Below are 57,671 nucleotides of genomic sequence, written 5' to 3'. Positions count from 1 at the left end.
ATATAGATGTGATGCCTTTGCTAAGGAAATGATGATATCTAAAATTCATCTGTACGCCGAATTGAGTGGTTATGCTGAAGATAAAGTTAGAACAAAACGAATGATGGGTATTGCCCTTGCCTCCGCGTTTATATTGTTTGCAACAGGAAAAGAACACGTTTTCGGTTCAAATAGCCACCCACCTGTTCATGGTCGCTGGCTAGAACTTGTTGAAGACATGAGTTTGCCTGATGATGATTGGATGTGGTTATATTTCTCTTCACTTTTTTTGGCTCTTCTCAAATACTACTCGATAAAAATTTCGCCAAAAATTGTCAAAAGCTATAAATCTCTATTTTTAGATTTAATTGAAGATCTTGATAATGGCATACCACGCAGTTAACTCATTACTCCTTGTCGGACTTATTCTTTTCACCAAGCCTGTTTCCGCAATTCAGCCGGATGCCGAGCAACTCGCTTTTATGGAAGGCTTTACCGCCGGGCACTATCGCATTATTGGCCAGCTGCCCGAGGGCGGTGACACCTATGCGGGTGAGATAACGATTTCGCGCATTGGTGAAGGCGATGCGCCAACAGGACTTAAACTCACCCGCAAAATTAACGGTCAGGTGATTGAGGCTCGTGGCGCGTTTGAGCCTGCACTGGGGGGTGAAGCAACGGTGTTGCGAGTGCGTTTTACTGAGAAAGGGATTGCTTACGAACAAACCTGCCTTCCCGGTAGCGATTTAGACAATTACGCCCGCGTGACCTGCTACCAGTACGATACGAAGAGATCGCCCAAACTTCCGGGGATGGAAGCGTGGTTTATTGATTCGTCTGAGTAGAGAACGCACTCCAGCCCGATCAACACAGGCGACGAGGCTTTCGTAAAGGCCTTGCGTGCCCATACGCAACTGTTCTGACCGACGCTAACCGTCCAACCGATCATGGCGCCCAGGTTAGGTTCCGCCTGCCTGAGCTTTGGCCTCACTGAATAACCGCGCTCCAATCATCCTGTCTTTCCTTACTTCACGTTGTTTTCCTGCCTTTTCTGAAAAAATATTTTGCTGATTTCGTCATCCTTAGCGGTCGAATATTTTTTGCAAATTCAGGCGTAAATTGAATTCACATTATTATTTACTCCTCTTCTTTGAAATGACTTTCTCATATTGAAAGACATTCCCTGTGTTTGGTTTTTATAACGATGGTTATTGATCAATCAATGCAGGGTATTGGCTGCAAAATACTATTGGTAATTATGAAAAGATCATCTAGGTTGAATAAGCGCACGCATGGCGCTTAAGTGAACTGCGTTTTCATATTGGGCGGTACTTGTCTGTCAAAGGTGCTGAATTAACGCAGTGACAGCAGACAAGAATAAAACGATTCAACAAGGATTGAGTGTGATGATCAAAAGCATGATGAGCGATAACGAAAAGCTCACGACAACCTGTAGTTGTGATGACCCGATCAAATGCCTGCAACACATGTTTGTCGATATGACCGGCAAGCGCCGGGTGGAAGAGGGCCAGTGCCCGGCCAGACGCCCGGTTTTCCTGCGTACCCATGGCATCATCAAGGGCAAGCTGCAGTTTAACGACGACATTCCTGAAGCCCTGCGCCACGGCCTGTTTGCCCACCCCGGCGCGACTCATCCTGTTTACGTGCGCTATTCTTCAGACCTTGCCGATGGCCGTCCTGACTGGAAAAGCACCATCGGTATTGGCATCAAGATTTTCGATGTGAAGGGCAAAAAGGTCGTCAGTGATGACGGCGCTCACACCGCTGACCTGCTGATGCAGAACGTGCCTTACTTCTTCGTGAATACCGCCAAGGATATGTGCGAGTTCACCAAAGCCAGTTTTGAAGGCTGGGGCGAGGAGTGGGTGCAGCGTAATTCTCCGGTGACCGACACCCTGCTGGATGATATGGCCAAGCCGATTCGCTCGGTGCTGGAAACCAGCCTCTGGAGCGTGGTGCCGTTCAAACTCGGCGATAACTACTGCAAATATGTGCTCAAACCCGGCACCTCCACCTTCGGTGGTGAGCCCGATATTGAAGACCCGGATTTCCTCGCCAAAGACCTGCACGAGCGCATGGCAAAAGGCCCGGCAACGCTGGAAATTTACGTGCAGCCGCGCCCAAGCGCCGAGACTTACGGCGAAGCTTACCTTGAGGAGCATTTTCCCCTCGACCGTGCCACCGTGGTGTGGGATGAGAAAGTCGCAGTGCCTGTGCATGTCGCGACCATCAAGCTACCGAAGCAGGATCTGAACAAGCCCGAGCAGGAAATTTACGGCGACTGGCTGGCCTTCAACATTGGCCGTGTACCAGCGGCGAACGCTCCCGTTGGTAGCGTGGCCGAAGCCCGTATGGTGGTGTATCAGGCCAGTGCGGATTTTCGACGCAAGCAAAACGGCCAGCCCACCACCGAGCCTAAAGAGCCGGGCGCCCCTGAAATCAAGAACCCGAGTTGCCCGTTCCCCCATCATAAAGCCGCTGAAAAACCGGTCGGCCTGAGTGATGAGGCCATCGCCCGCATCACCCATGTGCGTATTCATCCGGGAATTGGTGTCGCGCGCGTCGGTAACAGCACCAAGGCTTACACCATCGGCCCGGAAGTGATGAACCCGCCGCAAACCCCTTATGGCAGCACGCGCGATGTCGGCGGTTCGCTGAAACGTCAGGCGGCGCGCTTTCGTGTGTACGGTTATGACCAGTACGGCAACGTGGTCGGGGAAATCCAGCAGGCAGCCAACGCCACTATCGAATGGTCGGTGCAGCTCGCTAACCGCAAGGCCCAGTGGTACGAGTTTGATGCGGCGATGGACCTGCAGGCCACCTGCAATATCTCTGTACCCCAGCGTAACCCGATGGTGCAGGGCGGTGGCCGCGCAGCGCTTTGTATTGATACAGGCGTGAAGAAAATATCCGGCCTTAATATGAACGACAGCAGCTACGCCATGACCGGCGAGTTTCAGGGCACGTCGGTGTATTTAGGTGAGCTGCGCACCGATGCCGTTGGCCGTCTTGTCGTGCTGCCCGGTATGGGCGTGTCGGCCAGCCCCGGCAATACGCCGGTATATGACCCCGCCAAGCCCGGCAGTTTCAACAACGCCGCCGGTTGGTATGACGACATCGCCGATGGCCCGGTGCATGCCAAAGTCACCATCGGTAATAAACGCTTTGATGCCGACGGCGCCTGGGTGACGTCCGCGCCGCCTAACTACGCACCGGATCTCACCAGCTGGCGTACCCTCGATGACTTGCTGCGCTCGGTGTACATTCAGGCGGGCATGATGTCGCTGCCCAGGCGCGTGTCCTTCAACGAGCACATTCGCCCCGTGCTTGAGCGCATGACCGATCTGCAATGGGTGAACAAAGGCTTCTCCGCCATGTTTGGTGCCGATGCGCCGATGAACTTCCGCGATGAAAAGCTGATGAAGAAGCTCGCCTTCGTGCCGGAAAGCAGCCTCTATCCGGACCCTTACGGTGAGCTGCGCCGCACGGTGTATAACAGCTTCCGCGCCACCAACGGACAAGAGCAGGACATCAACGGCTGGCCGTGGGAATACGGTGACACCTTCGGCTACAGCGACAGCAGCGAGCAGGATGCCGTCAACGCCGCGCAATACCTGCGTCTGCCCAGTATCTATGAATACCTGATGGATGCCTGGGTGAAGGGTAACTTCATTAACGATTACGCCCCGAACGCCAAAGCGCCGACCAGGCTTGAGGAAGTACCGCTGCAAGGTCAGCCCGAAATGCTCGACCGTGCCGCCATGCACTTCTGCCTTGCCGATGCTTTCCACCCCGGTTGCGAGCTGACCTGGCCGATGCGCCATGCCTCCATGTACCGCGCGCCGTACCGTATTCGCGAACGGGAAACGGGCAAGGATGAACCGAGCTACGGCAGCCAGCTGACTCAGCCTGAAGTGCTGCGTATCGGCGGGCCGTTGTATGAGCAGGGCGCGGGCGACCTGACCCGTTGGATGGCGCTGCCGTGGCAGGGCGATACCGCCTATTGCCGCTCCGGTTATGACCTCGAATTCGACCCCTATCTGCCAACTTACTGGCCAGCGCGGGTGCCGAATCAGGTACTGACGCAAATCGACTATGAAGTGCTGTGCGATAAAAACCGCAGCATGGAAGAGCGCATCGCGGCCTTCCATAACCGCCCGAACTGGTTGCGTCAGCTACCGAGCCAAAACCCGGCGCCTGAGCAGATGATGTACATGATCGAGCACTTCGGCGAAATGGGCGTGCTGGAAGCCAAACCGCGCCCCGATGACCTCGACTGGTTGCCGGACAATCTCTACGTCGAAAACCTGACGCAGGTGAAAGCCGGAGAGCTGGAAGAGGCGCACAAACTCTTCACCGAGCGTTATGCCCGCCTGGGTTTCCATGACCGCTTGCTGATGGAAGCCGGTTGGGAAAGTGACGAGCAGCGTAACGAGTTCGCCACTATCAAGTTGCGCGGCAATAACTAAACCTGAGTAAAGGCTGGGTCTGAGTTAAGACTTAGCAAAGCCAAGCGCTCCGTTTCGGCGGAGCGCTCTTTCAGGGAAGACGGAGTGGGGCACGTGCAAGCCGATATCATCATTCTGGGCGCAGGCATCGCAGGCTGTAGCGCCGCCGCCCAACTGGCACGAACCGGCTTTAACGTCTTGCTGGTGCAGGCGCCATCCCAAAAAACACCGCGCTATCGCGTGGGGGAATCACTTCCCGGTGCGGCGCTCAGAATGCTGCGGCATCTGGGTATCCACCACCTCAATGAATTGCTCAGTGAAGGCCAGTACCGCCCAAGCGCAGGCAATATGACTTCGTGGCGCGGCAGCGACTGGCAATACCGCGATGCCATTCAGGACCCGGAAGGAGCAGGCTGGCACCTCGACCGCGCGGCTTTTGATGAGGCGCTGCTGAACTACGCTATCGCTCAGGGCGCAACCTTGATTGAGGCGGAAATTCAGGAATTAGCCCATAACGGCGCGGTGTATCGCCTGAGTGGAATAAGCAGTGCGGATCAGAGCTATCAGCTTGAAGCGCCGTGGATTATTGATGCCACCGGCAAACAAGGCTGGCTGGTGCGTCGCCTTGCCGGTAACCCGCAGCGGCTGAGTGATCAGTGGGCGCTGGTGTGCTGGATGAACGCGCACCCCGAGGATGAAGACGACATTACCCGACTGATCAGTGAGCAAAAGCGCTCGCGGCTGGAGTCTGTTAAGCCGCATCACGCGAAAACCCATCGCAGTAAACCGACCCTCGGCTGGTGGTACAGCGCACGCTTGCCCGATAACAAGCGCGTGCTGGCATTTCACGGCAGCGCTGCCGAAGTCGCCGAAGGCTATCGGGATCTACCGAAATGGCTGACTTCAGCCAAAGCCAGCGGCGTTTTACCCGAAGGCTATGAAAATCTCAGCGAAGCGCAGATTGTCGCGGTGAAATCCTGCGATGCCAGCGTGCAATTAAGCCCGAGTGTGGCAGGTAAAGGCTGGCTGGCCGTGGGCGATGCGGCGCTGTCGTTTGACCCGTTATCTTCGCAGGGCATGTTCTTCGCGCTATACAGCGGCATTCGCGGCGCCGAAGCCATTAGCCAATCCCTCAACACGCCAGCCTTCGCCAAAGCCGCGATGGGCGAGTACGCCGATAAGGTCGGCAAGGTGCTGGCCAGTAATCAACGTGCCCGGTCTTTGTTTTACGGGGACTCTCCGGCTGAAAAGCCACTGTCAGCTCATCCCCACGCGCAACAGTCCGCCTGATCGCGCAGTGGGATGTGAACCATTAAGGGAGAAACCCGCATGTTTTCTATTGTTCTTAACGTTTCGCAAGGCTCGCGGGAGGAGTACCTGCGCCGCAAGGTCCTGCACTGTGCCAAAGCCATTTTTCCTGCGGATCAGACCGATGCGCTTACCATGGAGGATGCGCGTTTATGCGCGCAGCTTGAGCCCTCGGACGTGCCGCGCGTGGCACTGGCTGACCCGGCGGACTTTCCGACGCTCAGCCCGGAGCAGGCATTTACCATTGAGGTCGCCAGCCGTTGTGCCTTGATGGAAGTGGCAGAAAGTTCGCCACTGCTTGAAAGTGAAACCCTGGTTCATGAGTACTTCACCTATCTGACCGACGCTTTGGATGTCTTTCCTCCGATGACGCCGGTACTCCTGCGTCAGACCAGTCATGCCTCGCTGCTTTATGTTTTCGATAATGTGCGACTCGACGGCGGCGATTTGCACTACACCCCGTGCATGATGCCGGATGAGCGCCTGAGCAAAGCGCAGCTGCTTGAAGCCAGCCAGCGGCTGACTTTGCTCGGCACAAAAAGTATGGCGGTGAAAATGCTGCAGTCGTTGCTGGGCAAAGCCGCCGGAGCCGCAGGCGGCAAAATCGGGGCGATTATCTTTAATCTGGTGGTGAAGGAGTTGTTCGGTGGCGATGACAATCAGGCGTTTGTCGATGCGGTAAAGCAGGTCGTGCGTGATGAAATCGACAGCGCCGAGCTGGACAAGATCAACGGTTATATTCAGGGCACGCTGCTCTACATGACCAATGAGTACCGCATTCGTAAGGAACACAGCGACCTTAACAACATCGAGGATCGTAAAGAGCTGTTGCAGTCTCTGGAGAAATATTCCAAAACCTTTTACACCGAAGTGATGGGCGTGCTCGGACAAAAGCGCTACGCCGAGAAAGGGCTGCAATCCTACATGCTGGGCGCGTCCATCCACCTCATCATTACTCAGGAAATGGCGCTGGTGGACTGGAAAACCTTTGATCCTCGCGCCTCAAGCTACGCCGCGACGGTGCAGCTGAATGCCCGGCATTACCGTGAACACATCACCGGCACCTTTGAACCCATGCTGAAAAACCGGCTGGAACAGGTGGGTTGGGGCTATACGCCCACCATGATGTGTAATCGCATTGGCTGTTTTGTCAGCCGCAAAGCCTGGTCGTGGTGGGACCGTGACGCCAAGCTTAGCGAAACCTTCTACAACGAGAGTCATAAAAAGCCACCCAGTGCAGAAACACTGGCAAGGCAGGGTTACAACCGTCGTCATGATGAAGTGCGACAGGAAACGGCCACCAACGCCGGCGACCCGATGCACACGGCGGTGCCGAACCTTAAAACACTGGAACGAACGCCGATTCCTCAATAACGCAGGCATTGGCGCATGGTGAAAAACCTGCTGCACAACACGACTAAAGAAGGAAACCGAAAGGGTGAATTTGTCACCCAGTTATGGTGATCTAACACTCTGGTGTTCGTAGCGATTCAGGGAGGAATGATGCCGCAGCGTTTTAGTGTTGAGGTTCAGGGGCAGGGCAAGGATGTCATCCTGATCCATGGGTTGGGTTCGGCGCGCTGGGTGTGGAAGCACCTGGCCGAATCACTGGAAGCCACACACCGGCTTCATCTACTGCAGATCAACGGCTTTGCCGGAGCTACCGCCGGTGTGAATGCCGAAGGCCCGGTTGCGGCACCTGTCGCGGTAGAACTCGCTGAGTATATTCGCAGCAACGGTCTGCAAAAGCCCACGGTGATCGGCCATTCCATGGGCGGAGAAATCGCCCTGATGCTTGCGGCGCGTTACCCCGACACTGTGGGGAAAGCGGTTATCGTCGATGCCATGCCGTTTTACAGCCTTTATCTCAAACCTTTTGCCAGCAGCCAAAGCATGCAACCGTCTGCCGATGCCTATCGTCAGCGATTACTTAGTGCGAATGACCAGCAATTCCGGCAGATGCAAACCGTCGCCTTGGCAATTCTGCTCAAGAACCAACGCTATTGTGAAGCCGTGCTGCAGGACTCCCTCACCTCAGAACGCGCCACCATCGCCAATGCCATGCACGAATTAATGGTGACGGACTTGCGGCCGGAACTTGGCAACATCACCGCACCTGTCACCGTTATCTTCGCCCACGATAAAACCATGGGAATGACGGAAGACTACCTGCGCGGTTTCTATCAATTGGCCTATATGGGTTTAAAGCAGGTGAGTTTTGAGATGGTGAAGGACAGTTATCACTTTGTGATGCTGGATCAGGCGGAGGTGTTTAATCGGGTGGTGGAGATGAGAAAGAATAAATGATTTTATTTATTGATTTTCGAATTAAGGTAGATGTGTTTAGGTAATAGAGTATGGAAATAATATATATTTATGTTCGTAACTATAAAGTACTTAAAGATAAAGATTTTTCTCTCTGCTCAAATTATAAGGTGATAAGAAGAAATGACGTAGTGGTTATTTCTGACTCATCTATTAAAAATGGTTTTTTTAACGATAATATAGATATAACGGCTTTATTTGGAAAGAATGGAACTGGTAAAAGTACGCTAACTCAACTTATTTCAAGTGTTTTTTCAAATGATCTATACTCTTCAGAGTGTGTATTAATATTTAAATATCATGATGAGATATATTATTTTAGTAATATCGAAGATGACTTTCATATCGAATATGTAGGAGTTAGGGTTAATAGAGTTGAAAGTTTAGACCCTTTTTTTAAAAAGGTTATATACTTTTCACATGGTATTGATAATCTGACGCACAAGCCAGTTTTTAATAAAAATAAGAACTTTAAATATATTGACTGTTCAAGCCAAAAAGGAATAAGCACTAGAAGTAAAATTATTAAGAAAAATCAAGTAAGAGATTGCTTTGATCTTCTTGATGTATACAACATGCAAGAATATGGAATAAGCAGTGTGCCGATGATTGGAACTACATATCCATATCAAGAAATATCATCATATTTGAAATCTATTGTTAGAAAGATTTTATCTAAAAAAAACACACTGAACTTTTTAAATTCCATATTAGATGTAAGTTTCTTGGGGAGACGTTTTCTAGACTCGTTTAAAGAGCTGCTTGAATTATTTATATTTGACTCAAGTGCTAAGTACTTAGAGGAAGATTATATAGAAAATTATCATGATATTTTCATAAAAAATAAATTATATAAAAAAGCATCAAGATATTTGTTAAGCAGATATGATGATTATTTTGACCTTATTTATTTTTTAAATAGTTTTGATAATGTATTGAATAATGAGATGGATGAACGTGAAAGCTTTTATGTTTTTGTAATATATATTGAATTTTTATCAGGTCGCATTTACTTAAACAGCATGAAGGCTTTAAATAACTTATTTGAATTAGATGGTGTATTTAGTCTATTGAATCATACATCTTCTCTGACGACGTCAGAGTATAAGTATAAATTATTCCATGTGGCAAGATTTATTGAGCAAACTTTTTCAAAAAATGATTTAGGGGTATTTAATATAGAGAGCTATGAAGCCTTTGAATATATAGATGAATTTGTTAGAGATGAGAATAGTATTTTTAAAAATATTGAGATTGAATGGAATGGTATTAGTTCTGGTCAGCACTCTTTGCTCGTGATGTTTTCAAGACTGTATAAAGAAATTAAAGATGGTGAAGATGTGATTGTCTTTATAGATGAAGGTGAAACATATCTTCATCCAGAATGGCAAAGGAAATATGTAAGAGAGTTGATAAAGTTTTTCTCGGCAGTTAGGGAAATACACCAAAAGATTAATATAATTATTACTTCTCACTCACCTTTTGTTCTAAGTGATTTGCCTGAGGAGTCAGTGAATTTTCTAGATGCGGAATCAGCTAAAGGTAACTTTTTTGGTGCAAACATTTTTGATATTTTTAATAAAGGAATGCTTGTAGAAAGAACAGTAGGAGAATTTGCATATGAAAAAATATCAAAAGCTATTAATAATAAGAGAGAAAATATAGATTCAGCTGAAAATATCATATCAATGATTGCTGATCCTATAGTAAGAAAATTAGCGGAGAAACTTTAATGATCGACCTATCACAGAGGATTACAAAAAAGGTTGAAAATTATCACTTTATAGGTTTTTACAATCGACTTAAGAAAATTAATAAAAAAAGTGGCACAAGTAACTCTGCTCAGTACCATTTCGAAAAAAAGTTTTATAGAAGTTTGTTTTTAGATAAAAGCAATATTAATTTTATGATACTAGGCGATATAGATTTGCTGTTAAATTTTGAAAATAGTGAACTCTATAAGAAACATAGATTGTATTTCCTTTTAGCTATGTCTAAAGAGGCAAGGAAGCTTGAGCCATTTAGACGACATTTTTTGATTGAAATGAGTAATTTGCCAAAATATTTAAAGGTTGAATTAAGAAGGAAAGATATAGATGCTATAAGTGAAGAAGTTAGGGGAAGATGTAATGACGTATTTTCATACAAGATTTTCTCAAGAATAACGAAGGCGGTAGAATACAATCCTGATAGTTGGAATGCCTACAATTATCTATCGCTCTTTAGTCCAAAAGTTTGTCCCTACTGTAATCTTGACCAAACACCAACATTGACTGAGCTTTTGGGTCGAAATAAAATCAAATATACATTAAGACCTCCAATTGACCACTTTTTATCTAAAGATCATTTTCCTTTTTTTAGTCTTTCAGTTAGAAATCTGATCCCATCGTGTACTACTTGTAATAGTAGTTTAAAAAGAGATATAAATTTTAAAGAAATTCTTCATATAAGCCCTAGTGCGAGAGGGTTAGGATTAAGTTCTAATTTTTCAATAAGATTAACTAGTAATGATATGCTTTTAAAAGCAATAGAGGATATATATAATCAAGACAAAATCGATTATGAGAAGTTTTCCATAACATTTGAATCTGACTGTGATTTGTCAAAACAAAATATTGATACTTTTAAAATTATAGAACGCTATAATTCCATTAAAGAGCAATATAGATTCTTTATTGAAAAAATACCTGCATTGACTTCTGAAAGAATAAGTTCCTTAATGCTTTTGCTTGGATTTTCAAGTGAAAAAAAAGCTATTGAGTATTTTCTAGAATTTGATACGGACCCTGATAAATTTTGTGATGTTCCTCTTTCTTTATTAAAGAACGACCTTGTAAGGCAATATCTAAACTAATTCTGATCAAGTTTCTTATGCCGCAGTTAACACTTCCCCCTGCCGCCCCAAACCATGCCGAGGTCGCATTCAGTGCCTCGGCGACCTTCCTCCCTGTGCAAGAATCATCCAACTCAAACACTTCACCAGTTCGCACAAGCGGGCTGATGGCTTGGGCCGCGAGCCTTGGCCACTGCGTTTTACTTAAGCAGCCAAAAAGAAAAATAACACCGCTGCCTTTGCCGTTCTGACACGTTGCAGGCCTTGCCTCCGTGTTGCAGTCAGATCTGATCTGCCAGGGATTCCTCCCGACAGTGATACAGCGTTACCACCGTGGGCGTACTGCGCGCGGCGGAACATCATGACGACAACAATAAAAGGAACAACAGCATGGCTGATAATCGCGGCGTCGTGTATCTAGGCGCAGGCAAGGTAGAAGTTCAGAACACCAACTACCCCAAAATGCAGGACCCGCGCGGTCGCAAGATCGAGCATGGTGTGATCCTGAAGGTGGTATCCACCAATATTTGCGGCTCTGACCAGCACATGGTGCGTGGCCGTACCACGGCGCAGGTCGGTCTGGTGCTGGGCCATGAGATCACCGGCGAAGTCATCGAAAAGGGCAGTGATGTTGAAAACCTGCAGATCGGTGATCTGGTATCCGTGCCCTTTAACGTGGCCTGTGGCCGTTGCCGCTCCTGTAAGGAAATGCACACCGGCGTTTGCCTGACCGTTAACCCCGCCCGAGCAGGCGGTGCTTACGGTTATGTTGATATGGGCGACTGGACCGGCGGCCAGGCGGAATACGTGCTGGTACCTTACGCTGACTTTAACCTGCTGAAACTGCCTGACCGCGACCGCGCGATGGAGAAAATCCGCGATCTGACCTGCCTGTCTGACATTCTGCCGACCGGTTTTCACGGCGCTGTCACCGCAGGTGTCGGCCCCGGTAGCACGGTGTATGTGGCGGGTGCTGGCCCGGTGGGTCTGGCGGCAGCGGCTTCTGCGCGTTTGTTAGGTGCGGCAGTCGTCATCGTCGGGGATTTGAACCCCAAACGTCTGGAACATGCCAAGGCGCAGGGTTTTGAGATTGCAGACTTGTCCAAAGACACACCACTGCATGAGCAGATTGCCGATTTGCTGGGTGAGCCGGAAGTCGATTGCGCCATTGATGCGGTGGGCTTTGAGGCACGTGGTCACGGCCATGCCGGTTCGCAGGAGGAAGCGCCTGCCACGGTGCTGAACTCCCTGATGCAGGTGACCCGTGTAGCGGGCAAAATCGGTATCCCCGGTTTGTACGTAACGGAAGATCCCGGTGCCGCCGATGCCGCCGCCAAAATCGGCAGCCTGAGCATTCGCTTTGGCCTTGGCTGGGCGAAATCCCATAGCTTCCATACCGGCCAGACGCCGGTGATGAAGTACAACCGTCAGCTGATGCAGGCCATCATGTGGGGTCGCATGAATATCGCCGATATCGTCGGTGTGCAGGTGATTGGTCTGGATGAAGCGCCGCGCGGCTATCACGAGTTTGATGCCGGTGCACCGAAGAAGTTTGTTATCGACCCGCACAAGATGTTCAGCGCGGCCTGATCTCATTCAGTAAAGGGAGTGAACAGACTCCCGACAATAAAAAGCCGCCCGGTACTCCGCGCGGCTTTTTGTTTTTCTCATGGATTAAATCTTGCGACCTTTGGTCAGGAATACCAGTAGCGCTGCCAGCGGGAAACAGCACAGGGCGATGCTGATGCCATGCCAGCCATGGTTCTCATACAGGGTACTGGCGATGGCCGAGCCAATCGCGCCGCCGACGAAAATGCTGGTCATATAAAGCGCATTCAGACGGCTGCGGATTTCAGGCGCGAGGGAGAAAATCGCCCGCTGGCCCAGCACCATGTTGAGCTGTACGCAAAAGTCGAGCAGAACACCGACCAGCGCCAAACCATACACACCGATCAGTTCGGATTCATAAGCGATAATGCCGCAGAGGATAGCGCCAGTTAACGCAGCGAAGGTTGCAGGCTTGGTGTGGCCGGCATCGGCCAGGCGTCCGGCAATGGGCGCAGCAAAGGCACCCACGGCGCCGACCAGGGCAAAGAGGGCAATGCCACTCTGGCTGATGCCGTAAGTACGGCTCAATTCCAGCGGCACGGCGGTCCAGAACATACTGAAGATCGCAAACTGGCAGCCCTGATAAAACGCCCGATGACGCAGGGTGGGCAAGGTCATTACCAACCCACCGAGGGAGCGAATCAGGCTGGCGTAGCTGGATGCATGGGTTGGCTCGCGGCGGGGCAGATAGCGCAGCAGCACCAGTACAATCAGCACCATCACGGCGGCGGCAAGCCACATCACGCTGCGCCAGCCAAAGTGATCTGCAATAACGCTGGCGACAGGTCGCGCCAGCAGGATGCCGAAAATAACCCCACTCATGATATTGCCAACCACGCGGCCACGGCTTTCCAGGGGTGTCATGTGGGAGGCAAGGGGAATCAGCAATTGCACGCCCACACTGCTAAAACCGATAAACAGCGACAGTAGCAGGAAGATCGAGGGTTGTTGCACGATAGCCAGTGCAACCAGAGACACCAATGAAACCACACACATGGTCAGGATAAACTTGCGATTCTCGACAATATCGCCAAGGGGCACCAGAAACAGCATGCCGATGGCATAACCGATCTGGGTGATGGAGACGATCAGGCTCGCCGTTGAGGGTGCCATTTGCAGGTCCGGCGCGATCAGCTCAATGATCGGCTGGGTGTAATAGAGATTGGCGACAATCGCGCCGCAGCAAAACGCAAAGAAGAACATCAGTGCCGGGGTCATGCCACTGTCGTGGTTGTCGGTGCTGCTGGTCGTGGAAACCGAAGGTTGAGACATGGGTGCTCCTACTGCCCGGTGTCTCTCGTATAAGCTGAGAGACGTGTCAGGGCATGTGGTGTTCGAGAATGGTGGCTAGTCTAATTAACCGTACTCATGCTTTGAATTAGGTTGTTTAGCAAATTACTATTGCGTTCAGTGCAATAATAAAAAGTTGTCCGCCATAAGCGAGGGTTCTACATGGATAAACTGCAGGCGCTGCGTGCTTTGGTCATGGTGGCTGAACAGGGCGGCTTTTCCCGCGCGGCAAAGCAGCTTGGCGTCGCGACATCCTCCGTCACGCGGCTGATTGATTCACTGGAATCCTCACTGGAAGCCGCGTTGCTAACGCGGACCACCCGTAAAGTCAGCCTAACCGAAGCGGGTCTTGAATATGTCGAGCGCATCAAGCCCTTGCTGGATGAACTGGACGATGCCGACAGCACCATCTCCGATGTGGAGGGGCCGCTGACAGGTTCACTGCGTGTTTCTCTTCCCAGCAGTCTGAGCCGGAAATGGCTCAACCATGCGCTACTGGCGTTTATGCGTGAACATCCGGATGTGGTGCTGGATGTCTCCATCAGTGATCAGTATCAGGACTTGGCATTGGAGCGGCTGGATTTGGCGATCCGCATCGGCGTGCCTTCCAACTACGATAATCTGGTGATTCGCCGGATTAGCGCCATGCCGCGCTACGTGGTCGCCAGTCCGGAGTATCTGGATCGCAAAGGTACGCCTGAGCATCCGAATGACCTGCAATATCACGACTACCTGCGTTTTGCCTGGAACTATGGCTCCCTGCGCCTGTACTTCTCCCGCGGATATGAGCGTGGAGAGGTTATGCTGCATGGCCCGCTGATCACCAACTCGCCGGATTTACTGCTGGAAGCGGCGCTGGATGGACGTGGTATGTGCTTGTTGCCGGTCTGGCTGGTGCTGGATCACCTGCGTGCCGGACGGCTGGTGCGTTTGTTCGCCGACTGGGATGTGCGCAAACAGCCTCATCAGGCAGAGCTGTTCGCGGCCTATCTCCCCAACCGCCGCAATTCCCGCAAGCTGCAAATGCTGGTGCGCCATCTGGAGCGCTGGCTAAAAGAGCGGGTGCCTGAAGAGTTACTCAACTCGGATTCTTTCGTCCCCGAGAAGAAAATGAAGGTGGTGAAGTAGGGTTATACACCACCTGCAAACCTTCACTGATGTCTGCTGTCTGGTCTTTTTCCTGCGCTGCGACCGAAAAGCGCCGTGGCGGCATGCCGGTATAGCGGGTAAAAGCCACGCTGAACGGGCTGGCGCTACTGTAGCCAACGCGCTCGGCAATGGCCGTCAGGCTAAGCTCATTCTCCCGAAGCAGCTTTTTCGCCAGCGCCATGCGCCAGCTGTGCAGGTATTCCATCGGTGCCATACCGAGGGTTTTGGAGAAACGCTCAAAAAAGGTCGAGCGCGACAGCGCCGCTTCTCTAGCCAGCTCGGCGACAGTCCAGCTGATTTGCGGCTTCTCGTGCATAGCCCGCAAAGCGACGGCCAGTTTTGGGTCATGCAGGCCATTGACCAATCCAGGGTTGGGGCTGAGTTTTGGCGCAGCACGCAGGGCCATAATCATCATCACCTCAATCAGCCGCTGCAGCACCATATCCCGACCGGGATAATCCTCCCGTGCTTCTTCACCCACCAGTTTGACCAGATTGATCAGGGAGCGGTCATCGCGGATGTGTATCTGTTCCGGCAGCAGCGATACCAGCAATGCGGCATCAGGCGAGCCAAATTCACAGTGACCAACCAGCATCATGTTGTCGTGGGGGCCATCCGGGTTGCCGAGTCGATAGAGGGACTTACCCAGCGCCAGCGGTGGTGGGTCGATGTGGTCTTCCGGTGGAGGCGTGGTGCTGGTGACGTAGAAGTCATACGCGGCGGGGATCATCAGAAAATCGCCGGGCAGCAGTTGCAGTGGTTCACCGCCATTGGGGGTGACGATACAGCTGCCTTCCAGCATTACCGCATAAAAAGGTGTGCCACCGGCGGCGTAGTCACAGTGAATCCGCCATTGTCCGGCGCTGAGCACACGCTTGGTGTGGCGTGCGGCGGGTTCGAGTAAACCGACGACTTCCGCCAGTGGATCAATCATGCCGGACTCCTGATTAGGTTATTGGTGCCAAAAAGTGTAGTCCGTCCGGCAGGCTGATCGCAATCCTCGGTTTTAATGAGTTTTAAAAGACGCGTTTCTTTAAAAACTCTGGCTTTTCTTCTCCACCTTGATGCCTCGGGTGGCCATGCCGGTATCGTAATCGCGCACGGTGGGCGCATAGCCATCCTGTGGGCGAGGGCGAAAGCTGCCCATCCACTGGGCTTTGGCATCCTTGCGCCAGGGGCGAAGCTGCCATTGATAACTGCGAAAGGGGTCGCGGATCTGGTCCATATAGGCCAGCAGGCTGTCGTGCAGCTGGTCACGAACCGCCGCGTATTCGGGGTTTTCGATAAGGTTGGTCAGTTCATCGGCGTCGGCCTGGCGGTCATAAAGCTCATCGGTGCCCAGCAGGTTAATGACCAGTTTGTAGCCTGAGGTTACCCAGCAGCGAATCGGAATGAAGCCGCCGAAGGAGTCATGCTCAATTTCGTAGCGGTTAAATTCGACCATCACGCCACGCTGCTCTTTGCTGAGCTGCTCCAGCATATCCTGCCCCGGCAGTATCGGTGGCTGGGGAATGCCTGCGCGCGCCATCAGCGTCGGCAGAATGTCGATATGGCTGACCGGCGTGGTGATTTGCTGCCCACGCAAGGCCTGTGACTGCTCTTTCGGCGGACGAATAATGAGGGGAATACGGGTGATGTCGTCATACATGGCGGCCCCTTTGCTCACCAGCTGATGAGCGCCCATCATCTCGCCGTGGTCGGAGGTGTAGATCACCCAGGTGTTTTGCAAGGTTGAGGCATCCAGATGGGCGATGACCCGGCCAATCTGATCATCCACGTAGTCATTGCAGCCAAAATACAGCGGATGACGGTATTGCCCATCACTGCCGACGGGCGAACCCATGGCCTGCGCCCAGAGTTTATGGTGCTCAGGTTTGCCTTCCAGCGTGTCAAAAGCTTTGCTGCCAAGGTCATAGGCGAAGTCCTGATAACGCTCGGCGTACTCAGGCGGGCAGGTAAAGGGGTGGTGGGGCTCATCGTAGGAGAGCACCAGCAGGAAAGGTTCAGCCTGCTCAGCGGCGCTATCAAGAAAATGCTCAGCCTTATCGCTGATGCGATGGGCCCAGGTGAAGGAGGAACCCAGATGATGCTCGCGCAGGTCTTCAATGGAGTTAAGACCATTACGCCAGAGGCTGATCTGCTCCGGTGTCAGTTCTTCAAGGTAATTGGCTCCGTCGTACCAGTACGCCGGGTCCCATTCTTCCGGGCAGGTTCCTGTACCAAAGTAATCATGGCCATCCAGATGCCACTTACCGATGTAGCCGGTGCGATACCCGGCATCACGAAAGTAGCGACCCATGGTGGTGATATTACTGCCGGGGGCCAGGTTATTGGTCCAGGGGCCGGACTGGTTCGAGTAAATGCCGGTAAATATTCCCGCACGTGCAGGAGTACAGACCGGCGCGGTGGTGTAGGCCGACATAAATTGCAGGCCATCAGCGGCGAGTTGGTCAATGTGCCGGGTATTCACTGCTTTGCCGCAGTAACAGCCCACCATATTGGTGGCCTGGGTGTCGGTCATGATGAATATCAGGTTAGGTCGTTGCATGGCAGATCCTTAACGTGCTGTGGCCACCGGGTGACCACAGCCTGTCGGGTTAATGCTGTGCCTTGCCGCAAACGCCGTTATTTGCGGGAAAGCGCATAATGACTCTCTGTTGAAACGGTGGCTTGCGGATTCTCGCCTGCGCAAACCGCTTTGCTTTTGACGATTCCCTTAAGCACATGGCGCAGCGCAAACAACGCCAGTAATACTGCCGCCGTGATCAGCACCGCATTCATGGCAGAGCCATTGGCACTGGTCAGCCCCAGCGGAGAGAGCAGGGTGTAAAGCAGTACAAACAGGGCGATCAGCCCCCAACTGGCGATACCGGCATGCTTCCAGGGGGTGACGTCCACTTCGTTGGAAAGGTGCAACTGCACGGGGGCATCCAGGGGTTTAAGCCAGCGCACGATGCCCATCACACTCAGCATCAGCAGGAAGTTAATGCCGACCAGCACCAGCCAGTGCACTTTGGCAAAGCCGAGGTTGTCACCGAGCACAAAGTGGGTGGTGTAGAAGAACACCATGCCGGTCGCCAGGCCGATATAACCTGCCAGCGCCGGGGCGCGTTTGGAGATCACGCCCAGCAGAATCACCGTAAAAATCGGCACGTTGATCACCGCCATGATGGTGCGCATCAGGGTGTAGAGGCTGTCGGAGGTGGCAATTGCCGGGGCGATGCAAATGCAGATCACAATGGTCGCGATGCCAAACAGCCGACCGACAGTGACGGTTTGCTTGTCAGTGGCGGCAGGGTTAATCAGCTGTTTATAGATATCCAGACTGATCAGCGTCGAGAGGCTGTTCACGCCGCTGTTAAAGGAGCTGAGAATCGCGCCGAACATGGCCGCGCAGAAAAAGCCCGTTAACCAGTCCGGCAAAATAGCCCGGACCAGTAACGGGTAGGAGACATCGGAATTCAGTACATCAGAACCGGCTTTTACCGGAATGTTCAGTAAACCCTGCTGATGCATGTGCCAGGCGATGATGCCCGGTAACACCAGCATCAGAATGCCGCCGATTTTCATCAGCGCGGCTGCCAGCACACCTTTCTGACTTTCAGCAAGGGTTTTGGCCCCGAGCGCCCGCTGCACAATGGCCTGATTGGTACACCAGTAAAACAGGTTGATGATGATCACCCCGGAGATAATCCCGTACCAGGGAATGTTGGCATCCGCCGTCAGTCCGGCCGCATTCATGCGCTCAGGCGCATCGGTAAAGAGTGCGCTGACACCGCTACTGAAACTGCCTTCACCCAGGGCAATCAGGCCCAGAATCGGCACCAGCAAACCGGCGACCAGCAGGCCGACACCGTTCAGCGTGTCGGAGACGGCGACGGCTTTCAGCCCGCCGAAGACGGCATAAATCCCACCGATAACACCGATGGCAATCACCGTCAGCCAGAGCGTTGCATTGGCGCTAATCCCCAGCAGCCCCTGAATATCGAACAGCTTCGACAGGGTGATGGCGCCGGCATAGAGCACGAAGGGAAGGAAACCGATCACGATGGCGTAGATAAAAATCGCCGAGGCGACGATACGCATGCGCTTACCAAAGCGGTATTCAAGAAACTGCGGAATCGTGGTGATGCCGGATTTCAGATAACGCGGCAGGAATACAAAGGCCAGGACGATCAGCGTGATTGCCGAGGTGGTTTCCCACGCCATCACATTGGCGCCGTTGCGAAAGGCATTGGCATTCAGGCCGGTTAACTGCTCGGCGGAAATATTGGTCAGAAACAGCGAACCGGCGATGACGATCCACGTCAGACTGCGACTGGCGAGGAAGTAACCGGAGATTTGCTGCAGGTTGTCGTTACGCGTTTTCATGTAAGAAATGAACGCGACCAGAGCGGTAAAGAACAGGAAGGAGAGGAGGGTCAGCATACGCAGTCCTCCCGAGCGGTGCGGGTCAGCATAGTATTCACCTATTTAGCGTTATTTTCGTGAATAAAACGGCTAGAAGGCAGCTTAGTCGCTTTTTCGGCACGATGCGCTAACCTTCATGACACTGAGTATTAACCCGCTGCCCGGTCAGGTGAATGGCGTGAGTCGTCTAAAGGATGTAAAAAACGATCCGGTACATAACATTCCGATCGTGATTGAAGAAACCCTAAGCTCCAGCGGCATCACCCTGATTGCCCTGTGGGATACGCTGGCTGACAGCCGTTATGAAGTGCAGTGGCCAGAGGACCGGCTGCTGCCGCTGCGTAAGGATTCGGTGATTGCGGTCTATACCCGTCAGGGGCATGGGCAGATTGAACTGGACGATGGCTGCCTGATCGAGCCTCAGGGCCATTGCGCGATTTTCCTCAAACCTGCGCAAATTCGACGTTATCGTTGCCTGGGAATGCTGTGGGATCTGGTCTGGATCGAGATGGTGCCAAACGGTGCGCTGGAGTTCCCGTTCCGGCAGATGATCACTCTGGCGGAATCCCCTGAGTTGATCAGCGAATGTGAACGCGCTGTTGAGCTACTGGAAAGTGTCTCGTCAAGGCAGAAATCCCTCGGTGTCGCCATTGTCAGCAAGTTGATCTACGAATGGCTGACGCTGGCTGATGATGCACTACCGGCAACCGCCAACTTCAAACGGGTCGAGCGGGTCATCTCTGCGCTTCATCAAAACCTGCGACACCGTTGGAGCCTGGAGGAAATGGCCGGCATTGCCCAGTGCAGCCCCGGTCAGCTTCGCAAGCTCTTTATCACCTACACCCATACTTCACCGAAAACCTACGTCCTCAACGCCAAGCTCGATATCGGCAAAGTGCTGCTGGTTCACAAAGGCATGGCCGTCGCTGAAGTCGCCGACAAGCTCGGTTTCCACGATAGCTTCCATTTCAGTAAGGCTTTCAAGGCAAGGTTTGGGGTCGCGCCGTCAGGAGTGAAGCCGCGGGGGGGGGGAGTGCCAAAGATGCGCATCAATGATTCGTGAGGGATAAAAAAGGGTAGCCGCAGCTACCCAGGAGAGAAAAGCCTAGAGGGGAAAGTAGGCCCAGGAGCTTTGGTCGTTATCCTGTTCCAGGTCATACACCGAACCCCAGTTGGGATTGGTTTCGGAATCATCCGCCAGATCTGCAAGATTGTCGGTAATGCAATTGGCGAGAAGTGACATATTCACATTGCGCGACTCCTTACGGAACGACTTGCCCACCAACATCGCGCGCACGGCGAAGGTCTGCACGGTTTCCACCTTGCCTTTGACTTTGTAGCTGACAGAGGACTTCAGATAGAAGGGGGCTTTTTCTTTCAGCTTGTCAAAGTTGATCGCAACCAGTCTGTACTTGCCCGTATCGAGAATCTGCTGTACCGGTGCATACGGGTGGCCGCCAATCAGCAGCACAGGAATACCCGGGTCGCTGCGTTTACCGGCTGGAATGTCCTGAACTTTAAGGTTCAGATGCAGGAAATAGCTCAGAGCTTTGGCACTCACCATCGAGCCACCCCAGGAGCCAATGGTCTGATTCTGCAAGGCATCAAGAGACAGCGGCGCCGTGGATTGACCATCAAACAGGGAGGTCAGCATATCGCCGAAGCCTTCATTACTGTCAGGCTTGTAGTTGATGGGGATCAGCAGGTGCGCTGATTCCATGTGCAGGCCAGCAATGACTTTCATGCGGTTTTTATTCACTTTGCGAGGTTCAGTTTTCGCGAAGTACTGCATGACATCTTCCTGAACAATGGCAGCCGAATAGCGCTTTTCATTCATTCCGATGATGTTGTCGATTGAGCCATCACTCTTGGCAATCTCAAGGGTTGAGCCGTTGGAAAGCGAGTCTTCACAGTAAGACTTGATGTCTTTGCCCATGGAGAAGTAGTTGCCACTCTCACTGCCTGTTCCGACCACAATGTGCTGTTTTACCCCTTTCTCTGCTGTAGCCGCAGGAGCATTGGTTGTTGTAGTGTCATCGGCAAACGCCGTGATTCCCGAGAGACTTAAGCCACCGAGAAGCAAGGCTGAGAGAAGTTTGTTACGGCAATACATAAGACATCCTTGTAGCGTTAGAAAGGGGATTCTTCCTGAGTGGTGGAGTAATCGTTTTCGTGAGTCTGCGTCGAGGAATGGAGGATCGACAGGCAGCCAATGGCAGCCATCAACACGAAAGTGACGACCAGAAGACGGCGCATCCAGCGGGTGGACGTTGCCATTTCAGTTTTTTCTTTGCTCATTTTTCGCGGTCTCGTTCGTGCTTAATAGGAGTCATCTTCGTCAATGTTCATGTCACGAACATTGTTCTCGATACCAATCAGGGCAGCGTTAAAGTCCACCTCAATTTGTTTGAAGGCTTCAAGAGACAGAATTTCCTCAAGCTGACTGTCACCGGTGTTCCTGAAGATGGACATCGCTTCATTGGCCTGTGCCGCAAAGGATTCCATTTCTTTGTATTCCTTCACTTTGCTCTCAAATTTCTGATTGGCTTTCGCCGCGTTATCGAGATTGGTGATGGTCTGGTGATAGGCCGCTTCAACGCGTGTCAGGATCTGGACCTTGCGCTCGTAATTGGGTTTGCCCTTATTTTTCTCATCGATCTGGTTACGCAGTGACTCAACCGCTGCGCCCATCTTGTCACGAGCAGCACGAGCCACATTCAAACGTTCTGCATTAACAATGATCTGGTTATCGAGCTGTGCGATCGCATTCTTGCGCGCTTCCATCGCCATTTTGTTCATGACGAGGTTGCGGGTCTTTTGGCGAACCAGCGGATCCAGCGCTTTTAAGAAACGTAAAGCGAAGAAAATGCCGATGCCACTGGCCAGTAGAAGGACGATGGCAAAGATGCCGGAGATGATCTGGAAGGCGAAGAAGCCCATCAGCATCACCAGGACAAAAAAGGAAGCACCAAAGAAAATGTTGCGGGGGGCTTTGGATACGGGGCGGCTTTTTAGTTCTTCAATTCTGGAAAGCTCATTTTTGCTGTTCTCTAGAATCGAAACAAAACCCGTGGTTTGTTGTGCTTGCTGAACTTCAAGCATGAGTGTCGTTCTCCAAGTCATCATCGAAACTGATGACAGGGCACAACAACAGCTCAAACGTGCACAGCGCAATTGCAACACTGAACTCATTCTCAGGCGATCCTGCCTGATGAGTCGTCGATGACATCCCTGTCAGTAAATCCTATGAGGCGAATTGTATATTATTTGTAACTTATAAGAAACCGAATGTAGTAAATGATTGTTCTACTTTTGGCTGAGCGAGTACCGAGAAAGAGACTCGGCCTGTATGGGCTTTATGGAAACGAATGCTGCTGTTCGGCTGCCGCCTCCAGCATCTGTTGGATCAGGCGGTAATGGCGTTCGGGATGTTCCTGTTGAATCTGGGTGATGAGGTCGAGGGGAGTAAGGCCATTAATATCCGGCACATCAGGGTCGGCACCAAAGTTAAGCAGACGGCGAACGGTTTCGGTTTCTTCACCAACGGCAGCGGCATGAAGCGCCGTCCAGCCAGTACCGGTAAGTTGCTCATGGCTATCAATATCCAGACCGCTGGCCTGCAAATGCTGCATGATCTGCTGGCTAAGGGCGACATCGGGCAGGGCAGCAATCCAGCGTGCAGCCGCCTGATGGTTCAGGAAATTGATCTCAGTTTCAGACGGCGTGCCATGGGAGAGAATTTCTACAGTCAGCCAGCTGATGGGGTAACTATTGGTTGAGGTATCAGCGTAGGTAATCTGCTCTGCTAGTGACAGGCTACTCAGGTAATAGCAGAGTACTGAAAACATCAACACCACAAATGCCAGCAGAATCACGATCGCTCTTTTGATATCCCGCATCTGTGGCTAATCCTTGTATCTATATGTTTCAGGTGCTCAGCATAGTCGATCTCGCTGCATCTTGGGAAAGGCAAACCCTGGTCTTTGCAAAAAAATTACATTGACTCAGGCCTTCGTGCTGACAAACAAAAGCCGCTACACTGCGCTGAATCTGGCGTTTTGATCTTTGGGAGAGTTATGTCGCTAACCGTTTTTTTCCTGCAGTTCACCGGTAGTTATTTTGCGGTCATGGCCAGTCTCACCTTCGGCATTCTGGTGCTGAAGTTGCCCATTGGCAGTGAGCTGAATATGCCGATTCTGGCGGCGTTAAGTTTCTGGTTTATGCTGCAGTTCAGTAAAAAGAACCGGCAGATACCGACAGGCAAGCAGCTCTGGAAGCTGATCGGAGTGGCGTTATTGGGGACTTTGCTTGCCAATGCGCTGATGATTTCGCCGTTTCTGGCGGCAACGTCAAATCCTCTCATGCAATTGGCGTATGGATTAGCCGTGACAGCGCCGCTGCTTTTTATCGCCATAGGTGCCGGCGCATTGCTAATGTTCTGGCACATCAAGCGCAAAACACCGGCGTGGCTGGAAAGTGAGAAGTGATGCACCGCCTGTGGTCATCGTGAGCCAAGCGCCTGAGGGCGCTTTTTTATTGCCCGTCAGGCTCTGATTTGACCTTGTTGGAAATACTGGCTGGGCGAGATCCCCAGTACATTCTTGAACTGGGTGGAGAATGCCGAGGGGCTGTCATAACCAAGGCTTAGGGCCACTGTAGTCACACCTGCACCTTGTCCCAGTTGCACGACTGCTTGCATAAGACAGGCTTGCGTTCGCCAGGTACCAAAGGACTGGCCCGTTTGCTGTCGAAAGAAGCGGGTAAAGTTGCGCTCACTTTTATTGAGTTGCAGCGCCCAGTCTTGCGGGCGGGTCAGAATGCTTGGTGCTTTGCCGAAGTCGGCACAGAGCTGATGCAGCTGCGAATCCTTGGGCATCGGCAGGGTGAGCGGCATGACTGGCGAAGCGGTAATCTCATCAAGAATTAATGCCATTAATCGCCCCTCCCGACTGTCATTCTCATATTCTGCGCCGATGTCGACCGCGCTCAGGAGTAATTGCCGGAGCAGTGGCGATACCCGAATAACCTCGCATCCCGTGGAGTGCCGCGGCTGAAACGCAGGCTCAATGTAAAGGCTGCGTGTGCTTACCCCCATCATGCGGATTTCGTGGGCGATACCGGGCGGAATCCACACGGCGCTGTGAATGGGCACGATCCAGGTGCCTTCATCGGTGAAGACTTCCATGACGCCAGTGCCTGCATAGAGTAACTGCGCACGGCGGTGGCTATGTCGTGGCAGAAGATAGCCATCACGGTAGTCCGTGCCGATAGCCAACACCGGCGTGGGCAAGTGGTCATATTCCTGCAGTTTGACGTTCTGCATCATCGGCGTCCTTTTGGCTGAAAATCGAGAATACTTGGCTCAGCCACGAAAGTCAGCCAGATGCCGGCTCGTTATGCTGTGGCGCGACTTAACACAGGAATGGGAATCGTCTGATGATGTTGTACGGCGTATTGGCTGTGATTGGCCTGGGGGCGGGAATAACGACCGTCTTGTTTGGCTTTGGCGGTGGTTTTTTGATGGTGCCGGTGATGTATCAGGGGCTGATACTCGCCTACGGAGAAGATAGCGCTATCGGGCAGGCGGCCATGCATTGTGCGGTAGCCACGTCCACCAGCCTGATGATTTTCAGCTCCCTGATGGCGACCCGCAAGCATCACAAGGCGGGGACGCTGAAGTGGGCCATAATCCGGCCATTGCTGGGTTTCATTGCCTTGGGAGCGCTGATGGGTGCCGCAGTGGCCACCTGGGTTTCCTCAGCGCCGCTTCGCTGGTTATTTATCAGCTATCTGGGCATCACCATTCTCGATTGCCTGTTTCGTCCCGGCTTTACCGCGCCGTCAAGCGGAGAGGTTCATCCTTTGGGTAAGGTGACGACGGCGATTGGCGGAACCCTGATTGGCGGTGTGGCGGCCTGTCTGGGCGTGGGAGGTAGCGTCATGACTGTACCGATGCTACGCCGTATGGGCGCCTCGATGACTCAGGCCACCGCAATGGCAAGCCCGTTGACCTTCCCGGTTTCCATTGCCGGCACCTTGGGTTTTGTCCTGTTCAGCTGGCAAGAAGGTCAGGCATTGGGCGGCCTGCATCTGGGTTATATCGATGTGCTGGCTCTGTTTGCCATGATGGCAGGCTCCTGGTGTGGCATTCGTTTGGCAAGCCGATGGATTGGCAAACTGCCTGACCGTCTGCACTCGCGTATCTATATCGCGTTACTGATTATCTTCTGGCTCGCCATGTTGCTGTAACGCTTAGTCTTCACCCTCGGAAGGATACTTTCTGCCCAGAAAGTGCCCTCGAACCTGGCTACCGAAGATCAGCTCAAACATCACGGAAATCAGCAGGAACCCGGCGAAGATGGCAACGGCTGAAGGGTCTTGCTGATAGGTATGAGTCAGCAGAATCAGAAGTGCGGCAGCACAGCCCAGGGTGCCAATACCATAAATCAGAACGGGGCCGCCGAGGGTTTTGCGCAGGCGAAAGGCGCTGGCATTCACCAGCGTGAAAATCAGCAGAAAACTGGCGCTGCCAATAATGGCGATCTGCTCAAGTGGCAGGGCATTGGCAATCACCAGGCTGATACCGGCCGTGAGTAATACGCCCATCACCGGCTTATTCCAGATTGGGCGGTTGAACTGGGCAGGAAGCTGACCGTCTTTCGCCAGGGTGTAGCCGAGGCGCGCATTGCCATAAATCGTCGCGTTAATGGCTGAAAGCGTGGCCAGCAATGCCGCAACGGCCACGACCACAAAACCCGTTTGCCCCAGCGCCGGCTGCGCGGCGACTGCCAGAGCGTAATCCTTGGCGCTGGCCAGTTCAGCCTCACTGACGGTGCTGACAGTAATCAGGGCAATGACCACATAAAGCCCAATCACCAGAATCACCGAGAGCAGCAGTGCCAGTGGCAGATTGCGCTTCGGGTTGACGATATCTTCCGCCGCATTGGCAATCAGCTCGAAGCCTTCATAAGCCACAAAGATGATCATCCCGGCGGCGACAATGGAAAAGGCAGAACCCCACTGGCTGACGGCCATTTTACGGGTGTCGACATAGGGCAGGCTGTACCAGATGATAAAAGCCAGCAGCACCACCTTGAACACCACAATGAGGGTCTCGGATTTGCTGACAAAGGTGGCACTGACCAGATTGATCAATGCCGGCAGCAGGATGGCGAGGCTAATCAGAAAGTGTTCACGCAGCGCGCCGCCCGCTGAGTCATAAAAGGTGCCTGCATAGGAGGCGAAGGCTGTAGCGTAAAGGGCGATAGTCACGAGATAGCTTAGCCAGAGCATCACATTGACGCTGCCCGAGGCGAGGTTATTGCCAAAGGCCTGATCAATGAAATAGACCGTGCCGCCGCGGTTCGGGAAGTGAACACTGAGGCGCGCATAAGCCACTGCGGTAATGAGTGCGACAACCCCGGCAATCAGAAATGCCATGGGCGTTGCGCCATGAGCAATGGAAACGGCTTCACCCAATACCGCGAAAATCCCTCCGCCGACCATACCGCCCACACCAATGGCGATAGCGCCAATCAAGCCGATCCTGTCCTTTTGCGCGGTTGTCTGTTGTGTCACCTGAGACTCCTTTCCTTTATGCCCGCGAGTTCAGCCGTCCTTATACCACGATAAGGCGGTCACAAAGGGGGAAGTCAGGCGCAGATTGACGCAGGTCGCTGATGGGGAAAGAGCATTGATGCAGAAATAAAAAAGGCAGAGGGGGAACCTCTGCCAATCAAGTTTGCACTTGAGGAAAGCTAAGACACTCAGCAAGGGATACCCAAGGGCATCCGCAGTATTCCGGGACTTTCGCCCCGGGAATTCGTTTTACGCGTGATACTTGGCATCCACGTCATTGATAGCGTTAACGTTGCCTGCGGAACGGCCGTTCTCATCAAAGGTTTCCTTGAGGAAGGCATCCGCGATGGACTTGGCGACTTCCGCACCGATCACACGGGCACCCATGGTGATGATCTGTGCATTGTTGGACAGGGCAGCGCGCTCAGCCGAATAGGTGTCGTGGGTCAGCGCCGCACGGATGCCCGGAACCTTGTTGGCGGCGATGCAAACGCCGATACCAGTACCACAGACCAGAATGGCACGGTCGTATTCACCGGCGATGACGGCTGAGGCAACGCGATCAGAAAGGGTGGCGTAGAACGCATCCGGGCCTTCGTCGGTGCGGGAAATTTCAGACACCTCAAAACGGTCTTTCAGGTAATCCGCCAGAACTTTGGCCAGACCTTCACCTGCGCTATCGCCTGCAATTGCTAATTTCATGACAGTCTCTCCTGATAAAGGTTATTGGAGGAATCAGACCAGTGCTGCGCACTTGGCCAGAATGTTGAGGTAGCCATCGACGTTCCAGGCGGAGCGGCCAATAAAGAGGCCGTCGATGTGCGGGCATTGAATCAGTTCTTCGCAGTTCTCGGGGTTGACCGAGCCGCCATAAAGGCAAGGGACGCGGCGTCCAAGAACGTCTTCCGCCACGGCAATAATTTCTGCCTGACGGGCATCAGCGTAGTCGGAGGTGGCAGGAATGCCATTTACGCCGATAGCCCAGACGGGCTCGTACGCAAGCAGAATCGTGGCATTTTTCTGCGCATCGCTCAGTTTGGACAGGGCGCCGCGCACCTGTTCGGTCAGTACTTCCTGGGCACGACCGGCTTCGCGTTCTTCCAGTGTTTCACCAATACAGATCAGCGGAATCAGGCCATGACGCACGGCGGCTTCCGTCTTGAGCCCCACGGTTTCATTGGTTTCGCCAAAGTGCTCACGGCGTTCAGAGTGGCCCAGTTCGACAATATCGAGGGCACAGTCTTTCAGCATCAGCGGGGAAACTTCACCCGTCCAGGCGCCTTCGTCTGCCCAGTGCATGTTCTGTGCACCCACTTTTACCGAGGAAGAAGCCAGTGCGGCTTTGACCTGACGCACATTGGTGAATGAGGGAATCACAAAGCGCTGAATCCCGGCGTGACGGCTGCCATCAGCGGCCGCCAGTTGCTCGGCGAAGACCATCGCCTCAGCCAGCGTCTTGTTCATCTTCCAGCTGGTACCAATCCAAAATTGGGGTGCTGCACTCATATTGAATCCTTATCGGGGCTCATTGACAGAGGGTGAGTTCTATCCCGGCTTTCTCAAGGGCGGCGCGGGCATCGTCTGCGGGTGCTTTATCGGTAATGACCGTATCAAATTCGGACAAGTCCGCCAGAACGTGCAGGGCGGTGCGTCCAAATCGGTTGTGATTAATCAAAAGACAGGTGCGGGCGGCAGAAGCCATCATCGCGCGCTTGGCGCGTACCACTTCATCATCCATATGGAAAACGCTGGTGCCACTGACGGCTGGGCTGGAGAGAAACGCGACATCCGCACGCAGCTGACGTAAAGACGCTTCCGTTACCACGCCAAAAAAGCCGTTGTACTTGGCGGAATAGGCACCACCAAGCGCAATCAGGCGAATGCCGGTTTCGGCTTTCAGGCAGTCAATCACCGCCGCATTATTGGTAATCACCGTGAGCGGGCGCTTTTCCTTGAGCTTTTCACCCAGCACGGCGGCCATGGAGCCATCATTGACCATCACGGTCATACCGGGCTCGATCAGCTCCAGAGCACGGGTCGCCATCGCTTCCTTGGCACCGGTATCTTTCTTTTCCCGAAAGCGAAAATCACTTTCGAACTGAGTGCCAGCCTCAATGGTGGCGCCACCGCGAACTTTACGCAGCAGGCCGCTTTGCTCCAGCTCATCCAGATCCCGGTGCACCGTCATCCGGGTCACTTCAAAGCGCTGCGACAGCTCTTCAAGATCCACCGCGCCGTGTTCGACCAGTAAGTCCATGATTGCCTGTTGGCGCTCATCGCGTTTCATAACTCTGAATGCCCTCCGGCGTGGCTTTGTCTGTGATATTGCCGCGAAGTATAACACCTGATTTTGTTCTAAGTAACATTATTGATGTTACATAAAACAAAAAATGTTTTATATTGGCTGTTATCAGGAGGAGGGAGTCACCCTGGTCGGGCTTCTTCCTCTCTGATACCCCGCAACAACTCATGGCGTCCTCGATATTCGCCCTATTGATTGCCACGCCATCACGCACCCATAACAACAAACAGGTGAGTTCATGACTGCTGCCGATGCCGCTTTAAACCGTTCACTGGCGAACTGTATTCGCGCCTTATCCATTGATGCCGTGGAAGCGGCAAACTCCGGCCATCCCGGTGCTCCACTCGGTATGGCTGACGCTGCGACGGTGCTTTATCGCCATCATCTGAAGTTTGATGCCAGCCAGCCGGACTGGTTTGACCGCGATCGCGTGGTGCTTTCCAACGGCCATGCCTCGATGATGTTATATAGCCTGTTATATCTCACAGGTTATGAAGACATGACGCTGGATCAGATCCGTAATTTCCGCCAGTGGGGCTCAATCACTGCAGGGCATCCTGAATATGGCCACGCCAAAGGGGTTGAAATCACCACCGGCCCGTTAGGTCAGGGCATTGCGGGAGCGGTGGGTATGGCAATGGCGGAAAAAGCCCTGGCGGCAGAGTTCGGCGATAGCATCGTTAATCACCACACCTATGTTTTTCTCGGGGATGGCTGTCTGCAGGAAGGCATCGGTCAGGAAGCCATTAGCCTTGCGGGTCACCTGGGCCTCGGCAAACTGGTCGTTCTCTATGATGACAATGAGATCACTATCGACGGTAAAACCTCGGTGTCGTTCTCCGAAGATGTCCCGGCGCGACTGGCCGCCTGTGGCTGGCATGTACAAAAGTGTGATGGTCACGATGCCGCTGCACTGGATGCGGCGATTACCGACGCAAAAGCGGTAACAGATAAGCCCTCTTTGATTGCCATGAAAACCGTGATTGGTTTTGGCTCGCCTAACAAGGCAGGCTCAGCGGCATCTCACGGTTCTGCTCTGGGTGCTGAGGAAGCTAAAGCCACCAAGAAGGCCCTGGGCTGGGAGGCGGATCCTTTTGATATTCCGGTAGAGCTGTTGGGCGCCTGGCGTGACACGGGAAGCCGTGGTGCCACCGAGCGCATTCGCTGGGAGTCGCGTGTTCAGTCACTGCCTGAGAATGTGCAGTCTGAACTCAAGCGTCGTCTGGCGCAGGCGTTGCCATCAAACTATGACGAGGCTTATCTGAACGCGCGAGCTGCGCTGGCTGAGAACCCACAAAACGTCGCGACCCGTAAAGCCAGTCAGATGGCGCTGGAAGTGCTCACTCCCATACTGCCGGAGATGATTGGCGGTTCAGCGGATCTGACCAGCTCGAACCTCACGCGGGTTAAAGCGGTCGACACCCAATACAGCCGCGAAGCAGCGGGGCGTTATGTGGGTTATGGCGTTCGTGAGTTTGGCATGGCCGCCATGATGAACGGCATGTCCGTGCACGGTGGTTTGCTGCCCTACGGCGGCACCTTCCTGGTGTTTTCTGACTACGCCCGTAACGCCATTCGCCTTTCTGCACTCATGGGGATCGGCACCGTTTATGTCATGACTCACGACAGCATCGGTCTGGGTGAGGATGGCCCGACTCACCAGCCGGTGGAGCATCTGGCTTCTCTTCGCGCTATTCCTAACCTGTTGGTTTTCCGTCCTGCGGATGTCGTCGAAACGCTGGAGTGTTGGGATCTGGCGGTGCGCTCTCGTTCAACACCTTCCTTGCTCGCGCTGTCCCGCCAGAATGTGCCACAGCTGCGTCTGGAAAAAGACAGCACCAATCGCTCTGCACAAGGGGCTTATGTGCTGCGTACCTTTGGTGAGAAGCGTGACCTCACTCTGTTAGCCACCGGCACGGAAGTCTCTCTGGCGATAGAGGCTGCAGAAGCGCTGCATGAGCAGGGCGTCGGTGTGGCCGTGGTTTCCATGCCGAGCTGGGAGTTGTTCGAAGCTCAGGAAGCGGACTACAAACAGGCGGTATTGGGTTCCGCTCCTCGCATTGCGATTGAAGCCGCAGGCAAGTTTGGCTGGACGCGCTATGTCGCCTGTGAGGATGACGTGATCGGGATGAATGGCTTTGGCGCGTCGGCACCGGCGGAAACGCTGTATGAGAAATTCGGTATCACCCGCGAAGCCATTGTTCAACGAGCGCAGGAGCTGATGGCCTAAGCCATCCGTTTCTGCTCATCGCTTGCTTATCAAGGTTTACCGCTTACTAACAATAAAAAGGAGAGTTCCACATGAAGTTCTTTGTCGATACCGCCGTCATTGATGATATCCGCGAGCTGAATGATTACGGTCTGCTGGATGGCGTGACGACTAACCCGAGTCTGATTGCCAAATCGGGCCGTAACTTTATTGAAGTGATCAGCGAAATTTGCGCGCTGGTCGATGGGCCTGTCTCGGCAGAGGTCGCCTCTATGGATTATGCGTCCATGATCAAAGAGGGCGACTATCTGGCGACGTTGGCCGATAACGTGGTGATCAAGCTGCCATTAACGTTAGACGGTCTTAAAGCCTGCCGCTATTTCAGTCAAAAGGGCATTAAAACCAACGTAACTCTGTGCTTTTCGGCTAATCAGGCACTGCTCGCTGCCAAAGCCGGGGCGACCTACATTTCGCCGTTTTTGGGGCGTCTGGACGATCTGAATCTGGATGGCATGGAGCTGATTCGTGAAATTCGTGCGATCTACGATAACTACGGTTTTGCCACTGAAATTCTGGCCGCTTCCGTTCGCACGGCTAACCATGTCAAAGAGGCTGCTATTGCCGGAGCAGATGTAGCGACTATCCCACCGGGGGTGATTAAAGGACTGGCAAATCATGTGTTGACGGACAAGGGTCTTGAGCAGTTCGCCAAGGACTGGGCATCGACCGGTCAAACCATTCTTTAAACGGGTCACACGTTGGTAGTAAAGCGGGTTAATTGCCCGCTTTTTTTCTTTCCAGCGTCCACTGAATTGCCAGGATTCCGATAAAGAAGAGCAGGAAGGCGGCGAAGGATAGCCAATTCTGCAGCGCTTCCTGACTCGCTATGTCTGAGCTGTCGATCAGCCTCTGCCCGATACTGTCAGGCAGACCAAAACCTATTCGCAGCAGTAGTGCAGAAAGGCAAAAAGCCGCGAGTGTAGCCAGCGCAAGTTGTAATAAGTGTCGGCGTAATAAAGACACGGTGAGGCCTCTTCCCTGAAGGCTTTCATTAATGCCGGGCACAAAAAAAACGGACCCGAAGGTCCGTTTTTCATTTCGCCTAAGGCTTAGGCAGCAACGGTCGGGATGACAGACGCTGCAGCTTTCTTGTAGGACTCGATTTCATGGAAATTCAGGTAACGGTAAACGTCATCTGCCATGGTGTCGATCTTACGGGCGATTTCCATGTACTCGGCAACGGTAGGCAGCTTGCCTTTGATGGCAGCAACCGCCGCCAGTTCGGCAGAAGCCAGATACACGTTGGCACCATTACCCAGACGGTTCGGGAAGTTACGGGTAGAGGTGGATACCACAGTGGTGTTGTCGCCAACACGCGCCTGGTTACCCATACACAGTGAACATCCTGGCATCTCGGTACGTGCTCCGGCGCGGCCGAAGATACCGTAGTAGCCTTCCTCGGTCAGCTGGAACTGGTCCATCTTGGTAGGAGGTGCGATCCACAGACGAGTGGGCACGGTGCCGCCGTTAGCTTCCAGCAGTTTGCCGGCCGCACGGAAGTGACCGATGTTGGTCATGCAGGAACCGATGAACACTTCATCAATCTTGTCGCCGGCCAGTTCAGACAGCGGCTTGATGTCATCAGGATCGTTCGGGCACGCCAGCAGCGGCTCGGTGATGGTGGCCAGATCGATCTCGATGATTTCCGCGTATTCAGCGTCAGCATCGCCTTCCATCAGTTCAGGGTTAGCCAGCCACTCTTCCATGGACTTGATGCGGCGCTCGATGGTGCGCACATCGCCGTAGCCCTGGGAGATCATCCACTTCAACATGGTGATGTTGGAGTTGATGTATTCGATGATGGGCTCTTTATCCAGCTTGATGGTACAGCCCGCCGCAGAACGCTCGGCAGAGGCATCAGACAGCTCAAATGCCTGCTCGACTTTCAGCTTGGGCAGACCTTCAATTTCCAGGATGCGGCCGGAGAAGCAGTTCTTCTTGCCTTTTTTCTCAACGGTCAGCAGGCCTTTCTGGATGGCTGCGTAAGGAATGGCGTTCACCAGATCACGCAGGGTGATGCCAGGCTGCATTTCGCCTTTGAAGCGAACCAGTACAGACTCAGGCATGTCCAGAGGCATAACACCAGTCGCAGCGGCGAAAGCCACCAGACCGGAACCCGCTGGGAAGGAGATACCAATCGGGAAACGGGTGTGAGAATCACCACCGGTACCGACGGTGTCAGGCAGCAGCATACGGTTCAGCCAGGAGTGGATAACACCATCACCAGGACGCAGGGAAACGCCGCCACGGTTCATGATGAAGTCGGGCAGAGTGTGATGGGTGTCAACGTCAACAGGCTTAGGATAGGCCGCGGTGTGACAGAAAGACTGCATGGTCAGGTCAGCAGAGAAGCCCAGACACGCCAGATCTTTCAGCTCATCACGGGTCATGGGGCCAGTGGTGTCCTGAGAACCAACGGTGGTCATCTTGGGTTCGCAGTAAGTGCCGGGACGGATACCGTCGACACCACAGGCGCGGCCAACCATTTTCTGCGCCAGAGAGAACCCTTTGCCAGAATCAGCAGGCTGATCAGGGGTACGGAACAGGTCAGATACGCCAAGGCCCAGTGCTTCACGGGCTTTGGTGGTCAGGCCACGGCCGATGATCAGGTTGATACGGCCACCGGCACGTACTTCGTCCAGTAGTACCTGAGACTTAAGCTCAAAGGTTGCCAGAACGTCGTCAGAACCGTGACGGGTGACTTTGCCTTCGTAAGGGTAGATGTCGATGACATCACCGGTTTCCATGTTGGAAACATCAACTTCGATAGGCAGGGCGCCAGCATCTTCCATGGTGTTAAAGAAGATAGGAGCAATTTTGCTGCCCAGGCAGAAACCGCCGTCGCGCTTGTTAGGGATGAAAGGAATGTCATCCCCCATGTACCACAGTACGGAGTTGGTTGCGGATTTACGGGAAGAGCCGGTACCGACAACGTCACCCACGTAAGCGACAGGGAAGCCTTTTTCTTTCAGTGCTTCGATGGTTTCCAGCGGCTTTTCAACACCTTCGCGAGGCATCTTCAGCATTGCCAGAGCGTGCAGTGGGATGTCAGGACGTGACCAGGCATCAGGAGCGGGTGACAGGTCGTCAGTGTTGGTTTCGCCAGGTACTTTGAATACGGTCAGGCTGATTTTCTCAGCAACCTTTTTGCGCTTGGTGAACCACTCGCCTTCAGCCCAGGACTGCATGATCTGCTTGGCGAATTCATTGCCTGCATCGGCTTTTTCCTTCACGTCATGGAAGGCATCAAACATCAGCAGGGTGTGGGACAGTGCCTTGGCGGCAACAGGAGCCAGCTCGCTGTCGTCCAGAGCAATGATCATGGGCTCGATATTGTAACCGCCCAGCATGGTGCCCAGCAGTTCAACAGCTTTAACCTTGGAGATCAGGGGAGAGGTGGCTTCGCCTTTGGCGATAGCTGCCAGGAAACCGGCTTTAACATAGGCCGCCTGGTCAACACCGGCAGGAACGCGGTTGGTCAGCAGTTCCAGCAGGAATTCTTCTTCACCAGCAGGTGGGTTTTTCAGGAGATCCACCAGAGCGACGGTTTGCTCTGGGTCCAGGGGCTTGGGAGGAATCCCCTGCGCAGCACGTTCTGCTACGTGTTCACGGTAAGCATCAAGCACGGTATAGCCCTCATCATTATATATGTAGCCGAGTCGGGATGACGTCAGCGAAACAGACACACTGTCCGATTCGACCCTGCTCGGTATGGAGTGCAATGAATCCATACCGTGAAGAGTCAGCCTCTGCGGGACACCTCCAAAAACCTACCATGCCGTGCTTCAGGACCCGATTTTCAGGATCATGCTGGTTTTTGGAGATGCCCCCAGCGGGTCTTGATATTGGGTGCGCGAAGTTTAACTCAATCCCGTGATTAAGTTAAGTATCGCCCGGATTTCAACAAGTTAGACTTTTGGATAGGCGACAACCTGCGGCGCAGTCGAACAACAGTAAAGCGTAGTCCAAGAACCGCGAAATTGCAGATCGTAGCTGCTATAATCCCGCGCTGTTATTGCAAGACGCTGGTATGGGAAATTAACGTGGCCTCACTGAACGACGCGCTGGATTCAATTCGTTCCTTTCTTAACTGTGAAACCCCGGATGCCTGGGTGCAGGCGGCGCTTAAGCATCAGGATGTGATGCTGGTGGATCACGCCCACTGCGAGCAAAAAGCCGCTGCAACGGCGATGGCGCTGATTTATCGCTACCCCGATCGCGCTGAGCTGCTGACCAAAATGGCGCGTCTTGCCCGTGAGGAGCTGATTCACTTTGAACAGGTACTCACCATTCTGGCCAAGCGTAATATCGAGTTTCGTCATATTGGTGCTGCGCGTTATGCCTCAGGCCTTCGTCGCCATGTGCGCACCTCTGAGCCTTATCGGCTGGTCGATGTGATGATTATTGGTGCCTTCGTTGAGGCGCGCTCCTGCGAGCGCTTCGCCAAGATTGCCCCGCACCTCGATGAAGAGCTGGGTGCCTTCTATACCAGCCTGCTGAAAAGTGAAGCGCGCCATTACCAGCATTACCTCAAGCTGGCGCGGGAATACGCCACCGGCCCGATTGAAGATCGCATCGCTTTTTTTGCTGAGAAAGAAGCCGAACTGGTGCTGTCGGAAGATGAGCAGTTCCGTTTCCACAGCGGTGTGCCTGCCGCCCAGTATCAAGCGGCCTGAGGCGTACTCATCGAGCAACCGTGATAACTGAGGCCGCCAAGACGGCCCTTGAGATTCGTCTCGATTAACCAGATAACATCAAGCCCGGTGTGCGTGCCGCGCTGTAGTGATGAAGAGTGAAGACTGACGTGACCCAACAACGACCTGATATCCGTGCCGAATTAGCCAAACGTATCCTGATTCTGGATGGCGGCATGGGCACCATGATCCAGAACCAGAAGCTGGAAGAAGCCGACTTTCGTGGTGAGCGCTTCGCTGACTGGCCGCTGGATATCAAGGGCAACAACGACTTGCTGGTGATCACGCAGCCTGAGGTGATCAGCAATATCCACCGTGCTTATCTTGATGCCGGTGCCGATATTCTGGAAACCAACACCTTCAACGCTACCCGCATCGCCATGGCGGATTATGAGATGGAAGCCCTGTCTCATGAGATCAACCTCGAAGCAGCGAAGATCTGTCGTGCGCTGGCCGATGAGTACAACCACTCCAATCCTGAAAAGCCGCGTTTTGTCGCCGGGGTACTTGGCCCGACCAACCGCACCGCGTCGATTTCTCCGGATGTTAACGACCCGGGCTTTCGTAACGTCAGCTTTGATCAGCTGGTAGAAGCCTACACCGAATCCATTGACGGTCTGGTGAAGGGCGGGGCGGATCTGATTCTGATCGAAACCATCTTCGATACCCTGAACGCCAAGGCGGCGATTTTCGCCTGCCGTGCCTATTTTGATGATCATGGCCTGTCTTTGCCGATCATGATCTCCGGCACCATTACCGACGCTTCAGGCCGAACCCTGTCCGGCCAAACGACAGAAGCGTTCTATAACTCGGTCAACCACGCTGAGCCTGTCTCGATTGGCCTTAACTGTGCTCTGGGGCCGAAGGATCTGCGTCAGTACGTAGAAGAATTAAGCCGTGTTTCCACCACTTATGTGTCAGCTCACCCGAATGCGGGTCTGCCGAATGAGTTTGGTGAGTACGATGAAACCCCTGAGGAAATGCTGGCCGAAGTCGGCCAGTGGATTGATGAAGGCTTCATCAACATTCTCGGCGGTTGCTGCGGTACCACGCCTGAGCACATCAAAGCCTTTGCTGATTATGTGAAAGGCAAAGCGCCCCGTGAAATTCCGCAGGTGCCGGTGGCCTGTCGTCTGGCCGGCCTTGAGCCTGTTACCATCGCGGAAGACAGCCTCTTCGTGAACGTGGGTGAGCGTACCAACGTCACCGGTTCGGCCATGTTCAAGCGTCTTATTAAAGAAGGCCTGTATGACGAGGCGTTAGTCGTCGCGCGTCAACAGGTGGAAAACGGCGCGCAGGTAATCGATATCAACATGGACGAGGGCATGCTTGATGCGCTCGAAGCCATGACCCGTTTCCTGAACCTGATCGCCGGTGAGCCGGATATCGCCAAAGTACCGATCATGATCGACTCCTCCAAGTGGGAAGTCATCGAAGCGGGCCTTAAGTGCATTCAGGGTAAAGGCATCGTGAACTCCATTTCCCTGAAAGAAGGGGAAGAGAAGTTCATTCAGCAGGCAACGCTGGTGCGCCGTTACGGTGCGGCGGTGATCGTGATGGCCTTCGATGAAGTCGGGCAGGCCGATACCGAAGCGCGCAAAATCGAGATCTGTACCCGTTCTTATAAGATCCTGACCGAGCAATTGGGCTTCCCGCCGGAAGATATTATTTTCGACCCCAATATCTTCGCCATCGCGACCGGTATTGAAGAGCACAACAACTACGCCGTCGACTTTATTCAGGCGTGTCGCGTAATCAAGAAAACGCTGCCTTACGCCAAGATTTCCGGCGGTGTGTCCAACGTTTCTTTCTCCTTCCGTGGCAATAACCCGGTGCGTGAAGCGATTCACTCGGTGTTCCTGTACTACGCGATCCGCGAAGGCATGACCATGGGTATCGTCAACGCCGGTCAGCTGGCAATTTACGAAGATATTCCGGCAGAACTGCGTGATGCGGTCGAGGATGCGGTACTCAACCGCCACGACGATGCCACCGAAAAGCTGCTGGAGATTGCGCCAAAGTACAACTCCACCGGTCAGGCGGCGGAAAACAAAGCCGATACCAAATGGCGCGAACTGCCCGTCAATGAACGTCTGAGCCATGCGCTGGTCAAGGGTATTGCTGACTTCGTCGATGATGACGTCGAAGAAGCCCGTCATCAGTTCAGCCGTCCGCTGGAGCTGATCGAAGGCCCGCTGATGGACGGGATGAGCATCGTCGGCGACCTCTTTGGCGCGGGTAAAATGTTCCTGCCGCAGGTGGTGAAATCGGCGCGTGTGATGAAAAAAGCTGTGGCTTATCTCATGCCCTTTATCGAGGAAGAGAAGCGCCAGAATCAGGACCTTGCGGGTACCTCAAGTTCCGCCGGTAAAGTGCTGATGGCCACCGTTAAAGGTGACGTGCACGACATCGGTAAAAATATCGTCGGCGTGGTGCTGCAATGTAATAACTATGAAATCGTCGACCTCGGTGTCATGGTGCCTGCCGAGAAGATTCTGCGTACCGCCCGTGAAGAGAAGTGCGATGTTATCGGCCTGTCCGGCCTGATTACCCCGTCGCTGGATGAAATGGTGCACGTCGCCAAGGAAATGCAGCGTCAGGATTTCCATATCCCGCTGATGATCGGTGGCGCCACCACCTCGAAGATTCACACGGCGGTTAAGATCGAGCCGAACTACCACAATAATCAGGTGGTGTACGTGCCGAACGCGTCGCGCTCCGTCAGCGTTGTCAGCCAGCTGCTGAGCAAGGTGCACCACGACCGCTTTGTAGCTGAAGTCAAAGCCGAATACGAAGAGCTGCGTGAGCGCCATCGCAACAAGCGCGGCGATGCCCAGCGTGTGACGCTGGAGCGTGCACGTTCCAACCCTGAGCCTCTGCAATGGAAAGGCTACGAGCCACCCGTGCCGAAGCAGCAGGGGCTGATTGTGCTTGATGATGTGTCGCTGGAAACCCTGCGTAAGTACATCGACTGGACGCCGTTCTTCGCTTCCTGGGAACTGGCAGGGCGCTACCCGCGCATTCTGACCGATGAAGTAGTCGGTGAAGAGGCGACCAAGCTCTTTAACGATGCGCAGGCCATGCTGGATCAGATCATTGCCGAGAAGTGGCTGCGCCCGCGTGCGGTGCTGGAGTTATTCCCGGCCAACAGCCGTGGCGATGACATCGTCATCTGGACGGATGAAACCCGCAGCGAAGAGCGCATGGTGCTGCATCATCTGCGTCAGCAAACCCAGAAGATCGAAGGCAAATACAACCACTGCCTGAGTGATTACGTCGCGCCGGAAGGCATTGCCGATTACTTCGGCGCTTTTGCGGTGTGCGCCGGTGAAGGCATTGATCACTGGGTGGAGAAGTTTGAAGCCGATCACGATGACTACAAATCCATCATGATCAAGGCGCTGGCGGACCGCTTTGCCGAAGCCTTCGCAGAATACCTGCATGAGTGCGTGCGTAAGGATTACTGGGGCTACGCGCCCGATGAAAATCTCAGCAACGAAGAGCTGATCAAAGAGAAATATCAGGGAATTCGACCTGCGCCGGGTTATCCGGCCTGTCCTGATCACCTTGAGAAGAAGCTCATGTGGGAGCTGATTTTACCCGAGGAGAAAGCCGGTATTACCCTGACGGAATCCATGGCGATGTTCCCGACGGCAGCGGTGTCTGGCTGGTACTTCAGCCATCCGGAATCCAAATATTTCGGCGTGGGTAAAATCAGTGAGGATCAGGTGGAAGACTACGCTCACCGCGCAGGCATGGAAAAACATGTCGCCGAGCGCTGGCTTTCGCCAAACCTGGGTTACGAGCCTGAGGACTAATCCTCAGAGTGATAAAAAAACCGGCCTCGGCCGGTTTTTTGTGTCTGGAGAATGAGGGGGTCGTTTCAGAGAGCCAGGTGCTGCTCAATAAACGCATCAACAGCAGAGGTGTAATCCGAAGGCTGACCCAGTTCATCATTAATCTGTCGGTGGGATAAATCCTCAGGCAGTACCGCTGAACTCCCGCCCTGTGCTTGCCAGGCCATCGATGCTTCAGACGCCTGCTCACATGCAGTGCGGCGTCGGCTGGAGCATACAAACAGCGAGGGGACGGGCTGTTTGATGTGATGCACGGGCGAGACTTTTTCCCAGAACGCCTCCTCCTTGCCAAAGGCTTTGTCATAAAGCGGGAAGTGACGCGCACGCATGATTTTTGGCACATCCAGCGCCGCTGAGTCGAGCAGGATGCTCGCTCGCCAGGGCTGCAAGCCGGGATAGGCTCGTGGGTTGGCACTAATCAGAGCCAGTAAATGCGCACCGGCGGAATGGCCAATCACAATGATGTTCTTTACCGCCATTTGCGTATTGGCATTGGGAATCTGGATTTTTGAGATTGCCATTGCGACCGCCTGCGCCTGAACGTCGGGATTCGCATCAGGCAGTAGCGGGTAATTGATGCTCATAAAGGCGTAGCCCTGATCAATAAAGTGCTGCCCCTTATTCGCAATCACCGCTTTAGCGGATTTATCACCGGTACGCCATGCGCCACCGTGCACTATCACAATGATGGCTTTGGGTGGATGAGCGGGCAGGTAGATATCCAGCTTTTCTTTAGCCGTAAACCCGTAGGAGAGATCAAAGGAGCGCTGCGCACCCAACGAATCTTTTCCTTTCCAGCCTTCTGAGGATTCCAGCATGGCGCTGGTGTCGGCGGTTAAACGCTCGGGCGCAGCGACAACCTGAGCGGAGCCGGCAAGCGTGAGTAACAGCAATACGGAGCGGACTAAGCGCATGGTGAATACCTGAAAGTGGCATTCATCGACAATAGTCTTACTCGCGAAAGAAAAAAATGAGGTAAATGCTTAATTTTATAGGCGGACTACAGTCTGCAGCCCGCCTGAGCCAACTCGTTACTTCCTGGGTTTTACCGATGGCTGGTCGCCAGTGCCAGCAATAGCCCAAAACAAACCAGCAAGCCACCGAAGGCACGATCAATCCAGTGACGGATCGCCAGTAATTTCTCACGCACGGCGCCTGCTGAAAAACACAATGCGACCAGACTAAACCAGAGCATATGGGCAACGGAGATAAAGAGGCCGTAGCTGATTTGCACCACAAGCGACGTATCGGGGTTCACTACCTGCATAAAAAGGCTAACGACAAACACGGTGGTTTTGGGATTTAACGCGTTAGTAAGAAAGCCAGTTCTCAATGCGGCAAAGTCTGACATGGGCCTGGCATCACTGGCGACTGAACTTGTCGACGGTTGAGTTCGCAGCATTTTGACGCCGAGATAGATCAGATAAACAGCGCCCGCCATTTTGATCAGATTAAACAGCCAGAGTGATTGCTGAATCAGAAGCCCTACACCGATCAGGGTGTAGCTCACATGAATAAGCACGCCCAGGCCAATGCCGAGCGCAGTCAGCACACCCGCTCGGCGCGATAGCATCAGGCTATTGCGACTGACCATGGCAAAGTCCGGCCCCGGACTAATAACCGCGAGTATCGTTATTGTGATTACAGCAAACAGTTCAGTCACAGGAGCTCCTGTCGTAAAGTAGGTTTTATTAGATATTAGCGAGCACTCTGGGCGATGAATAACGATGGTTTCTGACAATAGTTGTGAATTTGAATCACAGAAAGAAGAACGATTGCCTTCTTTGCTCGCCTTGCGTTGCTTCGAAGCTGCAGCGCGGCATGAGAACTTCAGCCGGGCTGGCGAGGAGCTGCATCTCACCCATGGCGCAATCAGCCGTGCCGTTCGTTTGTTGGAAGATGAGCTGGACACCCGACTGTTTGAACGACGCAACCGGGGGGTGTTCCTGACCGAAGCGGGGCAGAGGCTTGCGCAGGCGGTTGAAAGTGGGCTTGGGCTGATGCGAAGTGCTGTCAGTGAGTTACGTGCAGCTGGACGGCAGAAAAAACGCTGGGTGCTGTCCTGCGAACCCACACTATTAATGCGCTGGCTCATTCCGCGCTGGCAGGATTTTCAGTCTCGTTATCCTGATGTTGATGTGCATCTGGTGGCCGGTGGCGGGCCGTTCTCCTTTACTAACGGCATTGACCTTGCCATCCGCCGTAATGATTTTCCGCTGCCGGCGGGTTTCCACACTCACGTGCTTTTCAATGAAAGGATTGGTCCTGTTTGCCGTCCCGATAAGGAGGAAGACTGGTTTACTCCGGCGAGTGAAAAGACGGTGCTCAAGAAGGATGCACCCCGACTTCATACCCGAACCCGTTTGCAAGCCTGGGAAGAGTGGGCGGCAGTGAGTCAGCAGCCAGAGCCGGAGGCAACCGAACAAACCTTCGAACATTTTTACTTCAGTTTGCAAGGGGCTATGGCCGGACTGGGTGTGGCGATTGGGCCGTGGCATCTGGTGTGTGATGACGTTGCCAATGGGCTATTAAGTGCACCACGTGGGTTTATCGAGGATGGATCAACGTATTGTCTGATCTCACCGAAGCCCATCGAACCCTTAAGCTTTGAGGCTGAACTATTGCGTTGGCTGCAGAATCAGGCCTGAGAACTGAAATAAAAAAAGCGCCCCGTGGGGCGCCTTGAACTAGCTCTGTTGCAGGGGTAGTTGCGAAGAGCGTTCTCTAAACAGTCGATGAACTGCCAACCCTGTGCTTGCCAGCAGAATAAGTGCTGCACCAATCATTGAGCCGCCACCCACAAACTCACCAAGGAAGGTCACACCCAGGAACATGGTGATGACCGGCTCAATAGTCGACAGCACTGAGGCGATCGTTGGGCCTACCAGATTTAGGCCAGCCACGAAGGTCAGGATGCCGATCAGCGTACCCATCACTGCCATCATCGTTACCGCGCCCCACCCACGTGGAGTGGAGGGCAGGTGTACGCCATTCCACAAGGACAAGCCAAGGAAAATGATACCGGCAGAAATTACGACCACAGTGGATGAGCTGATCGGGTGGCTACCGGCACCAATACGGCTGCCAAGCAAAATGTAGAAGGTGTAAACCAGTGCGGAATTCAGTCCGAGAAGCACGCCCACAATGGTGCTTTGCAGGCCAGTGCCCAGTAGAAAGAAAAGTCCGATACTGACACCACACAGCGCCAGCCATTCCGGTTTGCCAAAACGCTCAAGACCTAAAATAGCTGATGCAACCGTCACCATGACCGGCGAGGTATAGAGCAGCAGAGAAACGGTCCCGGAAGTGGCAAAGTTCAGCGCCTTGAAATAGGACCAGGCGGTGATGGCATAAAGCACACCCATGATGATGTAGCCACGCATCGCCCGTGCTTTGGGCCACGGGTAGCGCCGCGCAATAATCACCGCCACCAGGACCACCGCGGCAATGCCAAAGCGCATGGCAAGGAGAGTTGAGGTGTCAACGCCGGCAGCATATGCCTCATGGGCAAAGAGTGCCAGACCGCCAAAACCAACTGCAGAGCACAGGATCAGCAAAGAACCTAATACGCTTTTCATCGGGGTACGCTCGCCAGAGAAGGTGAGAAAACAGGGTGGTTAATGCGAGCGATTGTGAGATAGTTGCTGTTCTGCAACAACTCAATTATTTCTGGCATAAGGCATAAAAAAATTATGTCTCAATTTCCGGCTTTACCGCCGCTGAGTTCATTACGGGCCTTTGAAGCAGCCGCCCGACAGGAAAGTTTTCAGCGTGCTGCTGATGAACTCTTTCTTACCGCAGGTGCTGTTGCCCATCAGGTGCGTCAGCTTGAGGCGCGTACCGGGCTGAATCTCTTTCATCGTCACCCGCGTGGTATCAGCCTGACGCCTGTAGGTCACCGGTATTACGAAACCATTCGCTCGGTACTGGATATGCTCTCCTCAACCACGCAGCTGCTGCAGGCGGAAACCGAGCGCGAAAATGTCATTACCATAAGCTCCATCGCCTCTTTCATCACCCGGTGGATGATGCCTCGGCTGGTGGATTTCACACGGCGATACCCAGCCTATGAAGTACGACTACAGGGCATTACCACGCCTGCGGATCTTCGCCGTGAGCCTGTCGATGTCAGTATTCGTCTGGGCAACAGCCCTTATCCGGATCTGGAGGTGGATACCCTGTTTTCCGAGGACTTTATGGCAGTGGCGAGTCCTGCCTATGCGGCGGAGCACAAGTTCGATACGGCGCAGGATCTGTTAGGTGTCACACTCCTGCATGACAGTTATGAGGCGCTGCTGCCGGATCAGGTGACGTGGAAAATGTGGCTGACCAAAGCCGGCGTGAAAACGCCTGCAAAGATGCCGGGGTTCTGGTTTTCTCACACCTATCTGACACTGGAAGCGGCGATGGCCGGGCAGGGCGTCGCCATCGCCAGTGCGGCAATGCTGGGTAACGCGCTGGAGATAGGTTCTCTGGTGCAAGTGGTGCCGCAAACACTGGTGCGCGGCCCTTACAGTTATCGGCTGTTACGGCTACCTGAGGCGGAGAGCCGCCCGGCGGTTCAGGCATTTTGTGCCTGGATTATGGAGATGGTGAATGCACCGCCTTTGCAGGCAGGCGAAGTGCCGATGATCTCGACACAAGAGGTGTCGCTGGAGGGGTAAAGCCCGAACCTTAGGTTCAGGCTGTATGTTGGCGACGGGTCAGCTTGCGACTGATCATCACCTGTCTGGGCGTTGTTGTGCCATCAATGGCTTCTTTTGCCAGCGTCCAGGCCGCTTCTGCGATTTGCTCATATTGTTGCGGCAAGGAGTTTACTGCGAGGGGAAGGAAATCGAGCAATCGGCTATTACCAAAAGTGGCAAGCTGAATACCGCCTTCAGCAGACAGCGGTTTACCTTCCGGCCAGCTCATCAGCGTTTCGATGACACCCTCAAGCAGGCTATAAGACGTAGTCACAATGGCATCGGGCAATGACCCACGCTTGGCGACATAGTCTTTCAGTAAGCTGATGCCGGTACTGGCATTGAAGTGATCGCCGTGCAAAGCCGTGCAGTCTTCAATGTGCATGGACGCCATGGCATCAACAAAACCCTGGTGTCGGCGCTGGCTCACCAGCAGGGATGAGAGTGCTCCAATAAGCAGGACGCTGGAATCGTTCTTTACACTCAATGACCGGCCAAGTTCATAACCGCCCTGATAATCATCAGAGACAACCTGACTGTAGTGCTCAGCAAGCGGGCGGTCGATCGCAATGACCGGAATGCCCCGATCACGAATCTGCTGGTATACAGGATCATCGCCATCAAGGCAGGAGGAAACCAGCAGGGCATCCACCCCCCGGGCGGCGAGTAATTTTGCCGCTTCACGCTCAGTATCCGGATAATCGTCCGAGCTGCTGATAATCAGCTGATAGCCTGCATTACGCACGACAGCCTCAAGGCGCTTGGCGATACGCATGTAGCTGCGGTTTTCAAAGTCCGGAACCACAAAGCCAATAGAGTGGCTGATACCGCGGCGCAGGCTGGCCGCCGAGAAGTTGGGCTGATACTGGTATTTTGCGGCGATCTTGCGAACGCGCTCCTGAGTTTCCAGACTGATCCGGTACTTTTCAGCCTTGCCGTTAAGCACACTGCTGACCGTTGATTTGGAAACGCCCGCGAGTCGCGCAATTTCTTCCAGTTTCAAGGACAACTCCTCTTGAAATGAGTGATCTGGCTCATGCTACCAGGGCGCCTATTTTGCCGTGATAACGCACTAAAAGTAATCCTTTACGTGTGAGCCTGGTCAAGGTGAGTGCAAATTCGTACTGTTTAAAGTGATGGCTCTGAGCTATATCCCCAGAGTCGTTTTTATTCTAGCTGTCGATTCGTTTTTTTTGATACTCGACTATTGGATGCATCGTCAAACTTGATTTTTTTGCTGAATCCATTCAGCCTGCTTAGCAGAAACGGTTTAGCATCTAAAAATCCGGCTATATCTTAAATTGGCCGGAATAAGAAACACTCAAAGGCTCAGCGGTTCATTAAAGGATGTTGCCCTGCATCCTGATCCGCTGGAAGTAGGGCCAAGGCCCGCTCTGGAGGATAACAATGTTAAAACTCACCTCCGCTGACATCAGGCTTGCTGCCAACGCAGCAGACAAGGTCGAAGCAATTTCCCAACTGGCGCACTGGATGGCAGAAGAAGGCCTCGTCGAAGCCGGTTATCGGGAAGGGATGTTGACGCGGGAAACGCAAACATCCACCTATCTTGGCAATGGTATCGCCATTCCCCACGGCACACCGGAAACTCGTGATCAGGTGAAAACCACGGGCGTGCGGGTGATCCGCTTTCCGCAAGGCATTGAATGGGGGGAAGGCAACACGGTGTATACCGCGGTGGGTATTGCTGCGCGTTCCGATGAGCATCTGGAAATTCTCCGAAAGCTGACCCATGTGATTGGCGATGAAGCGCTGGCCAAGCGGGTACATACCTCGTCAGAGGCAGACGAAGTGCGCCGCTTGCTGATGGGGGAAGTGGAAAAACCGGCCAATGGTGAGTTTCTGTTCGATCAGGAGCTGGTGCGCCTTGGCATTCCCGCTGACAGCTACGCCGAACTGACCGCGATTGCCGGTGCTCTGCTTTGGAACCGCAGCGCCTTAACCCAGCATGAAATGCTGCAGCTCAATACCCGTCAGCCCATGCATCTGGGTGAAGGGGTGTGGCTGGTATCTCAACCGACGATGGCCACCAATAGCGCGGCAGCAGCGGTAATGCCTCATCAGCAACTTCATCATGGCGATGCACCGCTAACATTGCTGCTCGCCATGTCAGTGCGTGATGAACAGCATCTGGCGTTTCTTGAGCGCTTAATGGTGATGAAGCTTGCCGATGGCATGGGCGGTTTGACTTCGGCCCGACGTCCTGTCGATCTCGCGCGGTTGCTGAGTCAGGATGCGCTCGCCGGTGAGCACCGTGATTGCCCGATTGCCATGGAGCATGGCTTGCATGCTCGTCCTGCTTCCGCGCTTTCTCGTCTGGCTAAAACCTATGAAGAAGCTATCTGGGTGGAGAACCTCGATGCCGAAACCTCGGCGGTGTCAGCGAAAAGTGTCACCAAGCTGATCAGCCTGGGGGCGCAATTTGGCCACCGCCTGCGCTTTACCGTGGAAGGTGAAAAGGCGGCCTCTATTCTGGCCGCGCTTGCCGATGCCGTGGCGAAAGGGTTGGGCGACCCTGTGGTGGCGTTGCCCAAAGGCGGCTTCACTGCGCCGTCCAGCGAATCATCCAACAGTGATCAGGCGCTGGCTTCAAATGCCTCCGTCGCTGCTGCGTCAGTCAAAGCCCCTGCCGCAGGCGATGTCATTTCCGGGCTTGCCGGTGCGCCGGGCATGGCCATTGGCGTCACCCGCCTGAAAGCCGATGAGCGTTTTGAGGTGAGCAAAACCGGTCAGGAGGCTGCTACCGAGCAGCAGGCGCTGAAAGAGGCCATTGCTCAGGTGGATCAGCGTTTAGCCACACGTTCCCAGAGTAATACCAATACCGAGCTTGCGCAGATTCTGGCGATGCATCGTGAGATTCTGGCCGACCCCGCGCTGGAAGATGATGCACTGGCGTACATCAAGCAAGGCTACAGCGCCGCGTGGTCATGGCAGCAAAGCTATGAAGCGCTGGCGAAAATTCAGGCCGACAATAAAGACGTGCTGCTTGCCGAGCGCGCCATTGATATTCGTGACGTCGGCGGCCGTGTGCTGGCAATTCTCTGTGGCAAAGCAGAAGTAACGGTCAGCGATGCGCCGCATATTCTGATCTGCGATGAAATGACGCCTTCCGCCATTGTCGAAATCGACAAAAACGTGGTGCTTGGCGTGGTTTCTGCCGCAGGCGGCGTCACCTCACACGCCGCGATTCTGGCCCGCACTCTGGGCATTCCGTTGCTGGTCGGTTGCGGTGATGCGGTCAAACTGATCGCCGATGGCACGCCCGTCGTGCTCGACTGTGAAAGCCGCTCGCTGTTGGTTAACCCCGGTGATGACAAGCTGGATGCGGCACGGGCTGAAGCTACGCGCCGTGAAGCAGAAGAGGCTGAAGCGGCCGAACACCGTCTTGAGCCTGCGATCATGACCGATGGGCATCACGTGGAAGTGATGGCCAACCTGACAGCGGCCAAAACCACTGAGAGCGCAGTTGAGCAGGGTTGCGATGGTGTTGGTCTGTTCCGCTCCGAGTTTATTTACATGGACTATCCGCAGGAGCCGGATGTAAGCCAGCAGGAAGCCGAGTATGCGCGGGTGCTGGATGGACTGAATGGCCGTCCGCTCATTGTCCGCACGCTGGATGTCGGCGGTGATAAGCCCTTGCCTTACATGCCGATTGCCCGCGAGGAAAACCCGTTCCTCGGTATTCGTGGTGTGCGCCTGTCACTGCGCTATCCCGATACGCTGCGCCGTCAGCTGCGCGCGCTGCTGTCTGCCGCTAAAGGACGTGATCTTCGCATCATGTTCCCGATGGTGACGGACATTACCGAATGGCGTGAAATTCGCGCCCTGTTCAATGACGTTGCCAGCGAGTTTGGTAACCCGGACATCAAGCTCGGCATCATGATCGAGGTGCCATCGGCGGCGATGATGGCCGATGTGTTCGCCAAGGAAGTCGATTTCTTCAGTATCGGCACCAATGACCTGACCCAATATGCGCTGGCGATTGATCGCGGCCATCCGCTGTTGTCGCGTCAGGCCGATGCCCTGCATCCGGCGGTGCTGCGCCTTATCGACACCACCGTTGCCGCCGCCGAAGCCAATGGTATCTGGGTGGGCGTTTGTGGTGAGCTGGCCAGTGACCCGCTTGGCGCCAGCATTCTGGTGGGCCTCGGTGTGAAAGAGTTGTCCATGTCGGCACGGGCGATTGCGCGGGTTAAAGCCCAGCTTCGCAAAATGAGCCTGACCGATGCGCAGGCACTGGCACAGCAAGCGCTTAAATCCGAAAGTGCCGAAGCCGTGCGCGAGCTTTCACCCGATTTTCGGGGACGCGCTCATGACTAGCCCAAACAAACCTATTACGACACTGACACTGAACCCCGCACTGGATTTAACCGTCCAGCTCGGTGAGTTGCAGCCTGGTGAAGTGAACCTCGCGCACGATGGCAATCTGCGTCCGGCGGGCAAAGGTATTAACGTTGCAATGGTGCTGTCTGATCTGGGCAATCAGGTCACGGTCAGTGGCATTCTCGGTCAGGAAAATCGCGCGGCTTTTGATGAACTGTTTCATGAACGCGGCTTTGATAATCGCTTTATTTATGAAGCGGGCAGCACCCGGGTGAACGTCAAACTCTCGGAAACGGGTGGCCGCGTCACCGACATTAATCTGCCCGGCATCATCGTCAGTGATGACACCAAAGCGGCACTCAATCAGCAGCTGGAAGCGCTGGAAGCAGGCTCGGATGTGTTCGTTTTAAGTGGCAGTTTGCCGCGAGGGCTGGCCGCGGATACCTATCACCATCTGATCAATACATTACATCAGGCCGGAAAGCGCGTGGTGCTGGATACCAGCGGCAAGGCGCTGATGGCAGCGGTATCTGCCGCGCCGTGGCTCATCAAACCCAATGTGGAAGAGCTGGAACAGTGGGCAGGACGTGAACTGCCTGAGCAGCAGGATCAGGAACAGGCCGTGCGGGAAATGCTCAAACAGGGCATTACCCATGTGGTGCTGAGTGATGGTGAAAAGGGCGTGCGCTGGTATTCCCGCGAGGGCGCCTGGCAGGCCATTTCGCCGAAAATTGATGTCGTCAGTACCGTCGGTGCGGGCGACAGTCTGGTAGCCGGTTTGACCCATGGGCTCGTCGCCCGGCAGGCCATTCCGGAGGTGCTGCGTCTGGCAACCGCCGTGGCAGCATTGGCAGTAAATCAGGTGGGCGTCGGTGTCTCTGACCCCGACCGACTCGAGCAATTACAACAACAAGTATCAGTAACCCCACTGATGTTTTCCCTTGAGGAGAGCGTATGAATTCCCTATTGATTGTCACCCAATGCCCAAGCGGCATGACGACCAGCCACATGGCTGCCACCGCATTACAACGCGCGGCGGCGGCGCTGAATCTTGAAGTGGCGCTGGAGGTGCATTCCTCCGTGCAGCCTCATCAGCCGTTCAGTTCTTCACAAATTGCCTCTGCCGATGCGGTGATTATCGCCGCCGACGGCAAGGTGGATGTGTCGCGCTTCGCGGGCAAGCCGGTGTATCGCGGCAGTATCAGTGAAGTGATGAGCTCGCCGATCGAATGGCTGCAGAAGGCCATGTCTCAGGCGAGCGTGCAGAGCGGTCAGGCAGCTCCCGTCAGCGCTCCGGTATCAGCGGCGGCCCCTGCGATTGCAGCCTCTGGCGCATCGAAGAAAATCGTCGCGGTGACAGCCTGCCCAACGGGGGTCGCCCATACCTTTATGGCGGCCGAAGCGCTGGAAGCGGCTGGCCGTAAAGCTGGCCACCAGATTAAAGTCGAAACCCGTGGTAGCGTCGGCAGTGGCAACAAGCTCACCGAGAGTGATATTGCCTCGGCCGATCTGGTGATTCTCGCGGTCGATATCGAAGTCGACGGCGCCGAGTTTGCCGGTAAGCCGATCTATCGCACCAGCACCGGCAATGCCCTGAAAAAGTCCGATGAGGTTATCCGTCTGGCATTAAGTGAAGCCAGTGTAGAGCAGGGCGCTTCTGCTTCCGGTGCCACTTCTGCCGATGGCGAAGTGAAAAAAGTCTTTAAGAAAGAAAAAACCGGTGCCTACAAGCACTTGATGACCGGCGTGTCCTTCATGCTGCCGATGGTCGTCGCCGGTGGTTTGATCATCGCGCTGTCGTTTGTCTTCGGTATCGAGGCTTTCAAGGTCGAAGGTACGCTGGCAGCGGCGCTAATGAAAATCGGTGGTGGCTCGGCCTTCGCCCTGATGATTCCGGTATTGGCAGGTTATATCGCTTACTCCATCGCTGATCGCCCCGGTATCGCGCCCGGCATGGTCGGCGGTATGCTCGCCAGCAGCATTGGTGCGGGTTTCCTTGGTGGTATCGTCGCGGGTTTTATTGCCGGTTACGCCGCTAAGTTCCTGGTGGATAACGTCAAGTTACCGAAGAATCTTGAAGCCCTGAAGCCTATTCTGATCATCCCGCTGATTGCCACCCTGGTGACCGGCCTGATCATGATCTACGTGATCGGCGGCCCTGTGGCCTCGGTGATGGCGGCGATGACCGAATTCCTGAAGAGCATGGGTTCCACCAACGCAGTACTGCTGGGCGTGATTATCGGCGCCATGATGTGCTTTGACCTGGGTGGCCCGGTTAATAAAGCGGCGTACACCTTCGGTGTTGGTCTTCTGGCAAGCCAAACCTATGCGCCGATGGCGGCGGTTATGGCATCCGGCATGGTGCCTGCCATCGGCATGGGCATCGCGACTTTCCTGGCGAAGAACCGTTTCACTGCTCAGGAGCAGGAAGCCGGTAAAGCGTCTTTCGTGCTGGGTCTGTGCTTTATCTCTGAAGGGGCGATTCCGTTTGCCGCTCGTGATCCGCTGCGCGTCATTCCTTGCTGTATGGTCGGCGGCGCGGTGACAGGTGCACTGTCCATGCTGGTCAATGCCGAGCTGATGGCGCCTCACGGCGGTATCTTCGTACTGTTTATTCCGAATGCCATTACCCATGTTGGCCTGTATATCGGCACCATCGTGATTGGCTCGCTGATCACAGGCGTCGGCTACATGCTGCTCAAGCAAGCGGCAGCCAACAAAGCGGAAGCAGCCACTGCCTGATTCCGTCACTCAATGAAAAAAGCCCGGGCTTAGTAATAAGCGCCGGGCTTTTTTGTGGCAGAAATACCGTGATTAGTCGTCAGAAGAGCTGGTATCGCCGGAGTCACTGTCTTTGGAATAACTATCGATAAAGTCCTGTAGGCCTTTCTGAACTAAATCGTAGGTAGAGTCGATATTGCTGGAGACATCACCTTCGAGTTTCCCCATCTTGTCGAGCACATCCTTGGCATCTGAAAAGCCCTTATCAATACCGCCCCCAATCAGATCGACAAAATCAGTGAGCGCCGTATCCAGATCTTTCTCCGGATGGTTCTTCATATAACTTTCGAAGAAACTGGTACCGAAGCTGACAATACGCTTGGCGGTATTTTCAGGTGACCAGTAATCATCCTGCTGGCTGGTCTGATAAGGATTGGTCGCACTGGTGCCTGTAGTGGATGACGTCTCTGAGGAACTGTCATCAGTACTGGTGCTATCGCCATCAACCGCTTCGCTGATACGGTCCATCACCGTTTTAAAAGCGAGTTCAAGTGCGCCGGAGCTGTTACCGACAGAGCCGGTATAGACTGACTCCATCAGCTTACGATTAATCTGGTTCTGGTTGTCTTCCATGCTGGTGATACCGTTAATGCCACCAGACTCTTTCTCCGCCTGCTTGGTTTTTGCCGTTGTGGAGGCCTGGCTCGGCAGGCTCGCGGTGTCCTGATAATTGCTGATTTTCATAGAGTCCCTACCTTATTGGTACATGGTGAGTTTCAGGCCATTGACGTGTTAGGAGCACGCTTGCCTGATCACGACCCCGACTGCCTCAAGCCGGTATACGCCTCAATCTGCTTATCGGCCAAACTCTGCAAAGATTGAACAAAAATTAAGCATTATTTTGTTCGTTGCCTGTCGCCGATTTCATTGTCTTAGTTACCTATGGTGACGCCAACCCGATGTGGCCACTCATGTGCTGCAAGAAGTCATGCATTGGTGGAGCAGGGTGCGCTGATATGTCGCAGGGCTCGCTGTGGAATGGCTGCTATGATGCCTGCGCTTGCCATTGACCGGTTACCGAATGCCTCCCGTTTCTCTGCAAAAACAGTCTCGTTCATTCGCTTTTGTTGCGCTACTGGCAATGATGCTGCTCTACGCCATGCCCGTCATAAGTCAGTTGATGAAACCCGGTATGACGATGCACTGTCATGCAGACACAGAAAGCCTGAGCACTCATGACCACAAGGCAAACTCCCTTGATGCGTGCGGTTATTGCACGCTGCTTGGTCATTTGACGGCAGATTTGCCACCACTCTGGTCAGGCATCGCCACGGATTGCCCTTCATCCAGCGTGGCAATCTCAGTCATCAAGGCTATAGCACCTCACAGAAGCTTTCTTTACACCGCTCGCGGGCCACCTGTAGTGAACGCCGTTAACAAAAACCACAGAGTCACTTCTTTTACCTGAGAGCCACACTATGTCAGCCACGCCTGCAACACCGCGCGCCCACTGGATGGGATTATTAGCGCGACTTCATTTTTATATTGGTCTGTTTATTGGTCCTTTTCTGTTTATCGCCGCGTTAACTGGCACCCTTTACGTTCTGACACCACAGATAGAAAACTGGTGGTACAGCGATGCGCTGACTACAACATCTGTGGGTGAGCCTCAACCGATAGCGGCACAGATAGAAGCCGCGCAAAAAGTGGTCGGGTCGAATGCCAGCCTTTTTGCCGTCCGTCCGGGTCTCAACCCCGGGTCCACGTCCCGGGTCATGTACAGCGAAGCGGGGCTTGGCAGTTCTGAATCGCGCGCGATTTTCATTGATCCGGTCACACTGGCAGTGAAAGGCGATATGACGGTATACGGCACCAGTGGCGTATTACCACTTCGTACCACCCTGGATTACCTTCATCGCAATCTGCTGCTGGGAGATATTGGCCGAAACTACAGTGAGCTTGCCGCCTCGTGGATGTGGATTGCAGCATTGGCAGGTATCGGGCTGTGGCTACAGCAGCGCCGGAAACTGGCCAAAGCGAAAGGCTCAAAGAATGAGGGACTGAAACGCCAGCGCAATCACAGCTTGATGGGGCTTTGGATTGCCCTGGGTTTGCTATTCTTCTCCGCGACGGGGCTAACATGGTCAAAATGGGCGGGTGACCGAATTGATTCCCTGCGTACCGAGCTTAATTGGGTGACGCCTTCGGTATCGCGCAATCTTCAAACCAGTGCGTGTAACACCCCTGTCGCGGCGCATCATGATCACAACGCCATGCAGATTGCTAATCCGGTTGAGCCTTTTTCAGTCGCGCCGGATGCGTTTGATGGCATTCTGACGATAGCCAGAAAAGGTGGCATTGACGCTAATCTGCTGGAGATCAGGCCTCCTCATAAAGCCGACCAGGCATGGCTGGTTCGGGAAGTGGACCGTTCATGGCCGACGCAGGTCGATACCGTCGCGATTGATGGCGCAACCGGGCACATTACCAGCCGAGCGGACTTTGCCACATTCCCGCTGATTGCCAAGCTGATTCGATGGGGAATTGATGCCCACATGGGCGTGTTATTTGGTCTGCCCAATCAGCTGATTCTGGCGGCCTTCGGTATTACGATGATGCTGCTGATCATCACCGGTTACCGTTTGTGGTGGAAGCGACGCCCACCTGCAGGCGCCCCACTCAAGACACTGTTGGAAAGCTGGCTAAAGCTTGGCTATTTAGGTCGTGCGTTGGTGCTGTTTATCGCCGGGATACTGGGCTGGTGTTTACCGGTCATGGGAGTCAGCCTGATTGGCTTTATCCTGATCGATATTGTCAGAACGTTGCTGGCAACTGCAGACCGGCGTGAAGTGCAACCGGGTTAAATGGATGAAAAGAAAAAACGACAGCCTTCTGCTGTCGTTTTTGTTTAGGCAATCAGAATAAGACTAGATAAGACCCAGTCCTGCCATGGCGGATTTGATCGCAGCTTTGGTGCTGTCCTGGAGTGCAACAACGGGTAGACGGCAATTGGCTTCGCACAGCCCAAGTAAGGATGCGGCGTATTTCGCTCCCGCTGGATTCGGTTCCATAAACAGGGATTTATGCAGAGGCACCAAAGTATCCTGCAGCGCACGAGCTTCAGTGAACTTGCCCTCCAGACACAGGGTATTGAGCTGAGAAATCAGTTTGGGGGCAACGTTGGCTGTGACTGAAATACAGCCCATTCCACCGCCAACGGCGTAGGCCACGCTGGCGATATCATCGCCGGACAGGTAGCTGAATTCCTTGGAAATGCGGGCGCGCTCACTCAAGACGCGAGTCACATCACCGGTGGCATCCTTGATGCCTACGATACGCGGCAGTTCAGCCAGACGAGCCACCGTGTCAACATCAAGACCCACAATTGTGCGGGGCGGAATGTTGTAAAGAATGATAGGCAGGGCGGTTTCGTCATGCACCTGGCGAAAGTGCTGGTACAGGCCTTCCTGATTGGGGCGGTTGTAGTAGCCGGCAACATGCAGGGTCGCATCAGCACCGGCTTGCTGGGCATGATGGGAGTATTTGATCGCTTCGATAGGGTTGTTACTGCCTGCGCCGGCAATGACCGGAATCTGGCCAGCGACTTCACTCACGGTGACTTCGATGACTCGCTTATGTTCTTCTTCACTGAGAGTCGGGGATTCGCCAGTCGTACCGACGGGCACCAGTCCGTGGCTGCCATTATCAATCTGATAGCGCACCAGTTTCTTGAGCGCCTTCACATCAAGCTCACCATTAGTGAAAGGCGTTACAAGTGCGGTAATCGATCCCGTGAACATAGTCTGTCCTCACAGCGTTAATTAAATGTCCAGCAATGCTGGGGTTATAGTCTAGTGGCTTTTTCGGTGAACGAGAGGCTCTCTCTTCCACATTATCTGATCCCAGAAACGAGAAAGCCCCGGTGCCTTGTCTGGCTACCGGGGCTTCTGGATGCTCTGCATCTCGGGCACAACCAAACGAGGCTAACCTGGGTGGGTAACCTTACGTTTGAGCTGTTTACCAGAGTTCATGCAAAACATCATTAATTCCTTCATGCAGTTCTGACAGAACTGTTCTGAGATGGACTGCAGTCTGTCAAAAGGCTGCAGCCCCGTCAAGGGAACATCTTTCGGGTGTTTTCAGGCCTTAGGCGCCGAAGTGATAACCGCCCACTGACTTACCGATGATCCTGTCCTGATAGGAGACAACACCGGCATCATTACCGGCGGCTCCCGCCACCACCATAAGCGGAAGCAGATGCTCTTCGCGAGGGTGACAATGTCTGGCGCCCGGCGCTTTGCTCCACTGGGAGAGTTGAGCTTCGCGCGTCTGTGCATCCGCTGTGACTGACTGGCCAAGCCATTCATGAAACGCGGCGCTTGCCGGATCAGCCTGACCACCGGAAAAGAAGATGCGCAGGTTATGAAAACTCAGGCCACTACCCACAATCAGCACATCTTCATGACGCAGCGCTTCCAGCGCTTTACCCATTTTCAGGTGGGTCGCCGGATCCAGATTTTGCTGCATGGACAGCTGAATAACCGGGATATCAGCCTCAGGAAACATCAGCAGGAAGGGAATGAATACGCCGTGATCAAACCCGCGGCTGCTATCTTCAGCCACTGGGAATCCGTCCTGTTGCAGCAATTCCTTCACCCTTTGGGCAAGTTCGGGGCTGCCTGGTGCAGGGTAAGATAGTTCATAGGTGTGGGCAGGAAAGCCATAGTAATCAAATAGCATTCCGGGTTTAGGCGCAGTCATCACCGTGGGCACGTTGGTTTCCCAATGGGCCGAGATCACCAGAATAGCTTTCGGCTGGCGCGGCAGGGAAGCGCGGATACCTTTGAGGTAACTGGCCATCTTGTCCCACATGCCTTCAAGACCGGGAGGGTCCTGCATGAAAAAGCAGGGGCCGCCGCCATGAGGAATAAAAACGGTGGGCATAGGTGTTGATGCTGTCATGATGATCACCCTCAATGCGTAACACGGTGTCTTACCGATAATGATGACTTCCGCTTTATGGATGTCCGTACTTCAGTAAGGTAATGGTGCCATTCTAAGAGGCTTTGCTCTGGCAAAACATGGCCAGAATGGAAAGACACTCCTGTGTTTTTTGGAAATAATCAGCGCGACTATATCTTCTAATAGCGCTAATAAGGGATGAAGGAGAAAGCGTGTGAAAGTACTGTTTGGTGCCCCGGAAGAGGCCTGGGGAGGCATGATGTACAAACTGGCAGCCGAGCTTCCTGAGCTTGAGTTCACCGCAGCGGGGAGCTATGACGTCACCTCTCTGGCGGGCTTCGATATTCTGATCCCGACCATGACCCCCGTTTCTTCTGAGCTGCTACAAACCGCCACGCAACTTAAGCTTATTCAGCAGATTGGCGCCGGGCTTGAAGGCGTCGATCTCGATACCGCTCGTGAACAGCAGATTGCGGTGGCCAATGTCCCGACGGATAAGTCCGGGAATGCCGATTCTGTGGCTGAGCTTGGCATCCTGATGATGCTGTCACTCATCCGAAACTTCAGTGCGGTGCCGGAAGCTCTGGCCAATGGCGCATTAGGTCAGCCGCGCGGAAGAACTCTTCTCGGCAGTAAGGCCGTCATTGTTGGGCTTGGCGGATTGGGCGAGGCTTTTGCCGTTCGTTTACATGGCTTCGGTATGCAGCTTCGTGGTGTTCGCCGCCGTGTTGATGAAGAGCAGGCGCAGCGTCTGGGTCTTGAGCAGGTTTTCCCCGTTGCTGAAATTAAAACGGCAATCAGCGATGCCGACTTTGTGATTCTCACCCTGCCGGATTCAGCCGAAACGCGCGGACTGTTCAATGCCGACATGTTGAGTGCCATGAGGCCCGG

General features: G+C 53.8%; 47 protein-coding genes (2 of these 47 running past the window's edge). 25 read left to right on the top strand and 22 right to left on the bottom strand.

Features of this window, described 5'->3' with window-relative positions; genetic code table 11:
• From ACKC9G_RS01350 to fdhA, 9 genes are all read left to right on the top strand, one after another.
• Window positions 1-382, top strand: partial view of a phage exclusion protein Lit family protein gene (locus ACKC9G_RS01350; protein WP_411403132.1) — the final stretch only. Its footprint begins 551 nt before the window's first position; the window shows 382 of its 933 coding nt (coding positions 552-933); the start codon falls outside the window, past its left edge; its stop codon occupies window positions 380-382.
• Window positions 363-824 (top strand): hypothetical protein, encoded by a 462-nt coding sequence (locus ACKC9G_RS01345; protein ID WP_411403131.1) that lies wholly within the window; start codon window positions 363-365, stop codon window positions 822-824. The genes ACKC9G_RS01350 and ACKC9G_RS01345 overlap by 20 nt, the downstream gene beginning before the upstream one ends.
• Before the next feature lie 561 nt (window positions 825-1,385).
• Window positions 1,386-4,469: a LodA/GoxA family CTQ-dependent oxidase gene (locus ACKC9G_RS01340; protein ID WP_411403298.1), complete on the top strand. Its 3,084-nt coding sequence runs from the start codon at window positions 1,386-1,388 to the stop codon at window positions 4,467-4,469.
• Between the two features lie 93 nt (window positions 4,470-4,562).
• Window positions 4,563-5,738: an NAD(P)/FAD-dependent oxidoreductase gene (locus ACKC9G_RS01335; protein ID WP_411403130.1), complete on the top strand. Its 1,176-nt coding sequence runs from the start codon at window positions 4,563-4,565 to the stop codon at window positions 5,736-5,738.
• Between the two features lie 39 nt (window positions 5,739-5,777).
• The gene (locus tag ACKC9G_RS01330; protein WP_411403129.1) at window positions 5,778-7,130 is read left to right on the top strand and encodes a hypothetical protein; all 1,353 of its coding nucleotides are present in this window, start codon (window positions 5,778-5,780) and stop codon (window positions 7,128-7,130) included.
• 129 nt (window positions 7,131-7,259) lie between these two features.
• The gene (locus ACKC9G_RS01325; protein ID WP_411403128.1) at window positions 7,260-8,063 is read left to right on the top strand and encodes an alpha/beta fold hydrolase; all 804 of its coding nucleotides are present in this window, start codon (window positions 7,260-7,262) and stop codon (window positions 8,061-8,063) included.
• Window positions 8,064-8,113: 50 nt separating this feature from the next.
• The gene (locus ACKC9G_RS01320) at window positions 8,114-9,814 is read left to right on the top strand and encodes an AAA family ATPase (protein ID WP_411403127.1); all 1,701 of its coding nucleotides are present in this window, start codon (window positions 8,114-8,116) and stop codon (window positions 9,812-9,814) included.
• Window positions 9,814-10,935: a hypothetical protein gene (locus ACKC9G_RS01315; RefSeq protein ID WP_411403126.1), complete on the top strand. Its 1,122-nt coding sequence runs from the start codon at window positions 9,814-9,816 to the stop codon at window positions 10,933-10,935. Before ACKC9G_RS01320 ends, ACKC9G_RS01315 begins: the two co-directional genes overlap by 1 nt.
• Window positions 10,936-11,304: 369 nt before the next feature.
• The gene (fdhA, locus tag ACKC9G_RS01310; RefSeq protein WP_411403125.1) at window positions 11,305-12,504 is read left to right on the top strand and encodes a formaldehyde dehydrogenase, glutathione-independent; all 1,200 of its coding nucleotides are present in this window, start codon (window positions 11,305-11,307) and stop codon (window positions 12,502-12,504) included.
• A gap of 84 nt (window positions 12,505-12,588) precedes the next feature.
• Here fdhA and ACKC9G_RS01305 read toward each other — a convergent pair whose 3' ends face one another.
• Entirely contained in the window at window positions 12,589-13,794 is a 1,206-nt protein-coding gene (locus ACKC9G_RS01305) for an MFS transporter (RefSeq protein WP_411403124.1), read from the bottom strand.
• Window positions 13,795-13,974: 180 nt separating this feature from the next.
• Here ACKC9G_RS01305 and ACKC9G_RS01300 point away from each other — a divergent pair, with 180 nt between their 5' ends.
• On the top strand, window positions 13,975-14,940 hold the full coding sequence (locus ACKC9G_RS01300) for a LysR substrate-binding domain-containing protein (RefSeq protein WP_411403123.1): 966 nt from the start codon (window positions 13,975-13,977) through the stop codon (window positions 14,938-14,940).
• Here the strand turns inward: ACKC9G_RS01300 and ACKC9G_RS01295 are convergent.
• From ACKC9G_RS01295 to ACKC9G_RS01285, 3 genes are all read right to left on the bottom strand, one after another.
• On the bottom strand, window positions 14,891-15,895 hold the full coding sequence (locus ACKC9G_RS01295) for an AraC family transcriptional regulator (RefSeq protein WP_411403122.1): 1,005 nt from the start codon (window positions 15,893-15,895) through the stop codon (window positions 14,891-14,893). The two genes, ACKC9G_RS01300 and ACKC9G_RS01295, sit on opposite strands and share 50 nt — an antisense overlap.
• Window positions 15,896-15,994: 99 nt before the next feature.
• Window positions 15,995-17,509 carry a sulfatase-like hydrolase/transferase gene (locus tag ACKC9G_RS01290; RefSeq protein ID WP_411403121.1) on the bottom strand — a complete coding sequence of 505 codons (1,515 nt, stop codon included), beginning with the start codon at window positions 17,507-17,509 and terminating at the stop codon, window positions 15,995-15,997.
• A gap of 77 nt (window positions 17,510-17,586) precedes the next feature.
• Window positions 17,587-19,389 carry a solute:sodium symporter family transporter gene (locus ACKC9G_RS01285; protein ID WP_411403120.1) on the bottom strand — a complete coding sequence of 601 codons (1,803 nt, stop codon included), beginning with the start codon at window positions 19,387-19,389 and terminating at the stop codon, window positions 17,587-17,589.
• 118 nt (window positions 19,390-19,507) lie between these two features.
• On the opposite strand from ACKC9G_RS01285, the gene ACKC9G_RS01280 reads away from it, so the two are divergent.
• Window positions 19,508-20,434 (top strand): helix-turn-helix transcriptional regulator, encoded by a 927-nt coding sequence (locus ACKC9G_RS01280; protein WP_411403119.1) that lies wholly within the window; start codon window positions 19,508-19,510, stop codon window positions 20,432-20,434.
• 42 nt (window positions 20,435-20,476) lie between these two features.
• Here ACKC9G_RS01280 and ACKC9G_RS01275 read toward each other — a convergent pair whose 3' ends face one another.
• From ACKC9G_RS01275 to ACKC9G_RS01260, 4 genes are all read right to left on the bottom strand, one after another.
• Window positions 20,477-21,484, bottom strand: a complete 1,008-nt coding sequence (locus tag ACKC9G_RS01275; protein ID WP_411403118.1) for a TAXI family TRAP transporter solute-binding subunit — start codon at window positions 21,482-21,484, stop codon at window positions 20,477-20,479.
• A gap of 17 nt (window positions 21,485-21,501) precedes the next feature.
• The gene (locus ACKC9G_RS01270; protein ID WP_411403117.1) at window positions 21,502-21,669 is read right to left on the bottom strand and encodes a hypothetical protein; all 168 of its coding nucleotides are present in this window, start codon (window positions 21,667-21,669) and stop codon (window positions 21,502-21,504) included.
• Between the two features lie 21 nt (window positions 21,670-21,690).
• Window positions 21,691-22,473, bottom strand: a complete 783-nt coding sequence (locus ACKC9G_RS01265) for a hypothetical protein (protein WP_411403116.1) — start codon at window positions 22,471-22,473, stop codon at window positions 21,691-21,693.
• Between the two features lie 254 nt (window positions 22,474-22,727).
• Window positions 22,728-23,270: an ankyrin repeat domain-containing protein gene (locus tag ACKC9G_RS01260; RefSeq protein ID WP_411403115.1), complete on the bottom strand. Its 543-nt coding sequence runs from the start codon at window positions 23,268-23,270 to the stop codon at window positions 22,728-22,730.
• A gap of 177 nt (window positions 23,271-23,447) precedes the next feature.
• Here ACKC9G_RS01260 and ACKC9G_RS01255 point away from each other — a divergent pair, with 177 nt between their 5' ends.
• The gene (locus tag ACKC9G_RS01255) at window positions 23,448-23,858 is read left to right on the top strand and encodes an ABZJ_00895 family protein (protein ID WP_411403114.1); all 411 of its coding nucleotides are present in this window, start codon (window positions 23,448-23,450) and stop codon (window positions 23,856-23,858) included.
• Window positions 23,859-23,914: 56 nt separating this feature from the next.
• Here the strand turns inward: ACKC9G_RS01255 and ACKC9G_RS01250 are convergent, their stop codons facing one another.
• Window positions 23,915-24,697, bottom strand: coding sequence for an AraC family transcriptional regulator (locus ACKC9G_RS01250; RefSeq protein WP_411403113.1), 783 nt, complete (start codon window positions 24,695-24,697; stop codon window positions 23,915-23,917).
• A gap of 110 nt (window positions 24,698-24,807) precedes the next feature.
• On the opposite strand from ACKC9G_RS01250, the gene ACKC9G_RS01245 reads away from it, so the two are divergent.
• A complete protein-coding gene (locus tag ACKC9G_RS01245; RefSeq protein ID WP_411403112.1) occupies window positions 24,808-25,620 on the top strand; it encodes a sulfite exporter TauE/SafE family protein in 813 nt (270 codons plus the stop codon).
• A 3-nt stretch (window positions 25,621-25,623) separates the two neighbouring features.
• Here ACKC9G_RS01245 and ACKC9G_RS01240 read toward each other — a convergent pair whose 3' ends face one another.
• From ACKC9G_RS01240 to ACKC9G_RS01225, 4 genes are all read right to left on the bottom strand, one after another.
• Window positions 25,624-26,949, bottom strand: a complete 1,326-nt coding sequence (locus tag ACKC9G_RS01240; RefSeq protein WP_411403111.1) for an APC family permease — start codon at window positions 26,947-26,949, stop codon at window positions 25,624-25,626.
• Between the two features lie 249 nt (window positions 26,950-27,198).
• Complete coding sequence (locus ACKC9G_RS01235; RefSeq protein WP_411403110.1) at window positions 27,199-27,651, bottom strand: RpiB/LacA/LacB family sugar-phosphate isomerase; 453 nt, start codon at window positions 27,649-27,651, stop codon at window positions 27,199-27,201.
• Between the two features lie 33 nt (window positions 27,652-27,684).
• The gene (locus ACKC9G_RS01230; RefSeq protein WP_411403109.1) at window positions 27,685-28,455 is read right to left on the bottom strand and encodes a triose-phosphate isomerase; all 771 of its coding nucleotides are present in this window, start codon (window positions 28,453-28,455) and stop codon (window positions 27,685-27,687) included.
• A gap of 19 nt (window positions 28,456-28,474) precedes the next feature.
• A complete protein-coding gene (locus ACKC9G_RS01225) occupies window positions 28,475-29,236 on the bottom strand; it encodes a DeoR/GlpR family DNA-binding transcription regulator (RefSeq protein ID WP_411403108.1) in 762 nt (253 codons plus the stop codon).
• 253 nt (window positions 29,237-29,489) lie between these two features.
• On the opposite strand from ACKC9G_RS01225, the gene tkt reads away from it, so the two are divergent.
• Entirely contained in the window at window positions 29,490-31,481 is a 1,992-nt protein-coding gene (gene tkt / locus ACKC9G_RS01220) for a transketolase (protein ID WP_411403107.1), read from the top strand.
• Between the two features lie 71 nt (window positions 31,482-31,552).
• Window positions 31,553-32,206: a fructose-6-phosphate aldolase gene (gene fsa, locus ACKC9G_RS01215; protein WP_411403106.1), complete on the top strand. Its 654-nt coding sequence runs from the start codon at window positions 31,553-31,555 to the stop codon at window positions 32,204-32,206.
• A 28-nt stretch (window positions 32,207-32,234) separates the two neighbouring features.
• On the opposite strand, the gene ACKC9G_RS01210 is transcribed toward fsa, so the two are convergent.
• A complete protein-coding gene (locus ACKC9G_RS01210) occupies window positions 32,235-32,483 on the bottom strand; it encodes a hypothetical protein (protein WP_411403105.1) in 249 nt (82 codons plus the stop codon).
• An 86-nt stretch (window positions 32,484-32,569) separates the two neighbouring features.
• On the bottom strand, window positions 32,570-35,146 hold the full coding sequence (acnB, locus tag ACKC9G_RS01205; protein WP_411403104.1) for a bifunctional aconitate hydratase 2/2-methylisocitrate dehydratase: 2,577 nt from the start codon (window positions 35,144-35,146) through the stop codon (window positions 32,570-32,572).
• 426 nt (window positions 35,147-35,572) lie between these two features.
• Here acnB and ACKC9G_RS01200 point away from each other — a divergent pair, with 426 nt between their 5' ends.
• Entirely contained in the window at window positions 35,573-36,196 is a 624-nt protein-coding gene (locus ACKC9G_RS01200) for a tRNA-(ms[2]io[6]A)-hydroxylase (protein WP_411403297.1), read from the top strand.
• A 128-nt stretch (window positions 36,197-36,324) separates the two neighbouring features.
• Complete coding sequence (gene metH, locus ACKC9G_RS01195) at window positions 36,325-40,032, top strand: methionine synthase (protein ID WP_411403103.1); 3,708 nt, start codon at window positions 36,325-36,327, stop codon at window positions 40,030-40,032.
• 65 nt (window positions 40,033-40,097) lie between these two features.
• On the opposite strand, the gene ACKC9G_RS01190 is transcribed toward metH, so the two are convergent.
• Window positions 40,098-40,985 (bottom strand): alpha/beta hydrolase fold domain-containing protein, encoded by an 888-nt coding sequence (locus ACKC9G_RS01190; protein WP_411403102.1) that lies wholly within the window; start codon window positions 40,983-40,985, stop codon window positions 40,098-40,100.
• Window positions 40,986-41,116: 131 nt separating this feature from the next.
• Window positions 41,117-41,734: a LysE family transporter gene (locus ACKC9G_RS01185; protein WP_411403101.1), complete on the bottom strand. Its 618-nt coding sequence runs from the start codon at window positions 41,732-41,734 to the stop codon at window positions 41,117-41,119.
• Between the two features lie 64 nt (window positions 41,735-41,798).
• On the opposite strand from ACKC9G_RS01185, the gene ACKC9G_RS01180 reads away from it, so the two are divergent.
• Window positions 41,799-42,719 (top strand): LysR family transcriptional regulator, encoded by a 921-nt coding sequence (locus ACKC9G_RS01180; protein ID WP_411403100.1) that lies wholly within the window; start codon window positions 41,799-41,801, stop codon window positions 42,717-42,719.
• Between the two features lie 39 nt (window positions 42,720-42,758).
• On the opposite strand, the gene ACKC9G_RS01175 is transcribed toward ACKC9G_RS01180, so the two are convergent.
• Window positions 42,759-43,649: a DMT family transporter gene (locus ACKC9G_RS01175; RefSeq protein WP_411403099.1), complete on the bottom strand. Its 891-nt coding sequence runs from the start codon at window positions 43,647-43,649 to the stop codon at window positions 42,759-42,761.
• A 114-nt stretch (window positions 43,650-43,763) separates the two neighbouring features.
• Here ACKC9G_RS01175 and gcvA point away from each other — a divergent pair, with 114 nt between their 5' ends.
• Window positions 43,764-44,735: a transcriptional regulator GcvA gene (gene gcvA, locus ACKC9G_RS01170; RefSeq protein ID WP_411403098.1), complete on the top strand. Its 972-nt coding sequence runs from the start codon at window positions 43,764-43,766 to the stop codon at window positions 44,733-44,735.
• Between the two features lie 16 nt (window positions 44,736-44,751).
• Here the strand turns inward: gcvA and ACKC9G_RS01165 are convergent, their stop codons facing one another.
• Window positions 44,752-45,759, bottom strand: coding sequence for a LacI family DNA-binding transcriptional regulator (locus tag ACKC9G_RS01165; protein ID WP_411403097.1), 1,008 nt, complete (start codon window positions 45,757-45,759; stop codon window positions 44,752-44,754).
• 404 nt (window positions 45,760-46,163) lie between these two features.
• Here ACKC9G_RS01165 and ptsP point away from each other — a divergent pair, with 404 nt between their 5' ends.
• The 3 genes from ptsP to ACKC9G_RS01150 are packed head-to-tail and all read left to right on the top strand — an operon-like array spanning window position 46,164 to window position 51,839.
• On the top strand, window positions 46,164-49,094 hold the full coding sequence (ptsP, locus tag ACKC9G_RS01160; protein WP_411403096.1) for a phosphoenolpyruvate--protein phosphotransferase: 2,931 nt from the start codon (window positions 46,164-46,166) through the stop codon (window positions 49,092-49,094).
• On the top strand, window positions 49,087-50,055 hold the full coding sequence (pfkB, locus tag ACKC9G_RS01155) for a 1-phosphofructokinase (protein WP_411403095.1): 969 nt from the start codon (window positions 49,087-49,089) through the stop codon (window positions 50,053-50,055). The genes ptsP and pfkB overlap by 8 nt, the downstream gene beginning before the upstream one ends.
• Entirely contained in the window at window positions 50,052-51,839 is a 1,788-nt protein-coding gene (locus ACKC9G_RS01150; RefSeq protein WP_411403094.1) for a PTS fructose-like transporter subunit IIB, read from the top strand. The genes pfkB and ACKC9G_RS01150 overlap by 4 nt, the downstream gene beginning before the upstream one ends.
• Window positions 51,840-51,911: 72 nt before the next feature.
• On the opposite strand, the gene ACKC9G_RS01145 is transcribed toward ACKC9G_RS01150, so the two are convergent.
• A complete protein-coding gene (locus ACKC9G_RS01145; RefSeq protein WP_411403093.1) occupies window positions 51,912-52,562 on the bottom strand; it encodes a DUF5610 domain-containing protein in 651 nt (216 codons plus the stop codon).
• A 337-nt stretch (window positions 52,563-52,899) separates the two neighbouring features.
• On the opposite strand from ACKC9G_RS01145, the gene ACKC9G_RS01140 reads away from it, so the two are divergent.
• Both ACKC9G_RS01140 and ACKC9G_RS01135 read left to right on the top strand, forming a co-directional pair.
• Window positions 52,900-53,286 (top strand): DUF2946 domain-containing protein, encoded by a 387-nt coding sequence (locus ACKC9G_RS01140; protein ID WP_411403092.1) that lies wholly within the window; start codon window positions 52,900-52,902, stop codon window positions 53,284-53,286.
• A gap of 10 nt (window positions 53,287-53,296) precedes the next feature.
• Window positions 53,297-54,682, top strand: coding sequence for a PepSY-associated TM helix domain-containing protein (locus tag ACKC9G_RS01135; protein WP_411403091.1), 1,386 nt, complete (start codon window positions 53,297-53,299; stop codon window positions 54,680-54,682).
• Window positions 54,683-54,745: 63 nt separating this feature from the next.
• On the opposite strand, the gene dapA is transcribed toward ACKC9G_RS01135, so the two are convergent.
• Complete coding sequence (gene dapA / locus ACKC9G_RS01130; RefSeq protein WP_411403090.1) at window positions 54,746-55,618, bottom strand: 4-hydroxy-tetrahydrodipicolinate synthase; 873 nt, start codon at window positions 55,616-55,618, stop codon at window positions 54,746-54,748.
• A 346-nt stretch (window positions 55,619-55,964) separates the two neighbouring features.
• Window positions 55,965-56,780 carry a DODA-type extradiol aromatic ring-opening family dioxygenase gene (locus tag ACKC9G_RS01125; protein ID WP_411403089.1) on the bottom strand — a complete coding sequence of 272 codons (816 nt, stop codon included), beginning with the start codon at window positions 56,778-56,780 and terminating at the stop codon, window positions 55,965-55,967.
• Between the two features lie 214 nt (window positions 56,781-56,994).
• Here ACKC9G_RS01125 and ACKC9G_RS01120 point away from each other — a divergent pair, with 214 nt between their 5' ends.
• Window positions 56,995-57,671 carry the 5' portion of a 2-hydroxyacid dehydrogenase gene (locus ACKC9G_RS01120; protein WP_411403087.1) on the top strand. It continues 271 nt past the right edge of the window, so only the first 677 of its 948 coding nucleotides appear in the window; its start codon is at window positions 56,995-56,997; the stop codon falls past the right edge of the window.

It is taken from the genome of Pokkaliibacter sp. CJK22405 (assembly GCF_046614695.1).
GTDB lineage: Bacteria > Pseudomonadota > Gammaproteobacteria > Pseudomonadales > Balneatricaceae > Pokkaliibacter.
This window is presented reverse-complemented; position numbering and strand designations above follow the sequence as displayed.

Coding starts and splice junctions, on each gene's coding strand:
- ACKC9G_RS01345 (WP_411403131.1), top strand. CDS start 363: ATGGCATACCACGCAGTTAACTCATTACTCCTTGTCGGACTTATTCTT.
- ACKC9G_RS01340 (WP_411403298.1), top strand. CDS start 1,386: ATGATCAAAAGCATGATGAGCGATAACGAAAAGCTCACGACAACCTGT.
- ACKC9G_RS01330 (WP_411403129.1), top strand. CDS start 5,778: ATGTTTTCTATTGTTCTTAACGTTTCGCAAGGCTCGCGGGAGGAGTAC.
- ACKC9G_RS01325 (WP_411403128.1), top strand. CDS start 7,260: ATGCCGCAGCGTTTTAGTGTTGAGGTTCAGGGGCAGGGCAAGGATGTC.
- ACKC9G_RS01320 (WP_411403127.1), top strand. CDS start 8,114: ATGGAAATAATATATATTTATGTTCGTAACTATAAAGTACTTAAAGAT.
- ACKC9G_RS01315 (WP_411403126.1), top strand. CDS start 9,814: ATGATCGACCTATCACAGAGGATTACAAAAAAGGTTGAAAATTATCAC.
- fdhA (WP_411403125.1), top strand. CDS start 11,305: ATGGCTGATAATCGCGGCGTCGTGTATCTAGGCGCAGGCAAGGTAGAA.
- ACKC9G_RS01305 (WP_411403124.1), bottom strand. CDS start 13,794: ATGTCTCAACCTTCGGTTTCCACGACCAGCAGCACCGACAACCACGAC.
- ACKC9G_RS01300 (WP_411403123.1), top strand. CDS start 13,975: ATGGATAAACTGCAGGCGCTGCGTGCTTTGGTCATGGTGGCTGAACAG.
- ACKC9G_RS01295 (WP_411403122.1), bottom strand. CDS start 15,895: ATGATTGATCCACTGGCGGAAGTCGTCGGTTTACTCGAACCCGCCGCA.
- ACKC9G_RS01290 (WP_411403121.1), bottom strand. CDS start 17,509: ATGCAACGACCTAACCTGATATTCATCATGACCGACACCCAGGCCACC.
- ACKC9G_RS01285 (WP_411403120.1), bottom strand. CDS start 19,389: ATGCTGACCCTCCTCTCCTTCCTGTTCTTTACCGCTCTGGTCGCGTTC.
- ACKC9G_RS01280 (WP_411403119.1), top strand. CDS start 19,508: ATGACACTGAGTATTAACCCGCTGCCCGGTCAGGTGAATGGCGTGAGT.
- ACKC9G_RS01275 (WP_411403118.1), bottom strand. CDS start 21,484: ATGTATTGCCGTAACAAACTTCTCTCAGCCTTGCTTCTCGGTGGCTTA.
- ACKC9G_RS01270 (WP_411403117.1), bottom strand. CDS start 21,669: ATGAGCAAAGAAAAAACTGAAATGGCAACGTCCACCCGCTGGATGCGC.
- ACKC9G_RS01265 (WP_411403116.1), bottom strand. CDS start 22,473: ATGCTTGAAGTTCAGCAAGCACAACAAACCACGGGTTTTGTTTCGATT.
- ACKC9G_RS01260 (WP_411403115.1), bottom strand. CDS start 23,270: ATGCGGGATATCAAAAGAGCGATCGTGATTCTGCTGGCATTTGTGGTG.
- ACKC9G_RS01255 (WP_411403114.1), top strand. CDS start 23,448: ATGTCGCTAACCGTTTTTTTCCTGCAGTTCACCGGTAGTTATTTTGCG.
- ACKC9G_RS01250 (WP_411403113.1), bottom strand. CDS start 24,697: ATGATGCAGAACGTCAAACTGCAGGAATATGACCACTTGCCCACGCCG.
- ACKC9G_RS01245 (WP_411403112.1), top strand. CDS start 24,808: ATGATGTTGTACGGCGTATTGGCTGTGATTGGCCTGGGGGCGGGAATA.
- ACKC9G_RS01235 (WP_411403110.1), bottom strand. CDS start 27,651: ATGAAATTAGCAATTGCAGGCGATAGCGCAGGTGAAGGTCTGGCCAAA.
- ACKC9G_RS01230 (WP_411403109.1), bottom strand. CDS start 28,455: ATGAGTGCAGCACCCCAATTTTGGATTGGTACCAGCTGGAAGATGAAC.
- ACKC9G_RS01225 (WP_411403108.1), bottom strand. CDS start 29,236: ATGAAACGCGATGAGCGCCAACAGGCAATCATGGACTTACTGGTCGAA.
- tkt (WP_411403107.1), top strand. CDS start 29,490: ATGACTGCTGCCGATGCCGCTTTAAACCGTTCACTGGCGAACTGTATT.
- fsa (WP_411403106.1), top strand. CDS start 31,553: ATGAAGTTCTTTGTCGATACCGCCGTCATTGATGATATCCGCGAGCTG.
- ACKC9G_RS01190 (WP_411403102.1), bottom strand. CDS start 40,985: ATGCGCTTAGTCCGCTCCGTATTGCTGTTACTCACGCTTGCCGGCTCC.
- ACKC9G_RS01180 (WP_411403100.1), top strand. CDS start 41,799: ATGGTTTCTGACAATAGTTGTGAATTTGAATCACAGAAAGAAGAACGA.
- ACKC9G_RS01175 (WP_411403099.1), bottom strand. CDS start 43,649: ATGAAAAGCGTATTAGGTTCTTTGCTGATCCTGTGCTCTGCAGTTGGT.
- gcvA (WP_411403098.1), top strand. CDS start 43,764: ATGTCTCAATTTCCGGCTTTACCGCCGCTGAGTTCATTACGGGCCTTT.
- ptsP (WP_411403096.1), top strand. CDS start 46,164: ATGTTAAAACTCACCTCCGCTGACATCAGGCTTGCTGCCAACGCAGCA.
- pfkB (WP_411403095.1), top strand. CDS start 49,087: ATGACTAGCCCAAACAAACCTATTACGACACTGACACTGAACCCCGCA.
- ACKC9G_RS01150 (WP_411403094.1), top strand. CDS start 50,052: ATGAATTCCCTATTGATTGTCACCCAATGCCCAAGCGGCATGACGACC.
- ACKC9G_RS01145 (WP_411403093.1), bottom strand. CDS start 52,562: ATGAAAATCAGCAATTATCAGGACACCGCGAGCCTGCCGAGCCAGGCC.
- ACKC9G_RS01140 (WP_411403092.1), top strand. CDS start 52,900: ATGCCTCCCGTTTCTCTGCAAAAACAGTCTCGTTCATTCGCTTTTGTT.
- ACKC9G_RS01135 (WP_411403091.1), top strand. CDS start 53,297: ATGTCAGCCACGCCTGCAACACCGCGCGCCCACTGGATGGGATTATTA.
- dapA (WP_411403090.1), bottom strand. CDS start 55,618: ATGTTCACGGGATCGATTACCGCACTTGTAACGCCTTTCACTAATGGT.
- ACKC9G_RS01125 (WP_411403089.1), bottom strand. CDS start 56,780: ATGACAGCATCAACACCTATGCCCACCGTTTTTATTCCTCATGGCGGC.